Origin of the sequence: Streptomyces sp. NPDC059247 (genome assembly GCF_042754005.1) — a bacterium.
Lineage (GTDB): Bacteria > Actinomycetota > Actinomycetes > Streptomycetales > Streptomycetaceae > Streptomyces.
This window is the reverse complement of sequence record NZ_JBHYZW010000018.1, coordinates 1-55247: the sequence shown is the minus strand read 5'-3', so window position 1 is coordinate 55247 and position 55247 is coordinate 1. Positions and strand designations below refer to the sequence as shown.

Genomic DNA, 55247 nt, shown 5'->3' with positions numbered 1-55247 from the left:
CTCCTGAGACACCGAGACCGAGGGGCGGACGTGCGGGAACCGACCGTTGTCGCGGCCGACGCGGCGGACTACTTCCAGACGTACTCCGTCGTCGGCCTGCTCGCCGTCGTCGGCGTGCTCTTCGTCGCCGTGGCGTTCGGCGCCGGCCGCCTGCTGCGGCCCGTCGTGCCGACGCCCGAGAAGCTCCTCACCTACGAGTGCGGCGTCGACCCGGTGGGGGAGGGCTGGGCCCACACCCAGGTCCGCTACTACGTGTACGCCTTCCTCTACGTGATCTTCGCCGTCGACTCGATCTTCCTGTTCCCCTGGGCGACGGTCTTCGCGGCGCCCGGCTACGGCGCCACGACCCTGGTCGAGATGTTCGTCTTCCTCGGCTTCCTGGCCGTGGGACTGCTCTACGCGTACAAGAAGGGCGTCCTGTCATGGATGTGACACCCGGATCCGGCGAGGGGCCCGTGCCCCTGCCCGCGCCGAAACTGGGGCCGCTCGCCCGCCTCGCCCCCGAGCCGATGAAGGTGGTCCTCAACTGGGGCCGCCGCTACAGCCTCTGGGTCTTCAACTTCGGGCTCGCCTGCTGCGCGATCGAGTTCATCGCCGCGTCCATGGCCCGGCACGACTTCATCCGGCTCGGCGTGATCCCCTTCGCGCCCGGCCCGCGCCAGGCCGACCTCATGATCGTCTCCGGCACGGTGACCGACAAGATGGCACCGGCCGTGAAGCGCCTGTACGAGCAGATGCCCGAGCCGAAGTACGTCATCTCCTTCGGCGCCTGCTCCAACTGCGGCGGCCCGTACTGGGACTCGTACTCCGTCACCAAGGGCGTCGACCAGATCATCCCCGTCGACGTGTACGTGCCGGGCTGCCCGCCCCGCCCCGAGGCGCTCCTCCAGGGCATCCTCAAGCTCCAGGAGAAGATCGCCCGCGAGAACCTCGCCGAGCGGTACGCCACCGCCGCCACGGTCTCCCAGCTGACCAGCCCGCTGACGCCCCCGCCGGGAGGCACGGCATGACCGCCGCCGCGTACGACTCCCTGCCCGGCGCCGTCACGGAGCTCTTCGGTGGGACGGCGACGGCGGAGCACGCGTACGACCTGCTGACCGTCGACGTGCCCCCCGCGTCCTGGCTCACCGCCCTGGAGACGGCCCGCGACACCCTCGGCTGCGCCTACTTCGACTGGCTCAGCGCGGTCGACGAACCCGGCACCGGCTTCCGCGTCTGCGCCCACGTGGTGGCCCTCGCGGACGGCCGCCCGCGCCGCCTCCTCGTCCGTACGACCGTCCCGCACGAGGCCGCCGTCCTGCCCACGGCGGTGGGCGTCTACGCGGGCGCGGGCTGGCACGAGCGCGAGACCCACGAGATGTTCGGCGTGGACTTCACCGGCCACCCGCACCTGGTGCCGCTGCTCCTCCCCGAGAACTTCGAGGGCCACCCGCTGCGCAAGGACTTCGTCCTCGCGGCCCGGGTCGCCAAGGCGTGGCCCGGCGCGAAGGAACCCGGCGAGTCCCACGACGGCGGGCCCAAGCGCCGCCAGATGCTCCCGCCGGGCGTCCCGGACCCCAACGAGTGGGGCCCCCTGAAGGGCCAGCTCCCCCCGGCCCCGGCCCGCCCGTCCCGCGCGGCCACCGGCGACCGCCCGCCCCGCCGCGTCCGCACGACGACGGACGCCCCGACGACCCCGCCCCCCACCCCACCGGACACCCCGGAGACCCGCCCGCCGCGCCGCTCCCGCTCGGCGTCGGACGGCTCGGCGAGCCAGTCGCCGCCGACACCGGAGCCGGACGCGTCGCCCACGCTGGAGGCCCCGCCGACCGGCCCGCCCCGCCGCTCCCGCTCGGCCGCAGACGGCTCGGCGAGCCAGGCGCTCCCGGCACCGGAGCCGGACGCGTCGCCCGCGCCGGAGGCCCCGCCGACCGCCCCGCCGCGCCGCTCGCGCTCGGCCTCGGACGGCTCGGCGAGTCAGGCGCCGCCCCGCCGTTCCCGTTCGGCTTCGGACGGGTCCGTGAGTCAGGCTCAGCCGCCGGAGGGCGGTACGGAGCCGCAGGCCACCCCGCGCACCCGCAGCGCGGACGCCCCGTGGCACCACGCCCGCCCGGCCTTCGACACACCGGACGAGGCCCCGGACGAGGCCCCGGGCCCGGACCTGGCCCCTGAGCCGGGCCCGCCCCCGGCCCCCGCCCCCGAGTCCCGGCCCCGCCCCGCCGAAGGCGACTCCGCCGGAGGCGACCGCGAGCCCCCCACCCCCCCGTCCGATCCCACCCACCCCGCCGGAGGCGATCCCGCGTGAACGACGTGCTCGACGTCGCCCTCCGGCTGCTCGTCGTCTTCGTGCTCTTCCTCGTGCTGCCGCTCGTCGTCGGGCAGACCGAGCACAAGGTCATGGCCCATATGCAGGGCCGCCTCGGGCCCATGTACGCCGGTGGTTTCCACGGCTGGGCCCAGCTCGTCGCCGACGGGGTGAAGTTCGCGCAGAAGGAGGACGTGGTCCCGGCCGCCGCCGACCGGCGGATCTTCCAGCTCGCCCCGGCCGTCGCCCTCCTCCCGTACCTGCTCGTCCTCCTCGCGATCCCGGTCGGTCCGGGCGAGGGCGCCGTCGGGCAGGTGATCGACGCGGGCATCTTCTTCGTCCTCGCCGTGATGGGCGTCGGCGTCCTCGGCAGCCTGATGGCCGGATGGGCGTCCGCGAACAAGTTCTCGCTGCTCGGCGGACTCAGGACCGCCGCCCAGCTCCTCGCGTACGAGCTGCCGATGCTGCTCGCCGCCGCCTCCGTGGCGATGGCGGCGGGCACCGTCTCCCTCCCCGGCATCCTGGACGCCTTCGCGTGGTGGTGGCTGCCCTGGCAGATCGTCGGCGCCCTGGTGTTCTTCGTGGCGGGCCTCGCCGAGCTCCAGCGGCCCCCGTTCGACATGCCGGTCGCCGACTCGGAGATCATCTTCGGCGCGTACACCGAGTACACCGGCCTGCGCTTCGCCCTGTTCCTGCTCGCCGAGTACGCGGGCATCGTCGTCCTGTGCGGCCTCACCACCGTCCTGTTCCTCGGCGGCTGGCACGGCCCGTTCGGCGGCGACGGCCTCGGCTGGGCCTGGACGCTCCTCAAGACCGCCGTCCTCGCGTTCGTCGTGATCTGGCTCCGGGTCAGCTACCCCCGGCTCCGCGAGGACCAGCTCCAGAAGTTCGCCTGGACGACCCTCGTCCCGCTCGCGCTCGCGCAGATCGCGCTCACCGGCATCGTGAAGGTGGCGATCCAGTAACCATGGCCCCCCCGATCCCCGGCTCCGGCCTCGCCAAGGGCCTCGCCGTCACGCTCCGCACGATGACGAGGAAGACCGTCACCGCCCGGTACCCGGACGTCCAGCCCGAACTGCCGCCCCGCACGCGCGGGGTCATCGGACTGTTCGAGGAGAACTGCACGGTCTGTATGCTCTGCGCCCGCGAGTGCCCCGACTGGTGCATCTACATCGACTCCCACAAGGAGACCGTCCCGGCCGCCGCCCCCGGCGGCCGGGAGCGCAGCCGGAACGTCCTCGACCGGTTCGCCATCGACTTCTCGCTCTGCATGTACTGCGGCATCTGCATCGAGGTGTGCCCCTTCGACGCGCTGTTCTGGTCGCCGGAGTTCGAGTACGCGGAGACCGACATCCACGAGCTGACGCACGAACGCGACAAGCTCCGCGAGTGGATGTGGACGGTCCCCGAACCGCCCGCGCTCGACCCGCGCGCGGAGGAACCGAAGGAGATCGCCGCGGCCCGCAAGACGGCCGAGAAGGCAGCGGCGGCGGCCGAGAAGGCAGCCGCGGAGGCCGCGGCCCAGGAGACAGCCGCGGAGGCCGCGGCCCAGGAGGACCAGGCGTGATCCCGGCAGTCACCACGGCGGCGGCCACGGCCACCGCCGCACAGCAGCAGACCCACGGCTTCCTCTCCCCGACGGGCGTCGAGATCGCCTTCGTCCTGGTCGGACTCGTCACCCTCGGCGCGGCCGTCGTCACGGTCACCACCCGGCAGCTCGTGCACGCCGCGCTCTGGCTGGTCGTGGCGCTCGGCGGCCTCGCCGTCGAGTACCTGCTCCTGACGGCCGAGTTCATCGCCTGGGTCCAGGTCCTGATCTACGTCGGCTCCGTCGTCGTCCTCCTCCTCTTCGGCCTCATGCTCACCAAGGCCCCCATCGGACGCTCCCCGGACGCCGACTCCGGCAACCGGCCGGTCGCCCTCGCGGTCGCCGTGACCGCCGCGGTCGCGCTCGTCTGGGTCGTCGTCGACGCGTTCCGCGCCACCTGGATCGACCTGGACGGAGCCGTACAGGGCTCCACCGAGGTGACCGGCTCGATCCTCTTCCGGCACTGGGTCCTGCCGTTCGAGGCGCTGTCCGTGCTCCTGCTCGCCGCCCTGGTCGGCTCCATCGTGCTGTCCCGGAAGAAGAAGGATGAGGAGAACTGATGCACCTCGCCTACCCGGCGGTCCTGGCCGCCCTCCTCTTCTGCGTCGGCGTCTACGGCGTCCTCGCCCGCCGCAACGCGATCCTGGTCCTGATGTCCGTCGAGCTGATGCTCAACGCCGTCAACCTGAACCTGGTCGCCTTCGACGTCTGGCTCCGCGACGCCCTCCACGCCGGACAGGCCCTCACCCTCTTCACCATCGCCGTCGCCGCCGCCGAGATCGGCATCGGCCTCGCGATCGTCCTGATGGTCTACCGCAACCGGGGCACCTCGGACATCGACCGGCTCCGCGACACGGCGGAGCACCCCGGCCCCGGCTCCCCGGACGGCCCGCCCGGGACCCGCACCGACGAGACGCCCACCGGCGAGAAGGCCGAGGCCACCGCGTGACCACCACGACCCTGGCCGTCCTCGTCCCGCTCCTGCCGTTCCTCGGCTCCGCCGCCGGACTCCTCCTCGGCCGGAAGGCGCCCGGATTCGTCCGCCCGCTGGCCGTGCTGCCGACGCTCGCCGCCGCCGTCCTGGCCGTGCTCGTCGCCTTCCGGCAGGGCGGCGGGAAGGCGGTCGACGCCGCCACCCAGCTCACCCCCACCGGCTCGGTCCCGATCGACCTGGCCCTCCACATCGACGGATTCGCGGCCCTCGTCGCCGTCCTCGTCGGCGTGGTCGCCACCTGTGTGCAGATCTACTCGACCGGCTACCTCCGCGAGGACCCGCGCTACCCCTCGTACGCCGCGCTCGTCTCCCTCTTCACCGCCGCGATGCTGCTCGTCGTCTACTCCGGCGACCTGATGGTCCTCCTCGTCGGCTGGGAGGTCATGGGCATCTGCTCGTACTTCCTCGTCGGCCACTACTGGGAGACCCCCGAGGCCCGCGCCGCCTCCCTGAAGGCCTTCCTCGTCACCAAACTCGGTGACGTCCCCTTCCTCATCGGCCTCTTCGCGCTCGCCGCCGACGCGGGCACCTTCCGCATCACCGGCGTCCTCGGCGCCGTCGCGAGCGGCGGCCTCGACCACCCCACCCTGATCGCGCTGCTGCTGCTCGCCGGTGTCGCGGGCAAGTCGGCGCAGTTCCCGCTGCACACCTGGCTCCCCGACGCCATGGCCGGACCCACCCCCGTCTCCGCGCTCATCCACGCGGCGACGATGGTCGCCGCCGGCATCTACTTCACCGCCCGGCTGCTGCCCGTCTTCGCCGCCTCCGCCGCCGCCATGACCGTGCTCGCGGTGATGGCCGCGATCACCATGGTCGGCTCGGCGCTCGCCGCCCTCGCCCAGGACGACATCAAACGCGTCCTGGCCTACTCGACGATCGGCCAGCTCGGCTACATGGCCGGTGCCCTCGCCGTCGGCGACCGGGGCGCCGCCGTCTTCCACCTCCTCTCGCACGCCGCCTTCAAGGCGCTCCTCTTCCTCGCCGCGGGCGCCGTCATCCACGCCGCCGGGACGAACTCGCTGACCGCGATGTCCCGCGTGAGCGGCCTCGCCAAGCGCGTCCCCGACGCGTACTGGACGATGACCGTCGCCCTGCTGGCGCTCGCCGCGATCCCGCCGTTCGCGGGCTTCTTCTCCAAGGAGGCCGTCCTGGTGGCCGCCGAGCACACCGCACTCGGCGAGCGGACCGCCGCCCCCGCCGGGGCGGGCTGGACCGTCCTCGTCGCCGGGCTCCTGACCGCCCTCCTCACCGCCGCCTACGCGCTCCGCCTCTGGCTGCGGACCTTCCGGGGCCGGGGCCCGGCCGTCCCGGACCACGGCCGCCAGCCGATCGCCATGACCGCCGTCCTGTGGGTCCTCGCGATCCCCTCCCTCGGCTTCGGCCTCACCGCCGCCTACCTCGACGACTGGTTCGACGGGAACCCCCTCACCCCGACGCTCACCACCGCCGTCCTCGGCACCGGGCTCGCCGTCGCCGGAGCGGCCGTCACCTACGCGCTCTGGCGCGCCCTCGCCGCCAGGACCCCGGCCGCCGCCCCCGCCCCGCACGTCGACCTGGACCGCCCGGACACCGACGCCGGTCTCGTCGAGGCGGAGGCGCTACGGCTGCCGCACCCCGCCGAGGACCCGGCCGACCCGGGCCGCGCCCTCCTGGGCCCGCTGCACGGCCCGGCCGCCGACGGCTTCCACCTGGACGCCGTCCACCGGACCCTCTTCGTCCGGCCCGTCCTCGCCGCCGCCTCCCTGGTCCGCTTCCTGGACCGCGAGGTCGTCGACACCTATGTGAGCGGGGCTGCGGGCTCCGCCAAGGTCCTCGGCCGACTCGTCCGCCGCGCCCAGACCGGCAACGTGCAGACCTATCTCAGCGCCCTGCTCGCCGGTTCCGTCGTCCTGGCGATCGTCGCCGTCGCCCTCGCCAACGCCGGAGCGTGAGCCGTGCTCGACATCCCCGAATCCGTGATGCGGTTCCTCCTCGTGGCGATCGTCGCCGGGCCGCTCGTCGGCGCCGCCGCCGCCTTCCTCCCCGCCCCGCCGGGGCTGAAGGGGAAGTCGCCCGAACAGGCCGTCCTGCGGCACGGTGTCGCCGTCACCGGCGCGGTCCTCCTCGGCGCGATCGTCCTCGTCCTCGGCTTCGACCACGACAGTCCGTCGAGGATGCAGGCCACGACGGACATCAGCTGGATCAGGGCACTCGACGTGCGTGTCCACCTCGGTGTCGACGGCATCTCCCTCCCCCTCCTGGTCCTGACCGCGCTCCTGTCCTTCCTCTGCGCGCTGTACAGCTACCACAAGATGCCCGAGGGCCCGTCCCCCAAGGCCTTCGTCGCCCTGCTCCTCGTCCTGGAGTCCGGCACCCTCGCCACCTTCGCCGTCCTCGACCTCGTCCTGTTCTTCCTGGCCTTCGAGACGGTCCTCGTCCCGATGTACTTCCTCATCGCCCGCTGGGGCGGAGGGGCCCGGCGCGCCGCCGCCTGGAAGTTCATCCTCTACACGCTGCTCGGCTCGGTCGTCATGCTGCTCGGCCTGCTCCTCATCGGCGTGAAGGCGGGCACGTTCGACATGGTGGCACTGGCCGCCGACAACGGCCGGGGCCTGACCGCGTCGGTGCAGGTCGTCGCCGTCCTGGCGATCGCGCTCGGGCTCGCGGTGAAGACCCCGATGTGGCCGCTGCACAGCTGGCTCCCGGACGCCCACACCGCCGCCCCGACGGTCGGCTCGGTCCTCCTCGCCGGAGTGCTGCTCAAGATGGGCACGTACGGCTTCGTCCGGATCGTGCTGCCGATCGCCCCCGACGGGATGCGGACCTTCGCCCCGTACCTCGCGGCCTTCGCCGTCGTCGGGATCGTCTACGGTTCGCTCGCCTGCCTCGCCCTGGTCCGGCCCGGCAACAAGGGCGACCTCAAGCGGCTCGTCGCGTACTCCTCCGTCGGCCACATGGGCTTCGTCCTCCTCGGCATCGCCACCATGACCCCCACCGGCGTCAACGGCGCCCTCTTCGCCAACATCGCCCACGGCCTCGTCACCGGCCTGCTGTTCTTCCTGGTCGGCGCGGTCAAGGACCGGTACGGCACCGCCGACCTGGACACCCTCGCCGGGGCCACCGGCGCCGCCCTCTACGGCCGGGCCCCCCGCCTCGGCGCGCTCCTCGCGTTCGCCGCCGTCGCCTCCCTCGGCCTGCCGGGGCTCGCCGGGTTCTGGGGCGAGATGCTGGCCCTGTTCGGCGCCTTCGACCCGGCCGAGGGCCTCAGCCGCCCCGCGTTCCTCACCTTCATGGCGATCGGCGCGTTCGGCACCCTCCTCACCGCCGCCTATCTGCTCCTCGTCGTCCGCCGGGTCTGCATGGGCGACCCCCGGCCCGCGGGGGAGCCGCCGATCGCGGACGTCCAGGGGTACGAGTTCGCCGCCTGGACCCCGCTCGTCGCCCTCACCGTCCTCGCCGGACTCTGGCCCGCGGTCCTCCTCGGCCTCACCGACCCGGCCGTCCAGAAGCTCCTCGCCGGAGGCACCCAGTGACCTCGTCGCTCGTCCAGTCCGTCGACTGGCTCACGATCGCGCCCCCGACCCTGACGGCCCTGACCGCCCTCGTGGTCCTCGTCGCGGACCTGTTCGTCCCCGAGGGGCGCAAGGCCGTCCTCGGCTGGACGGCGACCGGCGGTCTGGCCGTCTCCCTCGCGCTCCTCGTGCCGCTGCGGGCCGGTGACCGCTCGACGTTCTGCCTGACGGCCGACACCCAGGTCAGGGCGTGCAGCTACACCGCCGACCACTTCACCCTCGTCATCCAGCTCCTGGTCCTCGGCGGCGCGCTCGTCACCGCGCTGCTCTCCTTCACCGAGACCCGCGAGAGGCTCCCGGCGGGCGAGTTCTGGTTCCTGCTCCTCGCCTCGGCCGCCGGAGCCGCCCTGCTGCCCGCCTCCCGCGACCTGGCGACCCTCGTCGTCGCCCTCGAAGTGGCCTCGCTGCCCGCGTTCGCGCTCGTCGGCCTCAAGCGCGGCGACCGCAGGTCCGGCGAGGCGGCGCTCAAGTTCTTCCTGTCGTCGGTCACCGCGACCGCCGTCACCCTGCTCGGGGTGAGCTTCGTCTACGCGGCGACCGGCACCCTCCACCTGACCGAGCTGGCCCACCGCCTCGACGACGTGCCCGGTCAGCTCCAGACCCTCGTCGGGACGGGCGTGGCCCTCACCCTGGTCGGCTTCGCCTTCAAGACGGCCGCCGTCCCCTTCCACTTCTGGGTCCCCGACACCTACGTCGGCGCCCCGCTGCCGGTGGCCGCCTACCTCTCGGTGGTCGGCAAGGCCGTCGGCTTCACCGGGCTCATCCTGGTGACGGTCGTCGCCTTCCCCTCGTACGCGGACGTGTGGGGGCCCGCGCTCGCCGTCCTGGCCGCGCTGACCATGACCGCGGGCAACGTCGCCGCCCTGCGCCAGTCGTCCACCCGCGCGTGGAGCGCGGTACGGCTCCTCGCCTGGTCGTCCGTCGCCCAGGCGGGCTACCTCCTGGTGCCGATCGCCGCCGCCGCGTACTCCGGCGACGACCAGATCGGCGCCACCGTCGCGTACGCCCTGATGTACGCCGTCGTGAACCTCGGCGCGTTCGCGGTGGTCGCGCTGGTCGCCCGCCGCCACCCGGAGAACCGCCTCGCCGACTACCGGGGCCTGTTCGCGACGGCCCCCGCAGCCGCCCTCGCGCTCGCCTTCTTCCTGCTGAACCTGGCCGGTCTGCCCCCGGGTATCATCGGCCTCTTCGCCAAGGTGACCGTCTTCTCGGCGGCCGTCGACGCGGGCCTCGGCTGGCTGGCCGTGGTCATGGCCCTGAACGTCGTGATCGCGCTGTACTACTACCTCCGCTGGACCGCGCTGCTGTTCCGCGCTCCCGAGGGCGGGGCCGTTCCCCACCGGGCCCCCGTGCCGGTCACCGCGGCGATCGCGCTGACCGCCGCCGCCGGAGCCGTCCTGTCGGGCTATCCGCAGTTCGCCCTCCGCTTCGCCGCGAACAGCCTGTTCTGACCCCCCCCAGAACTGTCCCCCCCACAGAAAAAGACCGAGGAGCTTCACCCCGTGCTGAACGGATTCAAGGACTTCATCCTTCGCGGGAACGTCATCTCGATGGCCATCGGCCTGGCCGTCGGAACCGCGTTCACGGCCGTCGTCACCGGCTTCAGCAAGGCGTTCATCACCCCCCTCATCGGTCTCGCCACCGGCTCCGTCGGCAACTTCAACGACGCGCAGTTCCACGTCGGCAGGACCGTCTTCCCCTACGGTCTGGCGATCTCCGCCGCCATCGCCTTCGTGATCACCGCCGCCGTCCTCTACTTCCTGATCGTCGCCCCGCTGGCGAAGGTCCAGGACAGGTTCGCCAAGGCGGAGGCCGCCGACCCCAAGGCCGAGAAGCGCGACTGCCCCCGCTGCTTCACCGAGATCCCGGCCATCGCCACCCGCTGCGCCCACTGCACCAGCGAGGTCGAGCCCGTCGCCACGCCGCTGGAGCACACCAAGGTCCCCGCCGCCCGCTGATCACCCGAACGGCTCACACCGCTCCCCGGTGCGGCCGGGGGAACCGCAGCTTCCCGCCTGGCGTTGACCAGTACGGAAGGGTCCACTGGACGAGTGGACGACCACGAAGCAAAGGGTTCCCCTGCCGCACCATTTGGAGGGCGTACCGTGCACCGCCGGCACAACGGGCTGAGGACCGCCGTACTCCTCGGAGGGCTCTCCGCCCTCATCATCGTCATCGGCAGCTTCTTCGGGCGTACGGGACTGATCGTCGCGCTCGTCGTGGCGCTCGGCACCAACGCGTACGCGTACTGGAACAGCGACAAGCTGGCGCTCCGGGCCATGCGGGCCCGCCCGGTCAGCGAATTCGAGGCCCCCGCCCTCTACCGGATGGTGCGGGAGCTCTCCACCCAGGCCCGTCAGCCCATGCCCCGGCTGTACATCTCGCCGACCCAGGCGCCGAACGCCTTCGCGACCGGCCGCAACCCGCGCAACGCCGCCGTCTGCTGCACCGAGGGCATCCTCGCGATCCTGGACGAGCGCGAACTGCGCGGGGTCATCGGCCATGAGCTGAGCCATGTCTACAACCGGGACATCCTCATCTCCTCGGTCGCCGGAGCACTCGCCTCGGTGATCATGTTCCTGGTGAACTTCGCCTGGCTGATCCCCGTCGGCCGCTCCAACGACGACGACGGGCCGGGACTGCTCGGGATGCTCCTGATCATGATCCTGGGGCCGATCGCCGCCTCGGTGATCCAGCTCGCCATCTCCCGCTCCCGCGAGTACGAGGCCGACGCCTCCGGCGCCCAGCTCACCGGCGACCCGCTCGCCCTGGCCAGCGCCCTGCGCAAGCTGGAGGCGGGCACCAAGCAGCTGCCGCTGCCCCCCGAGCCCCGGATCGAGACCGCGAGCCACATGATGATCGCGAACCCGTTCCGTCCGGGGCAGGGACTCTCCAAGATGTTCTCCACCCATCCACCGATGGCCGAGCGCATCGCCCGGCTAGAGAAGATGGCAGGTCACCGCCCGTGAAGACGATCCTGAACGTCATATGGCTGGTCCTCTGCGGATTCTGGATGTTCCTCGGCTACATGCTGGCGGGTGTCCTGCTCTGCATCACGATCATCGGCATACCCTTCGGCTTCGCCGCCTTCCGCATCGGCCTCTACGCCCTGTGGCCCTTCGGCCAGACCGTCGTGGACCGCCGTGACGCCGGAGCCCCCTCCTGCGTCGGCAACGTCCTCTGGCTGATCCTGGCGGGCTGGTGGCTCGCCCTCGGCCACATCACCACCGGCATCGCCCTCTGCCTCACGATCATCGGCATCCCGCTGGGCATCGCGAACTTCAAGATGATCCCGGTCTCGCTGCTGCCCCTCGGCAAGGAGATCGTCCCCAGCGACCAGGCGTATCCGGCGTACGGCGGACAGGGCCGCTGAGCCCGGTGCACCACCCCCGGTACGCGCTCCTCTCGGGCCGTCACGCGCTCGCGTTCTGCGCGGACGTCGACGGGCTGTACGGCGAGCCCGTCCCGAGGCCCCGCGCCGTCCACGAGATCCGAGGCTGCGAACCCCGGGGCGAACTCGCCCGAGCCGTCACCGAGGCGGTCGTCGAGGGCACCGCCCCGCTCGGCACCCTGCACGTCCGCACCCACGACGGCCTCGTCTGGCGCTTCGACGACTGCCGCGTCCTCGGCGCCCGAGGAGACGTCGTCACCGTCGAGTCCAAGGCCGGCCCCCGCCGCTGGCACGGGAGACCCCCGGGGGATACGGGGCACGCCGAGGTCGCCGGTGACCCGGGGGATGCCGGGGATACGAGGGACGCCCGGGATTTCCGGAGTACCCGAGGTGCCAAGGAATCCAGGGATGGTGGGGGTGCCGGGGACGAGAGGGGTGCCTGGGAATCCAGGGATGCCGAGGACACGAGAGGTACCTGGGAATCCTGGGATGCCAGGGACGCGAGGGATGCCCGAGAATCCTGGGACGCCCATGAATCCTGGGGCGCCCGGGAATCCGGAGACGCCCGGGAACCCTGGTCTTCCTGGGCCGCCCGGCAGCCCGGGGGAGCCGGTGGCCTGGGGGGATCCGGTGACCCCGGGGGCATCAGGGCCACCGAGGACCCCGCCGTCCCCTGCGGCAACCTCGTCCCCGTCACCCCCTCGCCGCCGGAGACCCGCACCCACACCGAGGTCACCTTCCTCGGCTGCTCGCCGCGCGGCGGTCTGCGGGACGCCCTCGCGGCCGGTGCCGAGGAGTACGAGGCCGTCCGCTACCAGGTCCTCGGCCACGTCGGCGACAGCCGCCACGAGGCCGAGGCGGGCCGCGTCACCGGCTGGGACACCTCCGCCCGTGGCCGTGGCCTGATCGACCTCACCGTCGCCTTCCCGCGCGCGGGTCTCGTGCCGCACCAGACCCGGGAGGTCTGGGAGCTGTGGCACCGCGACCGGCCCGCCGAGCCCGGCACCTGGCGGCGCTTCACCGGCGCCGCGCGCGCCGAGTGGCTGCGCCAGGCGGGCCGGAGCCGGTACGGCGTCCCGGAGATCGTCCCCGGCAGCACGTACCACCTGGACGGCACCGACACCACCGACGAGGACGCCCTGAACTGCGCCCTGGGGGAGGCCGTCCACGGCCCCGGCCTCGCCCTCGGCGTCGTCGGGACGCCCCGGGCCCTCGGCGAGCTCCTCGCGGACACCACCCTGGTCTGGCACCGCTCCGACGTGGCCCGCGCCTGTCTGGGCGTCCAGCCGTGGAGCGGCCCCCGCCCGGCGACCTTCCAGGAGTACACCGACGGCCTCAGGGCGGCGGGAGTCCGACTCGTCCTCGAATGAGGAACGTACGCGAAAGCGAACGAAAACAAATCAAAACAGGACGGGCCCACAGCTCCCGCGAGGCACGGAACCGAACGAGGCGGGCCCCCGCACCTGCTCCGGAAATCCCGTACGACAAGAAGACGATAGGACCGGAAAAGGCCCCGCTCGGGCCCTCCGCCCAGCCGCGACGGCGACGGATCCACACGGGACAAGGAAGACCACCCCTCGCCCCGAACACCTCCAGAGGGGAGGTCCCCACTTTGCGACCGCGCACAGAGGGAAGTTACGCAGAGGGAAGACGTACAAAGGGAAGTCAGGGAGGGAAGCCCTAGAGCCCGGTCTCCCTCAGGGTGATGTTGAGCCGTCCGGTCAGCCCGAGCGCCGGTTCGGCCGTCCCCGACAGGACCTTGGGCACCCCGTGATGGACCCACCGCGAGGGCCCGCCGAACACGAACAGATCCCCGGACGCCAGCTCGACGTCCTGGTACGGCCGCCCCCGGCCCTCCTCGTTCCCCAGCCGGAACAGGCACCGGTCCCCGAGACTCAGCGACACCACCGGCGCACCCGAACGCTCCTCCCGGTCCTGGTGCATCCCCATCCGCGCCCCCGGCGCGTAGAAGTTCACCAGCGCGGTGTCCGGCGTGAAACCCCCGTCGTCGCCGTACGCCTCCGCGACCGCCTCCCGGCCGAGTGCCACGAGCGCGGCGGGCACCGGCACGGCGACCGCGTCGAGATAGCGGTACGGCACCCAGCGACGGCCCAGACACAGCGAGCGCACCGACATCACACCCCCGCCGGGCAGCTCGGTCCGCCGGTAGGGCACCGGCCCCCGCCCCCACTCCCGGCAGGCCTCCACCAGCTCCCGCTGGCGCGCGAACGACAGCCACCCGGGTACGTGCACGGCGCCGGGCGCGAGCACGGCCCGCTCACGGGGGAACAGACCCTCGGTCACCCCAGGGCCCCCTCCAGGCCCAGCAGCCGCTCCTTGCGGTCGAGCCCGGCGGCGTACCCGCGCAGGCTCCCGTCGGCCCCGACCACCCGGTGGCAGGGCCGCACCACGAGCAGCGGATTGCGCCCGATGGCGGTCCCCACGGCCCGTACCCCGGTGCCCGGCGAACCGACCCGCCGGGCGATCTCCCCGTACGAGACGGTCGTGCCGTACGGGATCTCCTCCAGGGCCGCCCAGACGCGCCGCTGGAACTCGGTCCCCGCGTCCTCGGCGAACGGCAGGTCGAACCGGTCGCGGCGCCCGTCGAAGTACTCCCGGAGCTGCCCGACGACCTCACCGAACGCCTCGGGCGCCAGGGTCCACCCGTCCTCGACCCCGACGCCGCCCTTCTGCCCCGGCAGGGACAGCGAGCACAACACGACCCGCCCCTCCACGAGCCGCCCGACAAGCAGCATCTCGCCCAGGGGCCCGTCGACATACGCGTACACGGTCATGGCTGGTTCCTCTCCCACACGGTCTTCCACGTACCAGTGTGCGGGCCCCACCCGATCCGGAGCTGGCGGAAATCGGACACGGTCCTGGACGCCCCGGCGGAGATCCCCCGCACCGGATCACACCCCGGCGGTCCCGCCGTCCGGAGCGGCGGGCGCGCAGGCCGCGATCCGGTCCGCGAGCCCCGCGTAGTCCGTGGGCCCGCCGCAGAGCCGCCGCACCGAGGCCAGCCCCATGCCGGCCTGACCGGTCGCCTCGACGGCCGCCCGGGAAGCGACGTGGAAGCGCCACTGACCGATGTCGAGCGGATCGTACGCGGAGTGGTCACGCGCGATGTGGAGCGCGAAGACGTACACGTCGGCGTTGTACGACTGCTCCGCGGCGCTGCCGCCCTCCGGGGTCCAGACGCGTCCGCGCAGCCGGGAGAAACGGATGTCCGACAACCGGGCCTGCCGCCACGACTGGAGGTAGGCGCTCGTCTTCACCTCGATCCTGAGGCCGTCCGGCGCCAGGACGTCGAAGCTCTCCCACTCGGTGTTCCGCCGCGCCGCGCCCACCGCCCGGTGCACCAGGAACTCCGCGAGCAGCCCCCGGGTGGTGTTGCTCCGCAGGTCGGGCAGTGCGTAACGCCAGAAGTCCAGCACCGTCCCCGCGTCCGCGCCCCGGAAGGGCTCGTCACCCCGGAGCGGCGCCGGTTCGGCGGGAGTGAGCCAGGTGTCGTCCGAGGCGGGGCCGAAGGTCATGCGGTCAGCCTGCCACCCGCCCGCACGGCCCCGCCGCACCGTCGCGACCCGCCCCCGAGGGCGGACGGCCCGAGGGCACGGCACGCACGTCTCCCGTGCCTGCCGTGCCCTCGACCCGCGCTCCGGCCCGGAGCGCCGACGCCCCCGTGGCCCGCGGCAACCTCAGCGGTAGTTCACCTACCGCCCGCACGAGTCTCTGACCTGCGTCAGACCTCAGATAGGGGGTCTGACGTGCAGAAACCACTCTCCGTTATTGCCGCTTCATCTCAGCACGTTTGGCCCTCGTGTGCCCTGACCGTGCCCTTTCGGGCTCGCGCCCCGCCTGGCTGCCGCTCAGCCGAAGCGGCCCGACGCGGTGATCGCACCGCCGCTCGGGCCTTGATCCGAACCCCTTCGCATCAAGGAGTCCTGACCATGAGCACGACCGTGTTGTCCGCCTTGTGCGGCGCCCGGCGCCCCGGGTGGGAGCAGGGGCCGGCCATCGGCATAAACCGCATCCCCTGCATCTTGCCTGCCGGACACGAGGGCGAGCACGGCAACGCCTTCGGCCAGACCTGGCCCGCCACCGCACCGCTCACGACCGCGCTGCTGCTGCTCGCCGACTGCCTGCACGGCCCACCGACCGGCTGCGGCCATGACCGAGGCACTGCGCCGCGCCCAGGCCCTCGTCATCGCCGACCGGCTGCACCAGGGCGACGCGCCGAGCGGGAACTGCTAGCCCTACTGCCGACCGGCACTGGGCAGATCCGTGGGGAGTACGCCGCACTGCTGCGGATCGCTGCCGAGGAGATCCGGGCGATGAGTACTCCGTCGAAGCCTGGCAAGCGGATGAGCATCCGCGTCGACAACGCCCTGTCGGGCGACCTCGCCGCCCTCATAAAGACCGGTCTGACAGCGTCCGACGCCGTCCGCCTCGCGGTCGGATGCTGCTCGAAGTCGGAGAACGGAAGCAAAAGACGGCATTTGCGCCGATGGATGGCCAGCGGAACCCCGTAGCTTCGGCCGTGGCCATCGGGGTCGTTCCTACCGTAGGAGCCGATCGATGTGTGCGACGGGCCGTAGCGCACTACTACGTCCTTGATGGGCCCCGAGCTCCGGTTTTCCACGCGAGCACGCCAGGTCTCGCACAGAGGACCATGGACGCCTGCACCGCTCTCTACGATCTGACCTGTGAGGACAACCTGAGCGGCTTGGGCCCGCTTCCGGTCATCGGCCAGCGCCCGGAACCCAGCACGTTCCAGAGCCAGGTTCGTAGATTGCTCGCGGATGAACTCCTGCTGCTCTCCAATTTGCTTGCGCTGGCTGCGCAACGTCATCCCAACAAACCAGGCCGCGCCGCCGGCGAAGAGCGCTGCTATCCAGGTCGGGACATCGCCCCAGTCGATGTCACTCATGCTCACGGACCACACCGTAGACCCGACGTCTGACAGCTCTCGCATGAGTCAGTTGTAGTTCGCCGTCCGGGGCGGCTGCCCCCGGCCCTTCTCGTTGACGAAGTGGAGCACTCACCGGTCACCGAGGCTCAGCGACACCACTCGCCTGGTCGAATGGTCCTCGCGGTCCTGGCGCATGCCCATCCACGCCGCTGGCGCGTAGAGCTCAGCACGGCAGGGCCTTTCGGCGAGCTGTTCGACAATATGCATCTCGTCCATGGGGCTGGTGACGTACGCGTTCACTGTGATGTCGTCCCTCGCTTCAGTGTGAGCCCCGCCTCTCGTCGACCGGCGGCCTTCGGACACGCCCCTGAACGTCCCAGGAACGACGCGTCCCGCGCGGTCACTCATCCGTACCCCAGAGGCCACGGGTTCCGAGGGGGACTTTGGGAAGCTCCTGGTCGTCTTTCTCAGCCTCGAAGAAGTCCAGCTCCGTGGGGTCCAGGTCCAGCGCCGCGCAGACCTCCTCATGAAGCATGACGAAGGCCATGAACCTCTCCGTCTTCCAGTCCTCGTAGTCGTCCCTGCTGCTCCCGCTGAAGGCGGAAAGTTTGAGGTCGAACACGTCGTCTGCCCAGCTTCGGTACCAGTCGAAGACGTAGTTCGCCGCCTCGGCGACGCCCTCATCCCCTAGTTCTCCCAGCTTGTCGGTGGCCACGCGGGCGACGGACGCAGCGCGGAGGCACATCGCCGCATTGCCGGTCGGGAAGCCGGCGGAGGAGAACCCGACTGCCGAGACCAGATCGGAGATGGACTTGTGCCACCCGGTCATCTCGTTCTGGAACAGCCGGTACGCCCGGATGAGACCGGCTCTCGGGGAAGGATCCTCGGGCGCCACGCGGTTGGGGTCCGAGAGCCGTAGCAGCTCCTTGTAGTGGAACATGGCCTGGCGGTCGACGTCTCCGCGATCGAAGCGGGTGTGGCAGTTCGGGCATAGGACGATCATGTTGTGGAAATCGTGCCTCTGGACGCGGTGCCAGGGCACGATGTGCGCGATCTCCAGAGGGGTCGCGCGGCACGTCGGTATCGCGCACCGGTGGCCGACCTCGACGAAGAGCTGCCGGGCTAACGGGCGAGGCACCTTGGTGCGGTTCGTGGCCATGCGGGAAGCGTAGTAGGCGCCACGGACAGCGCGACCGGGCACGGCGAGACCTTCCCTCCGGCCGAAGAGAAGGGCGCTTCACGGCCCATGCGTATATGGCTCGGGCGTGTCTGGTGGTGCTCTTCTAGCGCTGAGCCCAGTTGTGTTCACGAGCCGAGGGCGCGACGTCTTCAAGGATCACAGAGAGTCCCAGAAGAGTGCACTGATGATCCGTAGCTGCAACAGCACTGGTCGTCTCCGTCTTAAGGCGCGAGCAGACCAACCAGCAGGATCCGTACTCGGGGCTGTACGAGTGGTACGTGAAGACGGAGACGCCAGGGGCGGAGTCCGCCCCTGGCTGAGGTCTACGACCGCTGGCACCTGTCCCGTCCGCCGAAGACCGGGGAGCCGTGTGCCGAGCACAGCAGCAAGACTCGCACCCTGATGCCCGGCGCCGACCACGGCAAGGGCAAGCGCTGGCAGGTCCGTTGGCGTGATGTCAGCGGGAAGCAGTACAAGGAGAACTTCGCCAGGCGCAGCCAGGCGGACGTTCGCGCCGCGACCATCGAGGCCGACCTCGCCCGCGGCCTGTACGTCGACTCGACAGCCGGCAAGGAGAGCTTCCGGGCTGTTGCCGAGCGCTGGCGGACCTCGGCCGTTCACCGCGACGGCACTGCCTCCCGTGTCGAGAGGGCGCTGAGGCTCCACATCTACCCGACCTTCGGTGACCGTCCGATCATGAGCATCCGGCCCTCAGAGGTACAGGCGTGGGGCAAGGACCGGTCGCAGGTCGTTGCGCCGTCCACGCTCCGTACGACGTACGCCTACCTCGGCACCGTGATGTACACGGCCGTACGGGACCGGATCATCGCGCTCAACCCCTGTTCGGGCGCCAAGATCCCGGAGGTGCGCAGGGCGGAGATCATGCCCCTGCACCCCGACGCGATGCGCGCGCTGATCGAGGCGGCGCCCCGAGAGATACCGCGCCATGATCCTGCTCGCCGCGGCCTCGGGACTGCGGCAGGGCGAGGTGTTCGGGATGGAAACGGACTGCGCCGACTTCCTGCGCCGCGAGGTGGTCGTTCGGCAGCAGCTCGTCACGTCCGACAAGGGTGACCGCGAGGAGACCCCCGAGTCGTACCTCGGTGAGCCCAAGACGCACGAGAGCTGTCGAACCGTGCCGCTGGTTGGCTCGGCCGTCGACGCGCTCGCCGCGCATCTTCAGCAGTACCCGGCCGCACTGGTCGAGATTGAGGACCGGACCGACCCGCGCAAACCGCGCCGCCGCAAGGTGCAGTTGCTGTTCACGAGCGGCCGGACCGACGTAATCAAGCGTGCGAACTGGGCGCACGTCCGGGGGCGCATGGAGATCAGGGCGAAAAGGCACTGACGAAGGCGCACGGCGATGCGTACGCGGCATGGGTCCAGCGAGGCCCGCCGACGGGGGAGGACCCCACCCTCGTCCAGGTGCCGGACGGCGGGAGTACGCATGACCTGCGCCACTGCTATGCCTCGGCGCTGATCAAGCACCGGGAGAGCGTGAAGGACGGTTCAGCGCTGGTTGGGCACTCGAAGCCGTCGATCACGCTCGACACGTACACGCATCTCTGGCCCGACGACGAGGACGCAACGCGGGCAGCCGTCGAGGCAGTCCTCGGCGATGTGCCCCCGTTGTGCCCTGTCAAGCTGGCCTAGCGAAGTTTCAGCAGGTCAGAGGCTCTGCTCAGCGGTAGTTCACGAACTGGATCGCGAAGTCGAAGTCCTTGCCCTTGAGCAGTGCCTGGACGGCCTGCAGGTCGTCCCGGCTCTTCGAGCTGACGCGCAGTTCGTCGCCCTGCACCTGTGCCTTGACGCCCTTGGGGCCCTCGTCCCGGACGACCTTCGCGACCTTCTTGGCGTTCTCCTGGGAGATGCCCTCCTGGACGGAGGCGAAGAGCTTGTACTCCTTGCCGGACAGCTGCGGGTCGCCCTCGACGTCCAGCGACTTGAGGGAGATCCCGCGCTTGATCAGCTTGGACTGGAAGATGTCGAGGATCGCGAGAACGCGCTCCTCGCCGCTCGCCTGCATGAGGATCTTCTCGCCCGACCAGGAGATCGAGGCGTTCGTGCCCTTGAAGTCGTAACGCTGCGAGATCTCCTTCACGGCCTGGTTGAGGGCGTTGTCGACCTCCTGCCGCTCGACCTTGGACACGATGTCGAAACTGGAGTCGGCCATGACTAGTGGCTCCTTGCTCGGATGCTGGGGGATACAGCCCAAAGCCTAGGGGGTGAGCCGGGGCCGGAACCGCTGATCAATCCGGTGGCGGAGCACCCCCGGGGATCAGGTATCGTTTACGTCGTTGCCACAGAACACCGCAGCAGAGCGGGGCTCCACGGCAGCGATCTCATGGCGATGTGCCCGAGTGGCCAATGGGAGCGGACTGTAAATCCGTCGGCTTAGCCTACCCAGGTTCGAATCCTGGCGTCGCCACGTGAAGAAGGTCCCCGGTGTTCGCACCGGGGACCTTCACTCGTTTCCGGCGGCCCTTCCCGCCGACCCCTTCCCGGGGCCCGGTTCAGTTGCCCGCCACGTCCTTCACCGCGACCGACAGCGGCGTCGAACCCGCGACCAGTTCCAGGGTCAGACCCGCCGTCGCGGGGGTCTCCAGGAGTTCGGCGATCGTCGCCGCCACGTCGTCCCGGGGCACCGGACCCCGGCCCGTCGCGGCGCCCAGCCGGACCGTGCCCTTCCCCGCGTCGTCCGTCAGCGCCCCCGGCCGCAGGACCGTCCAGTCCAGCGCCGGGCGCGACCTGATCTCGTCGTCCGCCGCGCCCTTCGCCCGCAGGTACGCGTCGAAGACCTCGTCCCCCGGATGCCCCGCGTCCGCCCCCATCGACGAGACCACGACGAACCGCCGCACCCCCGCCCGCTCCGCCGCGTCGGCGAACAGCACCGCCGCCGCCCGGTCCACCGTGTCCTTGCGGTCCGCCCCGCTGCCCGGCCCCGCGCCCGCCGCGAAGACCGCCGCGTCCGCGCCCCGCAGCGCCTCCGCGACCTCCGCGACCGACGCCGACTCCAGGTCCAGCACCACGGGCTCCGCACCCGCCTCCCGCAGGTCCTCCGCCTGTTCCGGTCTGCGGACGAGCCCCACGGGTTCGTGCCCGGCGGCCGAGAGCAGCCTCTCCAGTCGCAGGGCGATCCGTCCGTGTCCTCCAGCGATGACGATGCGCATACTCACGACCGTACGACGGGACCGGCCGGAGGGCTCCCCGGCTCCGGCGGACGCTCCGGCCGCGCCTGCCTCGGCAGGTCGAGCGCCGCCGCCGAGTCGCAGTACTCCCGCACCGCGCTCGTCCGCGCCACCACCCGCCCCCGGTGCACCACGATCCGGCTGTACGCCAGCGACAGCACCCCCGAGAGGCGCCCGCCCCGCACCGCCACCAGCTCCGCCGGGAAACCGGCCTCCACCCGCACCTCCGGCAGCCCCATCACCGCCCGCGCCTCCGTGCTCACCGCCCCGTACGCCTCCTCCGCCCGCAGCCCCCCGAGCGAGGCCAGCAGATACGCCGCCTCCAGCGGATCGCCCCGCCCCACCGGGTTCGCCACGTCCCGCAGCGCCCCGCTGCCCGCCGCGACCCGCACCCCCGCCGCCCGGAGCAGCCGCACCGGGGCCACCCCGCGCCGCTCGGTGTTCCCACAGCCGCCCTGCGGCAGGCACACCACCGCCACCCCCGCCGCCGCGAGCCCGTCGGCCGCCCGCCGCGCCGCCTCCAGCGGCAGCCGTCCGAGCCCCGCGCCCGGCCCGATCGCCACCCCGGGCCGCAGCCCCCCGGCCATCGCCGCGAGCCGCGCGAGGCGCGCCGGGTCCCCGCCGTCCGTGTGCAGGTCCACCGGGACACCGTGCTCGGCGGCCACGTCGAGGACCGCCTCCACGTACCCGGAAGGGTCGGGGTCGAGGTCCGGGCAGCCGCCGACCACGCCCGCGCCCATCTTCACCGCGTCCCGCAGCATCGCCAGGCCGTCCGCGCCCGCCACCCCGGTGAGCAGCCGGGGCACGGCCACGGCGGTCAGGTCCACGAGCCCGCGCAGCGAGCGCCGGGCCTGGAGCACCGCCTTGAGCGGCCCGAGCCCCTGCACGTCCCCGGTCCGCACGTGCGCGCGCAGCGCGGTCGCCCCGTGGCCGAGCTGGAGCAGCGCCGCCTCGGTGGCCCGCCGCTGCACCTCGTCGGGGGCGTACGAGACGGGGCCGGGGGAGTCGGCGGAGAGGGCGGTGTCGGCGTGGGCGTGCGGTTCGGCGGCGGCGGGCAGCAGCAGATAGCCGGTGAGGTCGACCCGGGCTCCGACGGCGGTGAGGCTCCCGGCGGTGCCGACGGCCTCGATGCGACCGCCGGCCATGCGGACGTCGACGGTCCGTCCGTCGGTGAGCCGGGCGTGGGAGAGCAGGAGCGAGGTCGTGTCGGCGGTGGTGGCACCGTCCTCGGGCGGCGGCTGGGGCTGCTTGCTGTCGGCTGACATCGGGCTCCTCAAGGCTCCTCAAGATCAAGATCACGCAGCGTGGGCCCGAGCCTAGGGGCGCCCGGACCGACCTTCGGGGAGGAACGCAATAGTCGTACCGATGAGGCCACGAGTGGCGTACGAGACACCTGAGGACGCCCTGGTGGGGACCCCCGTAGGGGTACCGGGAAACGGATTTGGGTGATGGGCCGCAGACCGTGTAATGTCTTCCTCGCTCGCCCCAATAGCTCAGTCGGTAGAGCGTCTCCATGGTAAGGAGAAGGTCTACGGTTCGATTCCGTATTGGGGCTCTGGTGAGAGGGATTCCGCTTTCGGGCGGGATCCGGATCATCAAAGCGGTGTAGCTCAGTCGGTAGAGCAAGCGGCTCATAATCGCTGTGTCACCGGTTCAAGTCCGGTCACCGCTACACACGGTAGCCGATTGCGGGGTCGGTCCTTCGATCGGCTACCCTTTTATGCGTTCATCCGTCCCACCGTCCGTCCAAGGAGCACTCACGTGGCTGCCACCGACGTCCGCCCGAAGATCACGCTGGCCTGCGTGGAGTGCAAGGAGCGGAACTACATCACCAAGAAGAACCGGCGTAACGACCCGGACCGACTGGAGATGAAGAAGCACTGCCCTCGCTGCAACTCTCACACGGCGCACCGCGAGACGCGCTAACCAGGCTCGTACACGAGGCCGTCCCCATCCGGGGGCGGCCTCGTGTCGTTTGTCGGCAACAGATCCAGGAGGTACGAGCCCATGGCGCTCGACCAGTCCTTCGTGGGCCGGACCTATCCGCCCACCGCGCCCTACGAGGTCGGCCGCGAGAAGATCCGCGAGTTCGCCGAGGCGATCGGCGACGCGCATCCCGCGTACACCGACCCCGAGGCGGCCGGGGCGCTCGGGCACCCCGACGTGATCGCCCCGCCCACCTTCGTGTTCTCCATCACGTTCAAGGCGGCCGGAGCGGTCGTCGAGGACCCGCAGCTCGGCCTGGACTACAGCCGCGTCGTGCACGGGGACCAGAAGTTCGCCTACACCCGGCCCGTCCGCGCCGGGGACCGGCTCTCGGTCACCTCCACCATCGAGGCGATCAAGTCCCTCGCGGGCAACGACATCGTGGACATCCGCGGCGAGGTCCACGACGCCTCCGGCGAACACGTCGTGACCGCCTGGACCAAGCTCGTGTCCCGCGCACCCGAGGGGGCCTGACCATGACCGCGAAGATCGCCTACGACGAGGTCGAGGTCGGCACCGAGCTGCCCTCGGGCACCTTCCCCGTGACGCGCGCCACGCTCGTCCAGTACGCCGGGGCCTCCGGCGACTTCAACCCCATCCACTGGAACGAGAAGTTCGCGGTGGAGGTCGGCCTCCCCGACGTCATCGCCCACGGCATGTTCACCATGGCCGAGGCGGTCCGGGTCGTCACCGACTGGGCCGGTGACCCCGCCGCCGTCGTCGAGTACGGCGTCCGCTTCACCAAGCCGGTCGTGGTCCCCGACGACGGGACCGGCGCCGTGATCGAGGTCGCGGCCAAGGTCGCCGCCAAGCTGGACGACCGGCGGGTCCGCGTCGACCTCACCGCGACCTGCGCCGGTCAGAAGGTCCTGGGCATGAGCCGGGCCGTGGTCCGGCTCGCCTGACGGTCAGGTCCTCCCGGGGCCGGGTCACCTACTGGATCAGTAGGTGACCCGGCCCCGGGGCGTAACCTTGAGCCCGTGCAGCTCCTCGACGACGCCCCCCTCGCCCCCCTGACCACCTTCCGGCTCGGCGGGCCCGCCGCCCGGCTCGTCACCGCCACCACGGACGACGAGGTGGTCGCGGCCGTCCGCGAGGCCGACGAGGCCGGGACGCCGCTCCTGGTCGTCGGCGGCGGCTCCAACCTCGTCATCGGGGACGCGGGCTTCGCCGGCACCGCGCTGCGCGTCGCCACCACCGGCTTCACCCTGGACGGCACCCGGCTCGAACTCGCCGCCGGTGAGGTCTGGACGGACGCCGTCGCCCGGACCGTCGAAGCCGGACTGGCCGGGATCGAGTGCCTGGCGGGCATCCCCGGCTCGGCGGGCGCCACCCCGATCCAGAACGTCGGCGCCTACGGGCAGGACGTCTCCGCCACCGTGACCGAGGTCGTCGCGTACGACCGGCGCACCGGGGAGACCGTCACCCTCGGCAACGCCGAGTGCGCCTTCTCGTACCGGCACAGCGTCTTCAAGGAGCACCCCGAGCGGTACGTGGTGCTGCGGGTCCGCTTCGAGCTGGAGGACGCGGACGGGATGTCCGCACCCCTCAAGTACCCGGAGACCGCCCGCGCCCTCGGCGTGGAGGCGGGGGACCGGGTGCCGCTGGCGAAGGCCCGCGAGACCGTCCTCGCCCTGCGCGCGGGGAAGGGCATGGTCCTGGACCCGGAGGACCACGACACCTGGTCGGCCGGGTCCTTCTTCACCAACCCGGTCCTCACGGCGGAGGAGTACGAGACGTTCCTCACCCGCGTGGCCGGGCGGCTCGGCGCGGACGTCACCCCGCCCGCCTACCCGGCGGGCCCGGACGGCGCGGTGAAGACCTCCGCCGCCTGGCTGATCGACCGGGCCGGATTCACCAAGGGGTACGGCACCGGGCCCGCCAGGATCTCCACCAAGCACACGCTCGCGCTCACCAACCGGGGCGCGGCGACCACCGAGGACCTGCTCGCGCTCGCCCGCGAGGTCGTCGCCGGGGTCAGGGACGCCTTCGGGATCACCCTGGTCAACGAGCCCGTCACCGTGGGCGTCAGCCTCTAGGGGACGCGGCCCGGGCTCCCGGGGGTCAGGCCGCGATCCAGTCGTCGATCCCCGCGAGCAGCTTCGCCCGTACGTCCTGAGGGGCCGCAGAGCCCCGCACCGACTGCCGGGCCAGCTCCGCCAGCTCCTCGTCGGTGAAACCGTGGTGCCGCCGGGCGATCTCGTACTGCGCCGCGAGCCGCGAACCGAAGAGCAGCGGGTCGTCCGCGCCCAGCGCCATCGGCACCCCCGCCTCGAAGAGCGTCCGCAGGGGCACGTCCTCGTGCTTCTCGTACACCCCGAGCGCCACGTTCGACGACGGACAGACCTCGCAGGTCACCCCCCGCTCCGCGAGCTTCCGCAGCAGCCTGGGGTCCTCCGCCGACCGCACCCCGTGACCGATCCGGGCCGCCCGCAGATCGTCCAGGCAGTCCCGTACCGACGCCGGTCCCGTCAGCTCCCCGCCGTGCGGGGCCGCGAGCAGCCCGCCGTCCCGCGCGATGGCGAAGGCCCGGTCGAAGTCCCGCGCCAGGCCCCGCCGCTCGTCGTTGGAGAGCCCGAAGCCGACCACGCCCCGGTCCGCGAACCGCACCGCGAGCCGGGCCAGCGTCCGCGCCTCCAGGGGGTGCTTCATCCGGTTCGCCGCCACCAGGACCCGCATCCCCAGGCCCGTCTCCCGCGAGGCCGCGTCGACCGCGTCGAGGATGACCTCCAGAGCCGGAATGAGCCCGCCGAGATGAGGGGCGTACGACGTCGGGTCGACCTGGATCTCCAGCCACCCCGAGCCGTCCCTGACGTCCTCCTGGGCCGCCTCGCGCACCAGCCGCTGGATGTCCTCCGGGGAGCGCAGACAGGAGCGCGCGATGTCGTAGAGGCGCTGGAAGCGGAACCAGCCCCGTTCGTCGGTCGCCCGCAGCTTCGGAGGCGTACCGCTCCTGAGCGCCTCGGGGAGGCTCACCCCGTACTTGTCGGCCAGTTCGAGCAGGGTCGAGGGCCGCATCGAACCGGTGAAGTGCAGGTGCAGATGGGCCTTGGGCAGGGTGCTGAGATCGCGGTAGACATGCTCCATCGGCCGATCCTGCCGCACCCGAACGGACGAGAACACCCCGTTTCCCCGATCGGGACCTCGCTAGAACGCAAAAACGGGCCCCGGTTCCGGAGAACCGGGGCCCGTCGGAGCCGTCGTTCGGCGGACCTGACTCAGTCGGTCGCCTCGGCCAGCAGCTTCTGCAGCCGGGACACGCCCTCCACCAGGTCCTCGTCGCCCAGCGCGTACGACAGACGCAGATAGCCGGGGGTGCCGAAGGCCTCGCCCGGGACGACCGCGACCTCGGCCTCGTCCAGGATCAGGGCCGCCAGCTCGACCGAGGTCTCGGGGCGCTTGCCGCGGATCTCCTTGCCGAGCAGCGCCTTCACCGACGGGTACGCGTAGAACGCGCCCTCCGGCGTCGGGCAGTACACGCCCTCGATGTCGTTCAGCATCCGCACGATCGTCTGACGGCGCCGGTCGAAGGCGGCCCGCATCTCCGCGACGGCGTCCAGGTTCCCCGAGACGGCGGCGAGCGCGGCGACCTGCGCGACATTGCTCACGTTGGAGGTGGCGTGCGACTGCAGGTTCGCCGCGGCCTTCACGACGTCCTTCGGGCCCACGATCCACCCGACGCGCCAGCCGGTCATCGCGTACGTCTTCGCCACACCGTTGACCACGATGCACTTGTCGCGCAGCTCGGGGACGATCGCCGGGAGCGAGGTGAACTTCGCGTCGCCGTAGACCAGGTGCTCGTAGATCTCATCGGTGAGGACCCACAGGCCGTGCTCGACGGCCCAGCGGCCGATCGCCTCGGCGTCCGCCTCGCTGTAGACCGCGCCGGTCGGGTTCGACGGCGACACGAAGAGGACCACCTTGGTCCGCTCCGTGCGGGCCGCCTCCAGCTGCTCCACCGAGACGCGGTAGCCGGTGGTCTCGTCGGCCACGACCTCGACCGGGACACCGCCCGCGAGCCGGATCGACTCCGGGTACGTCGTCCAGTACGGCGCCGGGACGATGACCTCGTCGCCCGGGTCGAGGATCGCCGCGAACGCCTCGTAGATCGCCTGCTTGCCGCCGTTGGTCACCAGGACCTGGGAGGCGTCGACCTCGTAGCCGGAGTCGCGCAGCGTCTTGGCGGCGATGGCGGCCTTCAGCTCGGGCAGCCCGCCCGCCGGCGTGTAGCGGTGGTACTTCGGGTTCTTGCAGGCCTCGACGGCCGCGTCGACGATGTAGTCCGGGGTCGGGAAGTCGGGCTCACCGGCGCCGAAGCCGATCACCGGGCGCCCGGCGGCCTTGAGGGCCTTGGCCTTGGCGTCGACGGCGAGGGTGGCGGACTCGGAGATCGCACCGATGCGGGCGGAGACCCGACGCTCGGTGGGAGGGGTAGCAGCGCTCATACGGCCCATGGTCCCAGACCGGCTCAGGCCCCGGCACACAGGTTTCACGGACCGGACAGGAGCGGGCATTACCGGTCGTACGCGCGCCCCGCGGCAGGTCGGTCGCGGTTCCTGTTCGACGCGGGGCCCTCCGAGCACGTATGCTCACTGCTCGTTGGCCCGGACCGATCACATCTCACGATGCGGTAGGTTGGGGGCACCAACAAAGGGTCGTAGCTCAATTGGTAGAGCACCGGTCTCCAAAACCGGCGGTTGGGGGTTCAAGTCCCTCCGGCCCTGCTACACACACCGCCAGGTGTTGTGCGCATGTACGTACTTCATTGCACCGTCGTGCGGCTCCACCCGGGCGCGGCACGGCCGACCCGGAATCAGGTGAGAGATCGTGACGGACGCCGTAGGCTCCATCGACATGCCTGATGCCGATGACGAGAACGCCGAGTCGACGAAGAAGTCCCGCAAGGGCGGCAAGCGCGGCAAGAAGGGCCCCCTGGGCCGTCTCGCGCTCTTCTACCGACAGATCGTCGCGGAACTCCGCAAGGTCGTCTGGCCCACGCGCAGCCAGCTGTCGACGTACACGACCGTGGTGATCGTCTTCGTCGTCATCATGATTGGCCTCGTCACCGTGATTGACTATGGCTTCCAGGAAGCAGTCAAGTACATCTTCGGCTGACTTCTTGTTCCACCCCATCTGTATCGCAGGAAGAAGCAGCCACCGTGTCTGACGCGAACCTGAACGACGCCTCCGAGTCCGCGCCCGTCGAGGACGAGCTGGACATCGTCGAGGCCGCCGAGGAGGACCAGGCGGACGCTGCGGACGACATCGCAGGCGAGGACGCCGAGGGCGCCGCTCTCCCCGTCGAGGACGAGGACGAGCAGGACACCGACGAGGACGTCGAGGTCGCCGAGGGCGACGAGGACGAGACCGTCGAGGCCGAGGAAGAGGCTGTCGACTCCGAGGACGTCGAGGCCGAGGACGCCGAAGAAGCCGAAGAAGAGGCTGTCGACTCCGAGGAAGAGACCGAGGAGGAGGCCGAGCCGGCCGCTCCGGTCGACCCGGTCGCCGCGCTCCGCGAGGAGCTGCGCACCCTGCCCGGCGAGTGGTACGTCATCCACACCTACGCGGGCTACGAGAAGCGCGTCAAGGCCAACCTGGAGCAGCGCGCCGTCTCGCTCAACGTCGAGGACTTCATCTACCAGGCCGAGGTGCCCGAGGAAGAGATCGTCCAGATCAAGGGCGGCGAGCGGAAGAACGTCAAGCAGAACAAGCTCCCCGGCTACGTCCTCGTCCGCATGGACCTGACGAACGAGTCGTGGGGCGTCGTCCGCAACACCCCCGGTGTCACCGGCTTCGTGGGCAACGCGTACGACCCGTACCCGCTGACCCTGGACGAGATCGTCAAGATGCTCGCCCCGGAGGCCGAGGAGAAGGCCGCCCGCGAGGCGGCCGAGGCCGAGGGCAAGCCGGCTCCGGCCCGCAAGCTCCAGGTGCAGGTCCTGGACTTCGAGGTCGGCGACTCGGTCACCGTCACCGACGGCCCCTTCGCCACCCTCCAGGCGACCATCAACGAGATCAACCCCGACTCGAAGAAGGTCAAGGGCCTGGTCGAGATCTTCGGTCGCGAGACCCCGGTCGAGCTCAGCTTCGACCAGATCCAGAAGAACTGATCCACACAAGTTTCCGACCAGGTCAGAGCAGCTCTCGCAGCCGCTCTGACCTGCTCGGTTTTTAGCCGCGCGTGTATACCCGTTATCGTTGTGCGGTATGCCTCCGTCCGGATGACCGGATGGCGGGCTGAACACTCTCACTAGGACCCGGAGAGAGCAATGCCTCCCAAGAAGAAGAAGGTCACGGGGCTTATCAAGCTCCAGATCAACGCCGGTGCGGCCAACCCGGCCCCGCCGGTCGGCCCCGCGCTCGGTCAGCACGGCGTCAACATCATGGAGTTCTGCAAGGCCTACAACGCCGCGACCGAGTCGCAGCGTGGCATGGTCGTGCCGGTGGAGATCACGGTCTACGACGACCGTTCCTTCACCTTCGTCACGAAGACTCCGCCGGCCGCCAGGCTGATCCTCAAGGCCGCTGGTGTGGACAAGGGCTCCGGCGAGCCGCACAAGACCAAGGTCGCCAAGCTGACGGCCGCCCAGGTCCGCGAGATCGCCACGGTGAAGCTCCCCGACCTGAACGCCAACGACCTGGACGCCGCGTCCAAGATCATCGCTGGCACCGCCCGCTCCATGGGCATCACGGTCGAGGGCTGATCACCTCAGCTCCCCGTTTGACCTCAGTGGTAGGGCCGGCGCTGGCCCGCACCACGACTCCACACCTGAACCAACAGGAGAAGAAGTGAAGCGCAGCAAGGCTCTCCGCTCCGCGGACGCCAAGGTCGACCGCGAGCGGAACTACGCGCCCCTCGAGGCCGTCCGCATCGCCAAGGACACCGCCACCACGAAGTTCGACGGCACCGTCGAGGTCGCCTTCCGCCTGGGTGTCGACCCGCGCAAGGCCGACCAGATGGTCCGCGGCACCGTGAACCTTCCGCACGGCACCGGCAAGACCGCCCGGGTCCTGGTCTTCGCGACCGGTGACCGTGCCGAGGCCGCGATCGCCGCCGGCGCCGACATCGTCGGCTCCGACGAGCTCATCGACGAGATCTCCAAGGGCAACCGCCTGAACGAGTTCGACGCCGTGGTGGCCACCCCGGACCTCATGGGCAAGGTCGGCCGCCTCGGCCGCGTCCTCGGCCCGCGTGGTCTCATGCCGAACCCCAAGGTCGGCACCGTCACCCCCGACGTGGCGAAGGCCGTCAACGAGATCAAGGGCGGCAAGATCGAGTTCCGCGTCGACAAGCACTCGAACCTGCACTTCATCATCGGCAAGGTCTCCTTCGACGAGACGAAGCTGGTCGAGAACTACGCCGCGGCCCTGGAGGAGATCCTCCGTCTGAAGCCGTCCGCCGCGAAGGGCCGCTACATCAAGAAGGCGACCCTCGCGACGACGATGGGCCCCGGCATCCCGCTGGACTCCAACCGCACCCGCAACCTCCTCGTCGAGGAGGACCCGGCCGCGGTCTGAGCCCCACAGGCTCACTGAGTGGTCAGTCGGCCCCCCACCTCCTCGGAGGTGGGGGGCCGACTCTTTGCTACGGTTAAAAGAATCGCAAAGACCTTTGACCAAGGGGCGGGCACACAGATGAACAAGGCCATGTGGAAGCGCGCGGGCATCACCCTGACGGCCGCCGCCGTCGTGACGGGCCTCGCCGGATGCCAGGACGGGGGCGACAAGGCCGCCGAGGCACCCGCCAAGGCGCAGAGCCAGGAAGACGTCACGAAGGTCATCCAGGCCGCGTACACGAAGACCGCGGCCGCCAAGTCGGCGAAGATCAAGATGACCATGGAGATGCCCGCGGCCCTCGAAGGCGGCGGCACCATGGAGATGACCGGCGTCCAGGGCTGGGACCCCGCGGTGATGGACATCACTGTCAAGGGCTCGATGCTCTCGGCCGGAGGCCCCGGCGCCCCCGAGCAGATGCGCATGGTCATGCTCGACAACGCCATGTACATGGACATGGGTGCCGCGCAGGCCGCCGAGATGGACGGCAAGCGCTGGATGAAGCTGGACATGAAGGCGGTCGCGGAGGCCGCGGGCGGCCAGGCCGCGGGCAAGTCGATGACCGGCGGCCTGGAGAACATGAACCAGGACCCGGCCAAGCAGCTCGCCCTGCTCCTGGAGTCGCCCGACCTCAAGCACGTCGGCCCCGAGAAGATCGACGGCGTCGACACCCAGCACTACAAGGGCACGCTGACCCTGGAGCAGATGGTCGCCGCCAACAAGAACCTCGACGTGCTCTCCGAGAAGGAGCGCACCGAGCTGGTCGACGGGGTCAAGAAGGCCGGGATCAAGGCGTACGACACCCAGATCTGGGTCAACGGGGACGGCTACCCGGTCCGGATGGACCTCGGCATGAAGATGGAGCAGGGCACCGTGAAGATGGGGATGCGCTACTCCGACTACGGCGCCGAGGCCACCGTCCAGGCCCCGCCGGCCAAGGACACCGTGGACCTCTTCGAGATGCTGAAGGGCCTCGGCCAGGGCTGATTTGCCCTGGACCGATCCGGTCGCGTACGCTTCCACAGAAGCCAAAGACCGCTGGTCGTCGCCGCTCCGTCAAGGTGCGGTGGCCGAAGGATTCGCTGAGACGCGAACGACCCGCGCAGGTGACTGTGGAAGAGTTCCCGACTCCTCGTGATTCGGTCGAGCTGAGCCCCGTGCGCCTGCGCCGGGGCGTTTTGTTTTGTTCAGTCCCTTCCGCGCGGTCCCATCACCCGGAAGGAGGCCGACGCTCATGGCAAGGCCCGACAAGGCTGCCGCGGTAGCCGAGCTCAAGGACAAGTTCCAGAGCTCGAGCGCCGTCGTGCTGACCGAGTACCGGGGTCTCACCGTGGCGCAGCTCAAGACGCTGCGTCGTTCGCTCGGTGAGAACGCCCAGTACGCCGTGGTGAAGAACACGCTGACCAAGATTGCGGCCAACGAGGCCGGGATCACCTCGCTCGACGACCAGTTCACCGGTCCGACGGGCGCTGCCTTCATCACCGGTGACCCGGTGGAGTCGGCGAAGGGTCTTCGTGACTTCGCCAAGGAAAACCCGAACCTCATCATCAAGGGCGGTGTCCTTGACGGTAAGGCGCTGACCGCCGATGAGATCAAGAAGCTCGCGGACCTCGAGTCCCGCGAGGTTCTGCTCAGCAAGCTGGCCGGCGCGTTCAAGGGCAAGCAGTCCCAGGCTGCCTCGCTCTTCCAGGCGCTGCCGTCGAAGTTCGTCCGCACCGCGGAAGCGCTTCGCGTCAAGCTCGCCGAGCAGGGCGGTGCCGAGTAATTCGGCTCGCGCATTGATCCGCGCCGCCTAGCGCGCGGGTCGCAGCGGGCCGTTACGCCCGCCTCCCTATACATCCGGCACCTGCCGATTTAGTGGAAGGATCGCCCATCATGGCGAAGCTCACCCAGGACGAACTTCTCGCCCAGTTCGAGGAGCTCACCCTCATCGAGCTCTCCGAGTTCGTGAAGGCGTTCGAGGAGAAGTTCGACGTCACCGCCGCCGCGGCCGTCGCCGTCGCCGGTCCGGCCGGTCCGGCCGCCGCTGAGGCCGTCGAGGAGCAGGACGAGTTCGACGTCGTCCTCGAGGGCGCCGGCGAGAAGAAGATCCAGGTCATCAAGGTCGTGCGTGAGCTCACCTCCCTGGGCCTGAAGGAGGCCAAGGACCTCGTCGACGGCACCCCGAAGCCGGTCCTCGAGAAGGTCGCGAAGGACGTCGCCGAGAAGGCCGCCGAGTCCCTCAAGGCCGCCGGCGCCTCCGTCACGGTCAAGTAAGACCGTTTCGGCTCGCTGAGCTGACTCCCGCCACCGTGTAACGCGGAGGCACCGAGAGGCGATCACCCAGATGGGTGGTCGCCTTTCGGCGTTCCCCGGAGACGGGCGTGGCGGGGGTCCTGGGGGCCTTCGGGAGCGGAGTATGGTGATCTTCGCCGTGCGCCCCGCAGACCGGGGGGCCTTGACGAACCGCACGCAGCGCGCAATTCTCAGGACGCGTCGTCACAACGATCCGTTTCCGAGGCATGGATCGACGACTGAACGGGCAGTATCGAGGTGCGCCACACGGCGCGAGGTACCGCGGAGTTGAGAGCAACGAGGGTCGCGAAGAAGTCGCCCTGGACATCAGTGAGCCAAGTGGCTACACTGTCCCTTTGCGCTGCCTGTTAGCTGCCCCCTGCCCGTCACCAGGGGCATACCTTCGCATCAGCTTCGTGGACCGACCCCATCTGACCTGGCCTTCTGGTCGTCTCAGGAAAAGTCTGCCGTGAAGCGTTGCTGGGGACCGGTACGCGCGTAGTGAGTCCGAGCCCTCGGAAGGACCCCCTCTTGGCCGCCTCGCGCAACGCCTCGACCAATACGAACAACGGCGCAAGCACCGCCCCGCTGCGCATCTCCTTTGCAAAGATCAGGGAGCCCCTCGAGGTTCCGAACCTCCTCGCGCTGCAGACCGAGAGCTTTGACTGGCTGCTCGGCAATGCCGCGTGGAAGGCTCGCGTCGAAGCGGCCCTCGAGTCGGGACGGGATGTCCCCACGAAGTCCGGCCTGGAGGAGATCTTCGAGGAGATCTCCCCGATCGAGGACTTCTCCGGGTCGATGTCGCTGACCTTCCGCGATCACCGTTTCGAGCCCCCGAAGAACTCGATCGACGAGTGCAAGGACCGTGACTTCACGTACGGCGCCCCGCTCTTCGTCACCGCCGAGTTCACGAACAACGAGACCGGCGAGATCAAGTCCCAGACGGTCTTCATGGGCGACTTCCCGCTCATGACGAACAAGGGCACCTTCGTCATCAACGGCACCGAGCGTGTCGTGGTGTCGCAGCTGGTCCGTTCGCCCGGCGTCTACTTCGACTCCTCCATCGACAAGACGTCCGACAAGGACATCTTCTCCGCCAAGATCATCCCTTCCCGGGGTGCCTGGCTGGAGATGGAGATCGACAAGCGCGACCTGGTCGGTGTCCGCATCGACCGCAAGCGCAAGCAGTCCGTCACCGTCCTCCTGAAGGCCCTCGGCTGGACCACCGAGCAGATCCTCCAGGAGTTCGGCGAGTACGAGTCCATGCGCGCCACCCTGGAGAAGGACCACACCCAGGGCCAGGACGACGCGCTGCTCGACATCTACCGCAAGCTGCGTCCGGGCGAGCCGCCGACCCGTGAGGCCGCTCAGACGCTGCTCGAGAACCTCTACTTCAACCCGAAGCGCTACGACCTCGCGAAGGTCGGCCGCTACAAGGTGAACAAGAAGCTCGGCGCGGACGAGCCGCTGAACGCCGGCGTCCTCACCACCGACGACGTCATCGCCACGATCAGGTACCTGGTCAAGCTCCACGCGGGCGAGACCGAGACGATCGGCGAGAACGGCAACGAGATCGTCGTCGAGACCGACGACATCGACCACTTCGGCAACCGCCGCCTGCGCAACGTCGGCGAGCTGATCCAGAACCAGGTCCGTACGGGTCTCGCCCGTATGGAGCGCGTCGTGCGCGAGCGCATGACGACTCAGGACGTCGAGGCGATCACGCCGCAGACCCTGATCAACATCCGGCCGGTCGTCGCCTCCATCAAGGAGTTCTTCGGCACCAGCCAGCTGTCCCAGTTCATGGACCAGAACAACCCGCTGTCGGGTCTGACGCACAAGCGTCGCCTCTCGGCGCTGGGCCCTGGCGGTCTCTCCCGTGAGCGGGCCGGCTTCGAGGTCCGAGACGTGCACCCGTCCCACTACGGACGCATGTGCCCGATCGAGACCCCCGAAGGCCCGAACATCGGTCTGATCGGTTCGCTCGCCTCGTACGGCCGCGTCAACGCGTTCGGCTTCATCGAGACGCCGTACCGCAAGGTCGTCGACGGCCAGGTCACCGACGAGGTCGACTACGTCACCGCCGACGAGGAGGACCGCTTCGTCATCGCGCAGGCCAACGCCGGGCTCGACGACGACCTGCGCTTCACCGAGAACCGCGTCCTGGTCCGCAAGCGCGGCGGCGAGGTCGACTACGTCGAGCCGTCGGACGTGGACTACATGGACGTCTCGCCGCGCCAGATGGTGTCGGTCGCGACCGCCATGATCCCGTTCCTCGAGCACGACGACGCCAACCGTGCCCTCATGGGCGCGAACATGATGCGTCAGGCGGTGCCCCTCATCAAGTCGGAGGCCCCGCTCGTCGGCACCGGCATGGAGTACCGCTGCGCCACCGACGCCGGTGACGTGCTCAAGGCCGAGAAGGACGGTGTCGTCCAGGAGCTGTCGGCCGACTACATCACGGTCGCCAACGACGACGGCACGTACATCACGTACCGCCTGCACAAGTTCTCCCGCTCCAACCAGGGCACCTCTGTGAACCAGAAGGTCGTCGTGGACGAGGGCGACCGCGTCATCGAGGGCCAGGTCCTCGCCGACGGTCCCGCCACCGAAGACGGCGAGATGGCGCTCGGCAAGAACCTCCTCGTGGCGTTCATGCCGTGGGAGGGCCACAACTACGAGGACGCGATCATCCTGTCGCAGCGCCTCGTGCAGGACGACGTCCTCTCCTCGATCCACATCGAGGAGCACGAGGTCGACGCCCGTGACACCAAGCTCGGCCCGGAGGAGATCACCCGGGACATCCCGAACGTCTCCGAAGAGGTCCTCGCCGACCTCGACGAGCGCGGCATCATCCGCATCGGTGCCGAGGTCGTCGCCGGTGACATCCTCGTCGGCAAGGTCACGCCCAAGGGCGAGACCGAGCTGACCCCCGAGGAGCGGCTGCTCCGCGCGATCTTCGGCGAGAAGGCGCGCGAGGTCCGTGACACCTCGCTGAAGGTGCCCCACGGCGAGATCGGCAAGATCATCGGCGTGCGCGTCTTCGACCGCGAGGAGGGCGACGAGCTTCCCCCGGGCGTGAACCAGCTGGTCCGCGTCTACGTCGCCCAGAAGCGCAAGATCACCGATGGTGACAAGCTCGCCGGCCGTCACGGCAACAAGGGCGTCATCTCCAAGATCCTGCCGATCGAGGACATGCCGTTCCTGGAGGACGGCACCCCGGTCGACATCATCCTCAACCCGCTGGGTGTCCCGTCCCGAATGAACCCGGGACAGGTCCTGGAGATCCACCTCGGCTGGCTCGCCAGCCGCGGCTGGGACGTCTCCGGCCTCGCGGACGAGTGGGCGCAGCGCCTCCAGGCCATCGGTGCCGACCAGGTCGCCCCCGGCACCAACGTCGCCACCCCGGTCTTCGACGGTGCGCGCGAGGACGAGCTCGCGGGTCTGCTCCAGCACACCATCCCGAACCGCGACGGCGAGCGCATGGTGCTCCCGACCGGCAAGGCGAGGCTGTTCGACGGCCGCTCCGGCGAGCCGTTCCCGGAGCCGGTCTCGGTCGGCTACATGTACATCCTCAAGCTCCACCACCTGGTCGACGACAAGCTCCACGCGCGTTCGACCGGCCCCTACTCCATGATCACCCAGCAGCCGCTGGGTGGTAAGGCCCAGTTCGGTGGCCAGCGCTTCGGTGAGATGGAGGTGTGGGCGCTGGAGGCTTATGGCGCCGCGTACGCCCTCCAGGAGCTGCTGACGATCAAGTCCGACGACGTGACCGGCCGCGTGAAGGTCTACGAGGCCATCGTCAAGGGCGAGAACATCCCTGAGCCCGGCATCCCCGAGTCCTTCAAGGTGCTCATCAAGGAGATGCAGTCCCTGTGCCTCAACGTGGAGGTGCTGTCCTCGGACGGCATGTCCATCGAGATGCGCGACACCGACGAGGACGTCTTCCGCGCAGCGGAGGAGCTCGGCATCGACCTGTCCCGGCGTGAGCCGAGCAGCGTCGAAGAGGTCTGACGGGAGTTCGGCGGCGGGGACCAGTCACGGTCCCCCCGCCGGCCCCAGGACCCCCGTATCAGACCCCAAGCCTTACAACCCTGAGAGGGATTGACGCATAGTGCTCGACGTCAACTTCTTCGACGAGCTCCGGATCGGTCTGGCCACCGCTGACGACATCCGTCAGTGGAGCCACGGCGAGGTCAAGAAGCCGGAGACCATCAACTACCGCACGCTCAAGCCCGAGAAGGACGGACTCTTCTGCGAGAAGATCTTCGGTCCGACCCGGGACTGGGAGTGCTACTGCGGCAAGTACAAGCGTGTCCGCTTCAAGGGCATCATCTGTGAGCGGTGTGGCGTCGAGGTCACCCGCGCGAAGGTGCGCCGCGAGCGGATGGGCCACATCGAGCTCGCCGCCCCGGTCACCCACATCTGGTACTTCAAGGGCGTTCCGTCGCGCCTCGGCTACCTGCTCGACCTCGCCCCGAAGGACCTCGAGAAGGTCATCTACTTCGCGGCGTACATGATCACGTACGTCGACGACGAGCGTCGTACGCGTGACCTGCCCTCCCTGGAGGCGCACGTCTCCGTCGAGCGCCAGCAGATCGAGAACCGCCGCGACTCCGACCTGGAGGCCCGCGCCAAGAAGCTCGAGAACGACCTCGCCGAGCTCGAGGCCGAGGGCGCCAAGGCCGATGTGCGCCGCAAGGTGCGCGAGGGTGCCGAGCGCGAGATGAAGCAGCTGCGCGACCGTGCGCAGCGCGAGATCGACCGTCTGGACGAGGTCTGGGCGCGCTTCAAGAACCTCAAGGTCCAGGACCTGGAGGGCGACGAGCTCCTCTACCGCGAGCTGCGTGACCGCTTCGGCACGTACTTCGACGGCTCGATGGGTGCCGCGGCGCTGCAGAAGCGCCTGGAGTCCTTCGACCTGGAGCAGGAGGCCGAGCGCCTCCGCGAGATCATCCGCACCGGCAAGGGCCAGAAGAAGACCCGTGCGCTCAAGCGCCTCAAGGTCGTCTCCGCGTTCCTGCAGACCGCGAACAGCCCCAAGGGCATGGTTCTCGACTGCGTGCCGGTCATCCCGCCGGACCTGCGTCCGATGGTGCAGCTGGACGGTGGCCGCTTCGCGACCTCCGACCTGAACGACCTGTACCGCCGCGTGATCAACCGCAACAACCGTCTGAAGCGTCTGCTCGACCTCGGTGCCCCCGAGATCATCGTGAACAACGAGAAGCGGATGCTCCAGGAGGCGGTCGACGCCCTCTTCGACAACGGCCGTCGTGGTCGCCCGGTCACGGGCCCCGGCAACCGTCCGCTGAAGTCCCTCAGCGACATGCTGAAGGGCAAGCAGGGTCGTTTCCGTCAGAACCTGCTCGGCAAGCGTGTCGACTACTCGGCGCGTTCCGTCATCGTCGTCGGCCCGCAGCTCAAGCTGCACCAGTGCGGTCTGCCGAAGGCCATGGCGCTGGAGCTCTTCAAGCCGTTCGTGATGAAGCGCCTGGTCGACCTGAACCACGCGCAGAACATCAAGAGCGCCAAGCGGATGGTCGAGCGCGGCCGCACGGTCGTGTACGACGTCCTCGAAGAGGTCATCGCCGAGCACCCGGTCCTGCTGAACCGTGCGCCCACGCTGCACCGCCTCGGCATCCAGGCCTTCGAGCCGCAGCTGGTCGAGGGCAAGGCCATCCAGATCCACCCGCTCGTCTGCACCGCGTTCAACGCGGACTTCGACGGTGACCAGATGGCCGTCCACCTGCCGCTCTCCGCGGAGGCGCAGGCCGAGGCCCGCATCCTGATGCTGTCCTCGAACAACATCCTGAAGCCCGCCGACGGCCGTCCGGTGACGATGCCGACCCAGGACATGGTCCTCGGTCTGTTCTTCCTCACCACCGACGGCGAGCTGCGCGACACCAAGGGCGAGGGCCGCGCGTTCGGCTCCACGGCCGAGGCGACCATGGCGTTCGACGCGGGCGAGCTGGCGCTGCAGTCGCAGATCGACATCCGCTTCCCGGTCGGCACCATCGCTCCTCGTGGCTGGGTCCCCCCGGTCACCGAGGAGGGCGACGACCACGTCGGAGCGGGCGAGTGGCAGCAGGGTGACTCGTTCCGCCTGCGCACCTCGCTGGGCCGCGCGCTCTTCAACGAGCTGCTGCCCGAGGACTACCCGTTCGTCGACTACTCCGTCGGCAAGAAGCAGCTCTCCGAGATCGTCAACGACCTCGCCGAGCGCTACCCCAAGGTCATCGTGGCGGCGACGCTCGACAACCTGAAGGCGGCGGGCTTCTACTGGGCGACCCGTTCCGGTGTCACCGTGGCCATCTCCGACGTCGTCGTGCCCGAGGCCAAGAAGGCCATCGTCAAGGGCTACGAGGAGCAGGACGAGAAGGTCCAGAAGCAGTACGAGCGCGGTCTGATCACCAAGGAAGAGCGCACGCAGGAGCTCATCGCGATCTGGACCAAGGCGACCAACGAGGTCGCCGAGGCGATGAACGCGAACTTCCCGAAGACGAACCCCATCTTCATGATGGTCGACTCGGGTGCCCGAGGAAACATGATGCAGATGCGTCAGATCGCGGGTATGCGTGGTCTGGTGTCGAACGCGAAGAACGAGACGATCCCGCGTCCCATCAAGGCGTCCTTCCGTGAGGGCCTCACCGTTCTGGAGTACTTCATCTCCACGCACGGTGCCCGTAAGGGTCTGGCGGACACCGCCCTGCGTACCGCCGACTCGGGTTACCTGACCCGTCGTCTGGTGGACGTCTCGCAGGACGTGATCATCCGCGAGGAGGACTGCGGCACCGAGCGCGGTCTGAAGCTGCGGATCGCCGAGCGCGGCGCCGACAACGTGCTGCGCAAGACCGAGGACGTCGAGACCTCCGTGTACGCGCGGATGCTCGCCGAGGACGTCGTCGTGGACGGCAAGGTCATCGCGCCGGCCAACATCGACCTGGGTGACGTGCTCATCGACGCCCTGGTCAACGCGGGCGTCGAGGAGGTCAAGACCCGCTCGGTCCTGACCTGTGAGTCGGCCGTCGGCACCTGTGCCTTCTGCTACGGCCGTTCGCTCGCCACCGGCAAGCTGGTCGACATCGGTGAGGCGGTCGGCATCATCGCCGCCCAGTCCATCGGTGAGCCCGGTACCCAGCTGACGATGCGTACCTTCCACACCGGTGGTGTGGCCGGTGACGACATCACCCAGGGTCTGCCGCGTGTCGTCGAGCTCTTCGAGGCGCGTCAGCCCAAGGGTGTCGCCCCGATCTCGGAGGCGGCCGGCCGCGTCCGCATCGAGGAGACCGAGAAGACCAAGAAGCTCGTCGTCACCCCGGACGACGGCACCGAAGAGACGGCGTTCCCGATCTCGAAGCGTGCCCGTCTGCTCGTGGGAGAGGGCGACCACGTCGAGGTGGGCCAGAAGCTCACCGTGGGTGCCACCAACCCGCACGACGTGCTGCGCATCCTGGGTCAGCGCGCGGTCCAGATCCACCTGGTCGCCGAGGTCCAGAAGGTCTACAACTCGCAGGGCGTGACGATCCACGACAAGCACATCGAGATCATCATCCGGCAGATGCTCCGCCGTGTGACGATCATCGAGTCCGGCGACGCGGAACTGCTGCCGGGCGAGCTCGTCGAGCGCTCGAAGTTCGAGACCGAGAACCGTCGTGTGGTCACCGAGGGCGGTCACCCCGCCTCCGGCCGTCCGCAGCTGATGGGTATCACCAAGGCCTCGCTGGCGACGGAGTCCTGGCTGTCGGCCGCCTCCTTCCAGGAGACGACCCGAGTGCTGACGGACGCGGCGATCAACGCCAAGTCCGACAGCCTCATCGGCCTCAAGGAGAACGTCATCATCGGTAAGCTCATCCCGGCCGGTACGGGCCTCGCCCGTTACCGCAACATCCGGGTGGAGCCGACCGAGGAGGCCAAGGCCGCGATGTACTCGGCCGTCGGCTACGACGACATCGACTACTCGCCGTTCGGCTCGGGCTCCGGCCAGGCCGTGCCGCTGGAGGACTACGACTACGGTCCGTACAACCAGTAAGCGCTAGTGGTACCGAAGGGCGGTCATCCCGTGAGGGGTGGCCGCCCTTCGGCGTGCCCGGCTAGCGGGCGGCCAGCTCCCAGACCGCGACGAGCACACCGGCGCTCGCGGTCAGCGCGGCGATGCTGGCGAGGGGCCAGCGGGCGCGTTCCAGGGCGTCGAGGCGGGTCTCGTGGTCGGCGAGCTGTTTGTCGGTCTGGTCGCTGCGCTGCACGAGCAGGGCCAGCGAGCCGTCGACCCGGGCGAAACCGGCCTCCAGGGTGCCGCGGAGGCGTTCCAGTTCGAGGACGACGGCCACGGGGTCGCTCGGGTCAGGCTCGGTCATCGTCACCGCCCTCGGCCGGGGCGGCGCGCAGCCAGGACGGCAGCAGCGCCTGCACCGCGTCGAGGGCCATCACCCGGGTCAGCGCGCCGGAGACGGCCAGGGCTCCGGCGACCCAGGGGAGCGTCTCGGGGAGGCCGGAGGCGTCGACGATCGCGGGGAGCACGACGGCGATGCCGACGGCGGACTGGAGGACGGTACGGGCCGTGCGCTTGGCGGCATCGGACATCGGGACTTCTCGCTTCCTGTGTGATCGGCCCGGTCAGGGGGCCTTGGTGTACGGGACCTTCAGCGCGGTCCAGGACGCGGGGCCGGGGATGCCGTCGGCGTCGGAGCCGCGCAGGCCGAGGGTGCGCTGCCACTTCGCGTAGCTGCGCCGGTCGGCCTCGCTCCAGCGGGGGCCGGGGCCGACGGTGTACGTGGAGCAGCCCTCGGCGACGAGACGGCGGCCCATGGCCGTGATGACCGGGGAGTTCGTCTCCTCGCGGAAGAACGAGGTGCCCGGGAACGGCTGGAGGCGGGGTGCGGCCGGCTTTCCGGCGCCGGGGGTCTTGGCGGGATCCTTGGCGGGGGCCTTCTTGAGCCGGGCCTGGACGCGTTCGCGGAGGGTCGGCATACCGAAGCCCTTGGGGTCGCTCTTCCAGTCGGACCACTCCAGGTGGCCGATGACGGAGCGGGCGCCCCAGCCGTGGGCCCGGCAGAGGGCGGCGGAGACGCGTTCCATGGCGTCGAGCTGGGCGGCGGGCCAGGGGTCGGTGCCGTTGCCGAGGTTGACGCACTCGAAGCCGTAGAAGCGGGAGTTCCCGTCGACGGCTCCCGGGCTGCCCTGGTGGGCGCGGGGGGCCGGGGGGCGGCTGCCGTACGTCTCGGTGATCACGGCCTGGAGGACGGACGGGTCGCCGCCGCCCGCGTGGTTGGCGCGGCCGTTGGCGACCAGGTGGACGCTGCCGTCCTTGGCGATGACTCCGTGGCAGAGCGGCCCGGGGAGGCCTTCGTAGCCGTGGAAGCACATGTCGACGGAGGACGCGGTGCCGCTGGAGACGGTGTGGTGGATCATCACACCGGTGACCGGGCCCCAGGCGCCGGTGTGGTTGCGGTTGTGGGTGCGCCAGCCGGGGTGTTCGACGACGGTGACGCCTTCGGCGCGGAGTGCGGCGACGAGCCGGTCCGCGGGGAGGGGAGTGGCCATCTGGTGTCCCTCCGGACATGAAAAAAGCCCGCGCGGAGGGCGGGCGTACGGGTGGGGCGGTGGGCCGGTGGGGGGCGGTCGGCCGGTGTCACGGGGACGGGGCGGGCTCCGGCTTCGGGTCCGGCGTCGGGGCGGGGCCCGGGTCCGGCGTCGGGGTCGGCGGGGCCCAGGTCGCGCAGAGCGCGGCGTAGGCCGCCCGGCGGGTCTCGAAGTCGGCCAGCGCGCTCGTGACGGCGGTGCGCACGGCCGCCGGGTCCGGGGCGACCGGGGTGCCGTCCCGCCCGTTGAGGACGACGAGCCCGCTGCCGCGCAGGGTCGAACCGGCCGCACCGGCCTCGCCGAGCTGGGCGGTCACGTAGACCTGCGGGTACTCGCCGGTCATCGGGTCCGGTTCGAGGGCGCCGCCGAGGGTGGTGTCGTAGATGCGGACGTCGACGGTGTGCCCGCCGTCGGTGACGGTGGCACGGCCGGCGTAGTCGATGGCCACGCCCCAGGGCAGGGCCGGGTCGATGATCATGCGTTTCTCCTTGGGGAGGGCGGGTCAGCTCTGGGTGCCGTGCATCAGCATCGGCTTGGCGTAGACGGTGCCGGTGCCGATGACCCGGGCCTGCACCTCGATCTTGACCGTGGTGCCGAAGCGGGAGGTGATGTCCGGCACGACCCGGTCGGTGACGTCGAAGACGGTGCCCGCGGAGGTGACGCCGCCGAACTGCGTGGCGCCGTCGATGAGGACCTTGACCTCGCCGGTCGCCCCCGCGCTGACCCTCGTCTCCATCATCAGCCGCAGCCGCGGCTGCCAGACCGGGTTGTGCGAGCGGGCGATCGTCGCCCAGGTCGTGGAGGTCGTCTGCGGCCAGCGGGTCTGGACGACGTCCTGCGGCGGCAGCATCGCGAGCCAGGGCCGGGAGAGCCCGCCGGCGACGATGTCGTCGGAGAACACCTCGTGGCCGTAGGAGTCGTACAGCCGGAGCACCTGCTTGGAGGTGCTGGTGCCGGTGCCGTTGAAGAGGGCCATCGCCAGTTCGCCGGTCTGCCGCCGCAGCGCCACCCCGTACTCGCTCTTCTCGGGCTCCTCGTCCCACTTGCCGACCCGGAGGACGGCGGTGCCGTTCGGCAGCTTCACCGTGAGCGCGCCGTCGCTGATCTCGTTGAGCGCGGGCCGGGTGTTGACGGCCGTGGACAGCGCCTGGATGCGGCGCTCCATCTGGGTGAGCCGGTCGATGATGTCCTGCGGCAACTGGGGCATCAGGCCTCCTCGAGGTAGAGCTCGGCGGTGTCGGGACGGCCGCGCTCCGGCGGCCGTACCTTGACGCCGATGATCCGGTAGCGGGCGTCGAGCCCCGGACTGTGCCATTCGTCGGTGATCCGGATGCGGGCCGAGCGGCCGAGCAGCGCGGGCGGCACCACACCACCGAGCCGGATGGTGATCTCGGGGATCACGACGGGGCCGGTCGCCTGGGCGAGTGTGCCGATGGCCATCAGTTCGAGCTGGCGGGGGTCGCTGATCTCGTTGTGGTCCGAGGAGAGGTCCACCCGGGGCCAGTTGCCGTTCAGGAGGTCGTCGGCCCGCCGCTCCGAGGACATCAGCGGTCGGGACTCGGCGGCGGCGTTGGTGTTGACCGACGCGCCCCGGGCCACGGCGGTGGTGCCGCCGCGGGTCGCGTCCCGGGGGAACGAGTACGACAGGATCGTGCCCGGCCGGTCGAAGACCAGGTCGGTGGCGCCGGTACGGATCTTGGGGGCGCCGAGCCGCAACTGGCGGATCCGCTCACCGGTGAGCGGATCCCGGTAGACCATGATCTGGTGCTCGAACCCGCTGTCCATGGCGGCGAGCTGCGCGAGCGCCTCGGAGTAGAGCGTCTCGTCGCCCCTCCGCCAGGACGCGGTCCGCAGGGTGAGGGAGGTCTCCGTGCCCGTACGGACGCGGATGTTGCCGCCCGGGTAGTCCGCGCTCTGGAGCCGGTCCCACAGGAGGCGGGCGATCTCCAGTTGGTCGATGGGCACGGGGAGGTGGATGTCCTCGCGGATGCGCCGCCGTCCCGCGTACGAGTCGAAGGTGGCGGCCTGGATGCTCAGGGTCAGCACCCCGCGCCCGCTGCTCTGCAGCGTGCTGGTCCAGATGATGCCGCCCCACCACAGGTCGCCGCCGCGCTCCAGGTAGACGGCGGTGCGGCCCTCCTCGACCTTGCGGACCCGGGCGGCGATCGCCTCGTCGGGGATGGGGATGGTGCCGGAGAGGGTGCCGGCCCTGCCGATGTAGTCGTCGAACTGGACGTCGCGCAGCGGCAGGATGTCGAGCGTCTGGTCGGTCAGCAGATCGCAGAAGATCGCCCGGTAGGGGGTGTCGAGTGCCATGGGGTCCCTCCTTTACTGGATGTAGGTGGCGCAGACGGAGAGGTAGCGGCCCGCGGACAGGACGCCGTTGGAGACCCAGCTCCGCAGGACGACCCGGCCGGTGGACTCGATACGGGCGTTCCCGTGGCCCCAGCCGTCGGCGGCGACGGCCTCGAAGTTGCCGGGCGGGGACCAGCCCGCCGGCAGGGTGCACAGGGGCTGGTCGGTGATCTGGCCGTTGGCGCCGGAGACGATGTCGGCGCCCGCGCGGGTCACCAGGGCGTTGAGGGTGACGATGCCGCGGGTGCGCCGGGCCGTGAACGAGGTGACCGTCCAGCCGTCCGCCGGGGTCAGACCGGTGGTACGGCTCTCGACCTCGACGGGTGGCTGGTAGGCCACCCAGGCGGTGCCGTTCCACCGCTGGAGCGTGCCGGCGTTGTCCCGGAACTGGCCGGTGTAGCCGCCGGTGGAGAGGGTGCCGGTGGGGGCGATGCCGCCGAGTTCCTTCGGGTACGCGACCCAGGCGGTGCCGTCCCAGCGCTGGAGCAGGTGGGAGTTGTCGTTGTCCTGGTACTGGCCGGGGTACGCGCCGGGCACCGCCGCGTTGCCGTAGACGGGCATGATGCCGCCGACACCGGCCGTGGTGACCCGGTGGTCGATGAGCGCGCCGCCCGTCCAGAGGATGCCGCCGGTGCCCGCCGAGGTCCCGGCGGGCACCTTGACGGCGTGCAGGGCCAGGGAGGTCGGGGGCGTGGCCGGGGTGGCCGGGACGGCCGCCGGGGTGCCCTTGACGATCTCGACCGTGGCCTCGGTCCGCTTCGAGCCGTCGACCTGGTCGTCGTACACGCGCAGGACGACCAGGTCGACGCGCGGGTTCAGCGGGTCGCCGTCGGCGAAGGTGAGGACCGTGTCCTGGTCGAGGGCTACCGGGTAGGCGCCCTGGGCGACGGCCCCCTGGACGACCGCGCGGCCGTGGTAGACGGTGGCGGTCATCGGGCCGGTGCCGATCATCTTCAGGCCGCCGACGCGGTACCTGCCCTCGTAGTCGCCGGGCAGGATGCCGGAGCGGACGCTGAGCGGGCCTGCCGGGGTGGTGGCGCCGAAGGCGGTGTGGCGGGTGCCCTGTCGGGTCTGCCCCTGGGCGGTGAGCCAGCCGGTGTGCAAGGTCATGGGTGCTCCTGTGCGGGGGTGGGTGGCTACGGCAGGGGGTCGACCCGGATGAAGGTGTTCTCGAAGCCCGCCTTCAGACCGAGGGTGTTGGTGAGGATCCGGAAGTACGCCGTGAGCGTGTAGGTCGCGCCCGGCGTCAGGTTGGACAGCCGCCGTGTGGTCGAGGCGGAGAGCAGGGTGGCGCTGGCGGCGACCGTCGCGTACTCGTCGTTGAGGTCGTTGACGACGGTGCCGTTCTGGGTGAGCCGGAGCGCCATGTACGCGTAGTGGTCGTCGCGCGACTTCATGCGGCAGCCGAAGCTGACGATGATCATCCGCGACGCCGGGGCGGTGAAGCTCACGGCGAGCGGGTTCGTGACGCGGCCCGTGAGCGTCGACGTGTAGGTGGTGGAGGTGGTGTCGCCGTAGTCGCCGTTGTCGACGAAGTACGGGCCGGGCACGGCCGGTGTCCAGGCGCTGCCGCTCCACCGCTGGAGCACCCCCTCCGGGGTGTCCCGGTACTGGCCGGTGTAGGTGGCGGTGGTGACCGCGCCCGCCGGGGCGATGCCGCCGATCGCGGACGGGTACGCCACCCAGGCGCTGCCGTCCCAGCGCTGGAGCGCGCCGCCGGAGTCCTGGTACTGGCCCGGGTAGACGCCGGGGTGCACCGAGCCCTCGACCGGGAGGATGCCGCCGAGGGAGACGACCGGGGTCCGCAGGTCCTTGAGGGCGGTGGCCCACGGGATGCCGCCGTTGCCCGCGCTGGCACCGGCCGGGACGGCCACCTCGTACAGCGCGAGGCTGCGCGGCGGGACGGCCGGGGCGAGCGGGGTCGGGCCGGGCACGCCCTGGATGATCTCGACCTTCGACTCGTTGCGGAGGCTCCCGTCGTACAGGTTGTCGTAGACCTTGGCGACGATCAGGTCGACGCGGCCGAACTGCGCGTCGCCGGTCGCGAAGGTGACGTCCTGGGAGCTGGGCAGGGTCACCGGGTAGGCGCCCTGGGAGATCTCGCCCTGGATGATCGCCCGGCCCTCGTAGACGGTCGCCGTCATGGCGGACGTGCCCGAGGTCCAGAAGCCGGACATCCGGTACTGGCCGTCGTAGGAGCCCGGCAGGACGCCGGAGCGCACCTGGACGGGGTTGGTCATGGTGGTCACACCGGTCTGGGTGAGACGGGTGTCCTCGCGGGTCTGGCCGGTCTCGGCGGCCCAACTGCTGCGCAGGTTCATGGGGTTCTCCGTTCGGTTGCGTGGAAGGACTGCGGGATCGGGGCCCGGTGCGGGGTCAGGCCCTGATCCACTGGGCGGAGAGGTTGCAGGAGTAGCCGGAGCCGCCGAGCGTCTTCACCGGAGCCGTGTTCGTCTGGTACGCCGCGAGCTGGAGCGTGTTGCCGGCGGTGAGCTTGATCAGGCCCTGGCCGCCGACGACGAGCGCCGCGCTGCCGGCCGGGGTCAGCCAGGTCATCCGGGGGACACCGACGCCGTTGAGGAGGATCCGGGCACCGCGCGACCCGTTGGGCGAGTCGCCGGACCAGGCGGCATGGGCGGAGACGCGCCACCATCCGGTGCGCGGCACCGTGTAGGTGGTCGTCCCGCTCCAGCCCGCGAAGTCGTCGATGTCGGTGCTCTGGAGGTTGACCGGGGTCCACTCGTTGGAGGGGACGCTCTGCGAGGTGGTCTGGGAGGCGCTGAACAGGATGGCCGCCTTGCCCTCGGCGTACTGCCAGGCCGTGCCGTCCCAGCGCTGGAGGGAGGCCCCGTTGTCCCGGTACTGGCCGGAGTAGAGGCCGTTCGTCAGGGTGCCGTTGGGGGCGATGCCGCCGATGTGACGGGGGTAGGAGACCCAGGTGGTGCCGTCCCAGCGCTGGAGCAGCCCGGCCGTGTCCCGGTACTGGCCGGCGTACACCCCCTTGAAGCCGCTGGCGGGCACGATGCCGCCGAGGGCGACGGTCGCGTAGTGCAGCGGCTGGACGGCGGCGGTCGTCCAGAGGACGCCGCCGGTTCCGGCGGAGGTGCCGCGCGGCACGGTGACCGAGTAGAGCGGGATCGCGCTTCCCGGTCCGCTCGCCGGGAGCACGGGAACGGCGGCCGGGGTGCCCTTGACGAGCCGCACGACGGCCTGGGTGGCCCCGGTGCGGTCGTAGGCGTCGTCGACGACGGCCAGTTCGATCAGATCGATCCGGTCGTACTGCGGGTCACCGTCGGTGACGGTCAGGACCTCGGGGGAGGTCACCGCGACGACGTACGCGCCCTGTGCGTTGTCCTTGCCCTGGACGACGGCCCGGCCGGTGCCGATGGTGGCCTGCATGGGGGAGGAGCCGGTCAGCGCGAGGCCGCCGGGGATGACGCCCGAGCGCGAGCGGAGCGCGGTCTCCTCGGGGGTCTGGCCGCTCCCGGTGAGCAGGGTGGAGAGGGTGATGCGGGTGTCCTCGCGGGTCTGCCCCTCAAGGCGGAGCCAGGCGGCTTGAACGGTCATGATGCACCTTTCCGGTGGATGGGAGGAGCGGAGGTCACCATTCCGCGCTGCGCCAGCGGACCGTCATCAGGGCCTGCGGGGAGGCCGAGTCCGGGCGGAAGGACAGGTCGGTCCGGCCGGGTTCCAGGGCGAACAGCTCCTCCGGGCTGGAGTCGGCCATCGCCGTGTGCCGTCGCGAGGCGGAGTTGTTGAGGGTCACGGTGCCGGCGCCGGTGTCGACCACCAGCTCGTCCCCGGCCGCCAGGTCGATCGCGTACCGCAGCCGACGGCGGTTGACCCGGTCGGTCACGGTCGGCTGGGAGCAGGGGCCGAGGAAGGAGATCACCGGATGGGTGGCGGCCGAGCCGGTGTTCTCCGCGACGGCGTCACCGGTGCTCTTGGCCTCGCCCCACTTGAGCGGCCAGGTCAGCGGCCAGACGAGACCGGATTCGGGCTGCGGGGCGGTGGTGCTGACCGTCTGCTCGGCGACGGCGTACCGGCGCGGGTCGGAGGCCAGCCACTGGATGGACATCCGCGAGCTGCCCTGGGTGGCGAAGCCCTGGTCGGCGGGGACCACGCGCTGGGCGATCCGGGCCCGTACGGTGAGCAGCTCGCCGTGCAGCCGGACGGTGAGCCACCGCTCTTCGTCGAGCAGGGCGAGCGCCTGGCGCAGGGCACGGACCGGGCCCGCGGTGTCGTTCCACCCCGGCATCAGCACGATCGTGCCGCCGATCTTGCGCGGCTTGGCGAAGCGGGAGCCCGGCCAGGAGCCGTGGGAGGTGGGCCGCTCGGCGTCGGAGGAGTCGTACTCGGGCAGGTCCTCCCAGCCCGACAGACCGGTGCGGTCGACGGCGAAGGGGGTGCCGGGGCCGATCAGGAGCCCGGCCCACTGGAGCTGTCCGTCCTGGCTGATGAGCGAGCCGGGCGGGAGGTCGGCGGTGAAGTTGCTTCCGGTGTAGGGGGTCGTGTCGGCCATGGGGCCGTCACCTCACTTCGGATGGATGTCAGGAGTGGGCGGTCGCGAGGAAGAGCAGGTCCTCGGCGGTCGACCGGGGGCCCGCGCCGGGGGTCTCGTGGAAGTCCCGGACACGGCGCGGCGGTCGGGGCGTACTGGGGAGGTCCGGGACGCGGCGGGCCTCCAGCTCGGAGACCGGGTCGATGCGCCAGCCCTCCGGGGAGCCGGGGAAGACGACACCGCCCTCGGCGAGCATGGGGATCTTCTTCAGGGTGACGCCGAACTTCTTGCCGGTGAGGGGGATCTCGAAGCTGAGCTTGTTGAGGCCGTCGATGATCCAGTTGACGAAGGCGATCAGTCCGTTGATCGGTCCCTTGACGACGCCGAGCACGGTGTTGAGTCCGCCCTCGACGAGGTCGCCGATGCCGTTGAGCGCCCGGCTGACCGCGTCCTTGGCGGTACGGAAGAACCCGGGGACGCTCTCGGTGATCCAGCGGACGCCCGGCTGGACGGAGCTCTTGATGCCGCCGATCGTGCGCGAGGCGATGCCGCGCAGCGCGTTCGTCGCGGAGGAGACGTTCGAGCGGATCCCGGAGATCCCGTTGACGACCGATCCGACGGCCTTCAGCGCGCCGGTGAACAGGGACAGGTACCCCTTGACGTAGACGGCCACCGCCTCGCCGACCATCTGCATGACCGGCTGGAGGAACTTCCAGATGCCCTGGACGGCCTTGAGCACCTGGTCGAAGACCTGCTTGATGACGCGCTGGCCGGTCTCGGAGTTGACCGCGAACTCGATCAGATAGGCCGCGACGGGCACGATGATGCCGATGGCGAAGCCGATCGGGTTCGCCCGCATGGCGACGTTGACGGCCACCATCACGACGGAGGCGACGGTCATCGCGATGCCGAAGGTCTCCATGATCCGGGTGACGACGTCGGTGACCGGGATCAGCGGCGCGAGGATGCCGACGATGATGCCCGCACCGGCGCCGATCTTCCCGGTCGCGGTACGGGCCTTGCCCGCCGCGTCGCCCATCCGCCGGACCCCCGCGGGGGCGGTGGACGTACGGATCCTGCTCACGGCGGTGCTCGCCCCGGCCGCGCCCTGGCCGAGGCTCCGCAGGGAGCCCCCGGCGTTCTTGACGCCCGAGGCGAGGGAGTCGGCTCCACCGGCCGCCCGCCGCACGTCCTGGGTGAACCGCCGCAGGGAGTCGCCCGCCTGGCCGGCTCCCTGCCGGAGGCCGTTCGCCACCGGGACGACGGTCCGGAACTTCGGCATGACGGCCGCGGCACTCATCCGCGTGCCTTCACCAGGTACATGAGCGCGTTGGCCGTCGCGTGCGGGTCACTGCCCTTGGACGCGTGGTAGTGCTCGATGTGCAGTCCCGGGCCGCTCCGGGCAGCGGTCTGGTAGCCGCCCTGGCCCAGCCGGGCGCGCTGCGCGGTGAGGGCGAGGAGCCGGTCCAGCTTGGAGAGCGGGAGGACGGCCTCGGCCTCGCCCGCCTCGGCGAGGATCGCCGGGACACCGCCCTGGCGGGGCATGACGACACCACCGGTGGCGAGCATCGGGATGGTCGGGAGATTGACGCCGAAGGTCTTGCCGCCGACGACCGGGACCCAGCCGGGGACGCTGACCTTGACCGAGTTCAGTGAGCCGATCATCCGGTTGATCAGGCCGATCACCGAGTTGATCGGGGACCTCACGCCGTCCTTGATGCCGTTGAACGCCCGGGACGCGATGTCCTTGAGGCCGTTCCAGATGGACGACATCTTGTCCTTGACGGCGCTGAAGGCTTTCGGGATCGCCGACTTGATCCAGTTGATGACCGGGGTGATGACGGCCTTGATGCCGTTCCAGACCGTGCTGATGACGGCCCTGATCGCCGTCATCACCGTGGTGATGACGGTCTTCCAGATCTTCACATAGGTTTTGACGACGGTCGCGACGGCCTTGACGACGGCCGAGATGGCGGTCCTGATGCCGTTCCAGACCGTCTTGATCAGTGTTCCGGCCTTCTTCATGATCGGCCCGACGGCCTTCATGACGGAGCCGATCACCGCCTTGATGCCGCTGAAGGCCTTCTTCATGATCGTCTGCATCGTCTTCGAGCGCGCGGCCATCTCGACGATCTTCTCGATGAGCGGCATGAAGAGTTCGAGCAGCCGGACCAGGAAGTTGCCCTTCATGGACCGGTTGAGCCTGTCCTGGCCCTTGGCGGCCTTGCCCGCGCCGGACTCGTACCTGCCGAGCTTGCCGCCGGCCGACTGGGCGGTGTCACCGGCCTTCTTCATGGCGCGTTCGGCCTGGTCCGAGGCGGTCTTGAGCTTCTTGAGCTCGCTGCCGGAGTTCTGGGCGTTGGTACGAAGGGTCTTCAGCTGGCCGGACGCCGACCGACCGGCGTCACCGACCTTCTTGACCGAGGTGCCGGCCCCGGACGCCTGGGTCTTGAAGGAAGTCAGGGCCGTGGAAGTGTTCTTGAGGGATCTGGCGAGAGACATGGGTTACCTCCTTTCGTGAGAGGTGGGGTCAGAGGGCCGTGTTGAGCTGGCCGACCGCGGTCCGGAGGCTGTCCAGCGACCGGTTCAGGGGGCCGATCTGCTCAGTGAGGTTCTTCGCCGCGTCGGCCGCTTTCTGAAGGGGGTCCGCCTTGGGGACACGGGCCGGTTCGAATCCGGTCACTGCGGTCTTGAGCTTCTCGGTGGCCTTGGCGACCTTGGTGATCTTCTGCGGATCCGCGTTCCGCATGGCGTTGTTGATCCTGTTGACGGCGGAGGCGACCGGCTTCATCTGTTCCTGGTTGATGTCCTTGATGGCCTCGGAGATCTTCTTGACGCCCGTCGCCGCCTTGGTGGCCGCGTTCTCCGACGGCAGCTTGCGGAACTCCCTGTTGAACGCGGGGGCAGCCCTGTTGAACTTCTGCAGCTCCGGGGTCAGGGCTTCGAGCTTGCCGCGCAGCGCTTCGAGGTTCGCTCCATCCCCGACGGCGGTGATCCCGCCGGCTGCGGCTGCCTGGGCCTTCTTGACGTCGCCGTACTTTTGGGGGCGGGGGAGGAGGCTGCCGTCCTGTGTGGCGAGGATCGTTCTGTTGTCACCCCGTGACTTGGTGAACATGCCGCTGATGAACGCTTGGGTCGCTTGCTGGGCCGTCCTGAGGTTCAGCGCCAAGGCCAGGAGGATCGCGGGGATGGCGAGGGCGATGAAGGCGGCGAGGAGGTACTGCCACCAGGAATCGTCCTCCTTGAACTTCTCGTAGGCGGCGGAGAAGCCCCCCAGGCCTGCGGCCTCCATCCACTCCGTCGGCTTCTCCTTGGTGAGCTCCTTGTGCATGTCGTCGAACTTTTTGAAGTACGGAGCGAAGAGCGTTGTCATCCACTCCTGGGTGGTGACCTTCGGAGACTCATCGACCAGATGCTTCTTGAGATCGACGAGGAAGCCCTTGGCTTCGGTGCCGGACTTCTTGTCTGCGGGGGTGATGGCGAACAGGGCGTCCTTCAGTGCGGCGATCTCCTTGGAGAGGTCCGCGATCGTTTCTGCCATGGGTACTCCGCTTCCGGCCGGTGACGGCCAAGCGCCGAAGAGCCCCCGCCGGTTGTGGCGGGGGCTCTTTCGTAGGGGGCGGTCGGCGCGGCTAGGCGTCCTCGTCCCGGCGGGGGCCGGGGCGCGTCGAGGCGAGGGCGTCGTTCCAGCCCGCCGTGTACGCGAGGGTCTCGCAGCGGGTGACCTCGGCGTAGAGGCTGCCGAGCAGCGCTCTCTTGTCGAGGGGGGCGGGTCCGTCGAGGAGCGTGCGGAGGCGGTCGTGGAGCGGGACGTGCGGTCGTGATGCCTCGGCATGCTGGGTCATGGACGCCTGCCTTCCGGTTGCTGGCCCTGTGCGTGTGTGGCGGCGCCGCGGAGTGAGGAGCGGGGGCACCACGTGTTCGAACTATTGTGCGAGCAGAGTGTGGAACATTCGTTCGATGTTTGTCGAGCGGTATACATCTGACGGCGCGTCTTCCGTCGTTTTGTCCGTACTGGCCCGTACTGGTCCGTACTGGCCGGTGCCTGATCGGCGCGTCTGTTCGACCGGGTAATCTGGAGGGCGCTCTCCGGACCACACCATTTCGGGGCGCAGGGGGCGCGAGGGGCGCGCGGGGACCCCAGGGGGCTGGAAGGCAGTACAGACACATGGAAACGGAGCCGGGTGCGGACCGGCACGAGCGAGTCGTCGACTGGCTCGCGGCCCACCCCGACCTGCCCCACCTCTTCGCCCGTCTCTCCGAGCTGGTCCTGGTGCACGGCCACGCTCCCCAGGACCTCGTCGTGCTGCCCCGGTCCGAGATCGACCGCCGGGAGACGACCGCCTTCACCGCAGGCTGGGCCGAGGCCGTGTCCGCCGAACTCCCGCGCATCCGGCGGGAGTACGAGAAGCGGGTCGCCGACGCCTACACCCAGGGCCAGAGCGACGCGCGGGGAATCCGTCGGCCCGAGCGGCGGGTGGAGAGCGGACAGGAAGGTGCTCGGGTCATCACCCTGCCCTTCGCCCGCCTCCTCGAACCGCCCACCGTCGTGGTCGAGGCAGAGGAGCGGGTCCGCAGGGAGCGCGAGCTGTTCGAGCAGCGGCCCGGGACCGAGCCCGAGCCCGAACCGGAATCCGGGCCCGCGCGCGCGCCGGACCCGGAACCGGGCAAGGAGCCGGGTGTCCTGCTCACCGCCCAGGAGAGCCGCGCCCGCAGGAGAGCCCGCCCGGTGCGGAAGGTCGTACGCGGCAAGGGCGGGCGCCCGATCGTGCCGCCGCTCGCCGGGGTGCCCGCGCAGGGCGGTCCGAACGCCGAGCGCCGGGACCAGGAACCGGCGGGGCCGGAGCCCCGGGCGGGCGGGGGGCGACGGCTCTCGGAGCGGGCCAAGGACCTGGAGAAGGAGCTGTCCGCCGAGCGAGCACGGGAAGCGCCCCCGGAGTCCGCTCCCTGACGGGAAACGGACTCCGGGGGCCGTGGGGTCACCCGAAGAACCGGGCGAGTGCCTGGGGGGACACCGCGCCCTCCTCGCCGGGTGCGCTCCGCCCGTCCGTGGCGGGGGCGCCGCCCTCGTCACGGAACGCGCTCGTGTCCCCGTCCTCGCTGCCGTCCTCGTCCTCGTCCTCGTTTGTGAGGCCGGGCCGGGGGACGGGCTTGGGCGGATCGGGCTGGTCGCCGTCCTCGCCCGCGTTGACGCACAGGAACATCCAGTTGGCGACGGCGAGATGGTCCACCGCGGCGGCCAGCAGATGATCGGAGATCGACCACTCGGCGGCCTCGCCGTGCAGCTCGCGCTGGACCGCGCCGTCCCTGGGCAGGTGCTTGACCAGCGTCAGGAGCCGACGGCTCGAGAGCGTGCCGCGGTGCCAGTCGAGGAGATCGACGGAGTAGTAGCGGAGGAGATCCGCCTCAAGGGCCTCGGCGTGTTCGTCGACGAACTCGACGAGGCTCAGCCTTCCCCCAGGCCGAGCCCGGTCTCCTTGCCGTAGGCCTCCAGGATGGCGGCGACGTCCTGCATGGTGATGTCGTGCTGCTCGAAGCGGGCGAACTGCGCCTCACCCATCAGGAGTTCGAGCAGCCCGTCCACGTCGTTGTCGTCGAGCTTGCGCAGCGCCTTGGCCGTCGCGCGGCTCAGTTCGGTCGGAAGGGTGTAGCTCTCGCCGTCCAGCTCGAAGGACCAGGCACGGCCGTGGGCCTCCTGTCGCTGGGCGCGGGCGGCGTTGACGTCGAAACGGGCCATGGTGACACGTACTCCTTGTTTCGGGTGAAAGAAGGCGGAAGAACCCCGGGAGGCGGGGGAGGGGCGGGGGGGGGGGGGGGGGGGGCCCCCGCCCCCCCCCGAAGGGTAATAACGGGCTTGGGGTACGGGGGTTCATTAAATACAAAGGGGCCCCCCGGGTTGCCGAGCCCGGA

56 protein-coding genes, 4 tRNA genes and 1 pseudogene are annotated in these 55247 nt (G+C 70.3%); 36 read left to right on the top strand and 25 right to left on the bottom strand.

What is annotated here, in order from left to right; translation table 11 throughout:
* The first annotated feature begins 30 nt into the window (after positions 1 to 30).
* The 14 genes from ACFXGN_RS26215 (at position 31) to ACFXGN_RS26150 (ending at position 13178) form a co-directional block, all read left to right on the top strand.
* Positions 31 to 432, top strand: a complete 402-nt coding sequence (locus ACFXGN_RS26215) for an NADH-quinone oxidoreductase subunit A (RefSeq protein WP_384863767.1) — start codon at positions 31 to 33, stop codon at positions 430 to 432.
* Positions 423 to 1010, top strand: a complete 588-nt coding sequence (locus ACFXGN_RS26210) for an NADH-quinone oxidoreductase subunit B family protein (protein WP_366439691.1) — start codon at positions 423 to 425, stop codon at positions 1008 to 1010. The genes ACFXGN_RS26215 and ACFXGN_RS26210 overlap by 10 nt, the downstream gene beginning before the upstream one ends.
* Positions 1007 to 2284 (top strand): NADH-quinone oxidoreductase subunit C, encoded by a 1278-nt coding sequence (locus ACFXGN_RS26205; RefSeq protein ID WP_384863763.1) that lies wholly within the window; start codon positions 1007 to 1009, stop codon positions 2282 to 2284. Before ACFXGN_RS26210 ends, ACFXGN_RS26205 begins: the two co-directional genes overlap by 4 nt.
* The gene (locus ACFXGN_RS26200; RefSeq protein WP_384863761.1) at positions 2281 to 3249 is read left to right on the top strand and encodes an NADH-quinone oxidoreductase subunit H; all 969 of its coding nucleotides are present in this window, start codon (positions 2281 to 2283) and stop codon (positions 3247 to 3249) included. The genes ACFXGN_RS26205 and ACFXGN_RS26200 overlap by 4 nt, the downstream gene beginning before the upstream one ends.
* Before the next feature lie 2 nt (positions 3250 to 3251).
* Positions 3252 to 3851 carry a NuoI/complex I 23 kDa subunit family protein gene (locus ACFXGN_RS26195; protein ID WP_384863758.1) on the top strand — a complete coding sequence of 200 codons (600 nt, stop codon included), beginning with the start codon at positions 3252 to 3254 and terminating at the stop codon, positions 3849 to 3851.
* Positions 3848 to 4432: an NADH-quinone oxidoreductase subunit J gene (locus tag ACFXGN_RS26190; protein WP_384863756.1), complete on the top strand. Its 585-nt coding sequence runs from the start codon at positions 3848 to 3850 to the stop codon at positions 4430 to 4432. The genes ACFXGN_RS26195 and ACFXGN_RS26190 overlap by 4 nt, the downstream gene beginning before the upstream one ends.
* The gene (gene nuoK, locus ACFXGN_RS26185; RefSeq protein WP_384863754.1) at positions 4432 to 4821 is read left to right on the top strand and encodes an NADH-quinone oxidoreductase subunit NuoK; all 390 of its coding nucleotides are present in this window, start codon (positions 4432 to 4434) and stop codon (positions 4819 to 4821) included. Before ACFXGN_RS26190 ends, nuoK begins: the two co-directional genes overlap by 1 nt.
* A complete protein-coding gene (locus ACFXGN_RS26180; protein WP_384863752.1) occupies positions 4818 to 6797 on the top strand; it encodes an NADH-quinone oxidoreductase subunit L in 1980 nt (659 codons plus the stop codon). The genes nuoK and ACFXGN_RS26180 overlap by 4 nt, the downstream gene beginning before the upstream one ends.
* Positions 6798 to 6824: 27 nt before the next feature.
* Positions 6825 to 8378 (top strand): NuoM family protein, encoded by a 1554-nt coding sequence (locus ACFXGN_RS26175; RefSeq protein WP_384863905.1) that lies wholly within the window; start codon positions 6825 to 6827, stop codon positions 8376 to 8378.
* A complete protein-coding gene (locus tag ACFXGN_RS26170; protein WP_384863749.1) occupies positions 8375 to 9868 on the top strand; it encodes an NADH-quinone oxidoreductase subunit N in 1494 nt (497 codons plus the stop codon). The genes ACFXGN_RS26175 and ACFXGN_RS26170 overlap by 4 nt, the downstream gene beginning before the upstream one ends.
* A gap of 51 nt (positions 9869 to 9919) precedes the next feature.
* Positions 9920 to 10375 carry an MscL family protein gene (locus ACFXGN_RS26165; protein WP_384863747.1) on the top strand — a complete coding sequence of 152 codons (456 nt, stop codon included), beginning with the start codon at positions 9920 to 9922 and terminating at the stop codon, positions 10373 to 10375.
* A 147-nt stretch (positions 10376 to 10522) separates the two neighbouring features.
* Positions 10523 to 11386 carry a zinc metalloprotease HtpX gene (gene htpX / locus ACFXGN_RS26160; RefSeq protein ID WP_384863744.1) on the top strand — a complete coding sequence of 288 codons (864 nt, stop codon included), beginning with the start codon at positions 10523 to 10525 and terminating at the stop codon, positions 11384 to 11386.
* The gene (locus tag ACFXGN_RS26155; RefSeq protein WP_384863741.1) at positions 11383 to 11790 is read left to right on the top strand and encodes a YccF domain-containing protein; all 408 of its coding nucleotides are present in this window, start codon (positions 11383 to 11385) and stop codon (positions 11788 to 11790) included. Before htpX ends, ACFXGN_RS26155 begins: the two co-directional genes overlap by 4 nt.
* Before the next feature lie 5 nt (positions 11791 to 11795).
* On the top strand, positions 11796 to 13178 hold the full coding sequence (locus tag ACFXGN_RS26150; RefSeq protein WP_384863738.1) for a hypothetical protein: 1383 nt from the start codon (positions 11796 to 11798) through the stop codon (positions 13176 to 13178).
* Between the two features lie 310 nt (positions 13179 to 13488).
* Here ACFXGN_RS26150 and ACFXGN_RS26145 read toward each other — a convergent pair whose 3' ends face one another.
* The 3 genes from ACFXGN_RS26145 to ACFXGN_RS26135 form a co-directional block, all read right to left on the bottom strand.
* On the bottom strand, positions 13489 to 14112 hold the full coding sequence (locus ACFXGN_RS26145) for an alpha-ketoglutarate-dependent dioxygenase AlkB family protein (RefSeq protein ID WP_384863736.1): 624 nt from the start codon (positions 14110 to 14112) through the stop codon (positions 13489 to 13491).
* The gene (locus ACFXGN_RS26140) at positions 14109 to 14603 is read right to left on the bottom strand and encodes a methylated-DNA--[protein]-cysteine S-methyltransferase (RefSeq protein ID WP_384863733.1); all 495 of its coding nucleotides are present in this window, start codon (positions 14601 to 14603) and stop codon (positions 14109 to 14111) included. The genes ACFXGN_RS26145 and ACFXGN_RS26140 overlap by 4 nt, the downstream gene beginning before the upstream one ends.
* Before the next feature lie 117 nt (positions 14604 to 14720).
* The gene (locus tag ACFXGN_RS26135) at positions 14721 to 15344 is read right to left on the bottom strand and encodes a hypothetical protein (RefSeq protein ID WP_384863730.1); all 624 of its coding nucleotides are present in this window, start codon (positions 15342 to 15344) and stop codon (positions 14721 to 14723) included.
* A gap of 414 nt (positions 15345 to 15758) precedes the next feature.
* Here ACFXGN_RS26135 and ACFXGN_RS26130 point away from each other — a divergent pair, with 414 nt between their 5' ends.
* Complete coding sequence (locus tag ACFXGN_RS26130; RefSeq protein WP_384863728.1) at positions 15759 to 16340, top strand: hypothetical protein; 582 nt, start codon at positions 15759 to 15761, stop codon at positions 16338 to 16340.
* A gap of 780 nt (positions 16341 to 17120) precedes the next feature.
* Here the strand turns inward: ACFXGN_RS26130 and ACFXGN_RS26125 are convergent.
* Entirely contained in the window at positions 17121 to 17879 is a 759-nt protein-coding gene (locus ACFXGN_RS26125; RefSeq protein ID WP_384863726.1) for an HNH endonuclease, read from the bottom strand.
* Between the two features lie 423 nt (positions 17880 to 18302).
* Here ACFXGN_RS26125 and ACFXGN_RS26120 point away from each other — a divergent pair.
* The 3 genes and pseudogenes from ACFXGN_RS26120 to ACFXGN_RS26110 all read left to right on the top strand — a co-directional run.
* A pseudogene (locus tag ACFXGN_RS26120) lies at positions 18303 to 18734 on the top strand (site-specific integrase); the annotation flags it as partial.
* Between the two features lie 112 nt (positions 18735 to 18846).
* Positions 18847 to 19248 (top strand): hypothetical protein, encoded by a 402-nt coding sequence (locus tag ACFXGN_RS26115; protein ID WP_384863920.1) that lies wholly within the window; start codon positions 18847 to 18849, stop codon positions 19246 to 19248.
* 77 nt (positions 19249 to 19325) lie between these two features.
* Positions 19326 to 19553: a hypothetical protein gene (locus ACFXGN_RS26110; protein ID WP_384863724.1), complete on the top strand. Its 228-nt coding sequence runs from the start codon at positions 19326 to 19328 to the stop codon at positions 19551 to 19553.
* Positions 19554 to 19581: 28 nt separating this feature from the next.
* Here ACFXGN_RS26110 and ACFXGN_RS26105 read toward each other — a convergent pair whose 3' ends face one another.
* A complete protein-coding gene (locus tag ACFXGN_RS26105) occupies positions 19582 to 20073 on the bottom strand; it encodes a YajQ family cyclic di-GMP-binding protein (RefSeq protein ID WP_351792955.1) in 492 nt (163 codons plus the stop codon).
* A 173-nt stretch (positions 20074 to 20246) separates the two neighbouring features.
* On the opposite strand from ACFXGN_RS26105, the gene ACFXGN_RS26100 reads away from it, so the two are divergent.
* Positions 20247 to 20328: transfer RNA gene (locus ACFXGN_RS26100), tRNA-Tyr, on the top strand.
* Between the two features lie 85 nt (positions 20329 to 20413).
* On the opposite strand, the gene ACFXGN_RS26095 is transcribed toward ACFXGN_RS26100, so the two are convergent.
* Both ACFXGN_RS26095 and ACFXGN_RS26090 read right to left on the bottom strand, forming a co-directional pair.
* On the bottom strand, positions 20414 to 21070 hold the full coding sequence (locus ACFXGN_RS26095; RefSeq protein WP_384863721.1) for an SDR family oxidoreductase: 657 nt from the start codon (positions 21068 to 21070) through the stop codon (positions 20414 to 20416).
* A gap of 2 nt (positions 21071 to 21072) precedes the next feature.
* Positions 21073 to 22353, bottom strand: coding sequence for an amidohydrolase family protein (locus ACFXGN_RS26090; RefSeq protein WP_384863719.1), 1281 nt, complete (start codon positions 22351 to 22353; stop codon positions 21073 to 21075).
* 217 nt (positions 22354 to 22570) lie between these two features.
* Here ACFXGN_RS26090 and ACFXGN_RS26085 point away from each other — a divergent pair.
* The 6 genes from ACFXGN_RS26085 to ACFXGN_RS26060 all read left to right on the top strand — a co-directional run bounded on the left by ACFXGN_RS26085 (position 22571) and on the right by ACFXGN_RS26060 (position 25113).
* A tRNA-Thr gene (locus ACFXGN_RS26085) sits at positions 22571 to 22643 on the top strand.
* A 44-nt stretch (positions 22644 to 22687) separates the two neighbouring features.
* Positions 22688 to 22760, top strand: a tRNA-Met gene (locus tag ACFXGN_RS26080).
* 89 nt (positions 22761 to 22849) lie between these two features.
* Positions 22850 to 23014 carry a 50S ribosomal protein L33 gene (rpmG, locus tag ACFXGN_RS26075; RefSeq protein ID WP_006604855.1) on the top strand — a complete coding sequence of 55 codons (165 nt, stop codon included), beginning with the start codon at positions 22850 to 22852 and terminating at the stop codon, positions 23012 to 23014.
* An 81-nt stretch (positions 23015 to 23095) separates the two neighbouring features.
* A complete protein-coding gene (locus ACFXGN_RS26070; protein ID WP_384863716.1) occupies positions 23096 to 23548 on the top strand; it encodes a MaoC family dehydratase N-terminal domain-containing protein in 453 nt (150 codons plus the stop codon).
* 2 nt (positions 23549 to 23550) lie between these two features.
* A complete protein-coding gene (locus tag ACFXGN_RS26065) occupies positions 23551 to 23979 on the top strand; it encodes a MaoC family dehydratase (RefSeq protein ID WP_384863713.1) in 429 nt (142 codons plus the stop codon).
* Between the two features lie 75 nt (positions 23980 to 24054).
* Positions 24055 to 25113: a UDP-N-acetylmuramate dehydrogenase gene (locus ACFXGN_RS26060; protein WP_384863710.1), complete on the top strand. Its 1059-nt coding sequence runs from the start codon at positions 24055 to 24057 to the stop codon at positions 25111 to 25113.
* 25 nt (positions 25114 to 25138) lie between these two features.
* Here the strand turns inward: ACFXGN_RS26060 and ACFXGN_RS26055 are convergent, their stop codons facing one another.
* On the bottom strand, positions 25139 to 26161 hold the full coding sequence (locus tag ACFXGN_RS26055) for an adenosine deaminase (protein ID WP_384863708.1): 1023 nt from the start codon (positions 26159 to 26161) through the stop codon (positions 25139 to 25141).
* A gap of 131 nt (positions 26162 to 26292) precedes the next feature.
* Positions 26293 to 27519 (bottom strand): pyridoxal phosphate-dependent aminotransferase, encoded by a 1227-nt coding sequence (locus ACFXGN_RS26050; RefSeq protein ID WP_384863706.1) that lies wholly within the window; start codon positions 27517 to 27519, stop codon positions 26293 to 26295.
* A 206-nt stretch (positions 27520 to 27725) separates the two neighbouring features.
* On the opposite strand from ACFXGN_RS26050, the gene ACFXGN_RS26045 reads away from it, so the two are divergent.
* From ACFXGN_RS26045 to ACFXGN_RS26000, 10 genes are all read left to right on the top strand, one after another.
* A tRNA-Trp gene (locus tag ACFXGN_RS26045) sits at positions 27726 to 27798 on the top strand.
* 103 nt (positions 27799 to 27901) lie between these two features.
* A complete protein-coding gene (gene secE, locus ACFXGN_RS26040; protein ID WP_366439670.1) occupies positions 27902 to 28189 on the top strand; it encodes a preprotein translocase subunit SecE in 288 nt (95 codons plus the stop codon).
* Positions 28190 to 28233: 44 nt separating this feature from the next.
* The gene (nusG, locus tag ACFXGN_RS26035; protein ID WP_384863703.1) at positions 28234 to 29184 is read left to right on the top strand and encodes a transcription termination/antitermination protein NusG; all 951 of its coding nucleotides are present in this window, start codon (positions 28234 to 28236) and stop codon (positions 29182 to 29184) included.
* Between the two features lie 159 nt (positions 29185 to 29343).
* Complete coding sequence (rplK, locus tag ACFXGN_RS26030; RefSeq protein ID WP_266895354.1) at positions 29344 to 29778, top strand: 50S ribosomal protein L11; 435 nt, start codon at positions 29344 to 29346, stop codon at positions 29776 to 29778.
* Positions 29779 to 29863: 85 nt separating this feature from the next.
* A complete protein-coding gene (gene rplA, locus ACFXGN_RS26025; protein ID WP_384863700.1) occupies positions 29864 to 30592 on the top strand; it encodes a 50S ribosomal protein L1 in 729 nt (242 codons plus the stop codon).
* A gap of 117 nt (positions 30593 to 30709) precedes the next feature.
* The gene (locus ACFXGN_RS26020) at positions 30710 to 31615 is read left to right on the top strand and encodes a hypothetical protein (protein WP_384863697.1); all 906 of its coding nucleotides are present in this window, start codon (positions 30710 to 30712) and stop codon (positions 31613 to 31615) included.
* Between the two features lie 247 nt (positions 31616 to 31862).
* A complete protein-coding gene (gene rplJ / locus ACFXGN_RS26015) occupies positions 31863 to 32393 on the top strand; it encodes a 50S ribosomal protein L10 (RefSeq protein WP_024755372.1) in 531 nt (176 codons plus the stop codon).
* A gap of 110 nt (positions 32394 to 32503) precedes the next feature.
* Positions 32504 to 32884 (top strand): 50S ribosomal protein L7/L12, encoded by a 381-nt coding sequence (rplL, locus tag ACFXGN_RS26010; protein WP_384863694.1) that lies wholly within the window; start codon positions 32504 to 32506, stop codon positions 32882 to 32884.
* Positions 32885 to 33433: 549 nt separating this feature from the next.
* Positions 33434 to 36916, top strand: coding sequence for a DNA-directed RNA polymerase subunit beta (gene rpoB / locus ACFXGN_RS26005; protein ID WP_366439665.1), 3483 nt, complete (start codon positions 33434 to 33436; stop codon positions 36914 to 36916).
* Between the two features lie 100 nt (positions 36917 to 37016).
* Complete coding sequence (locus ACFXGN_RS26000) at positions 37017 to 40931, top strand: DNA-directed RNA polymerase subunit beta' (protein WP_384863691.1); 3915 nt, start codon at positions 37017 to 37019, stop codon at positions 40929 to 40931.
* A 61-nt stretch (positions 40932 to 40992) separates the two neighbouring features.
* On the opposite strand, the gene ACFXGN_RS25995 is transcribed toward ACFXGN_RS26000, so the two are convergent.
* The 14 genes from ACFXGN_RS25995 to ACFXGN_RS25930 form a co-directional block, all read right to left on the bottom strand.
* Positions 40993 to 41256: a hypothetical protein gene (locus ACFXGN_RS25995; RefSeq protein ID WP_384863688.1), complete on the bottom strand. Its 264-nt coding sequence runs from the start codon at positions 41254 to 41256 to the stop codon at positions 40993 to 40995.
* Positions 41243 to 41482 carry a hypothetical protein gene (locus ACFXGN_RS25990; protein ID WP_384863685.1) on the bottom strand — a complete coding sequence of 80 codons (240 nt, stop codon included), beginning with the start codon at positions 41480 to 41482 and terminating at the stop codon, positions 41243 to 41245. The genes ACFXGN_RS25995 and ACFXGN_RS25990 overlap by 14 nt, the downstream gene beginning before the upstream one ends.
* A gap of 33 nt (positions 41483 to 41515) precedes the next feature.
* The gene (locus ACFXGN_RS25985; RefSeq protein ID WP_384863682.1) at positions 41516 to 42442 is read right to left on the bottom strand and encodes a peptidoglycan-binding protein; all 927 of its coding nucleotides are present in this window, start codon (positions 42440 to 42442) and stop codon (positions 41516 to 41518) included.
* Positions 42443 to 42530: 88 nt separating this feature from the next.
* Complete coding sequence (locus ACFXGN_RS25980; protein WP_384863679.1) at positions 42531 to 42959, bottom strand: ATP-binding protein; 429 nt, start codon at positions 42957 to 42959, stop codon at positions 42531 to 42533.
* 24 nt (positions 42960 to 42983) lie between these two features.
* Positions 42984 to 43688: a hypothetical protein gene (locus ACFXGN_RS25975; RefSeq protein ID WP_384863676.1), complete on the bottom strand. Its 705-nt coding sequence runs from the start codon at positions 43686 to 43688 to the stop codon at positions 42984 to 42986.
* Positions 43688 to 44797 carry a hypothetical protein gene (locus ACFXGN_RS25970; protein ID WP_384863673.1) on the bottom strand — a complete coding sequence of 370 codons (1110 nt, stop codon included), beginning with the start codon at positions 44795 to 44797 and terminating at the stop codon, positions 43688 to 43690. Before ACFXGN_RS25970 ends, ACFXGN_RS25975 begins: the two co-directional genes overlap by 1 nt.
* A 12-nt stretch (positions 44798 to 44809) precedes the next feature.
* A complete protein-coding gene (locus ACFXGN_RS25965) occupies positions 44810 to 45946 on the bottom strand; it encodes a hypothetical protein (RefSeq protein ID WP_384863670.1) in 1137 nt (378 codons plus the stop codon).
* 26 nt (positions 45947 to 45972) lie between these two features.
* Positions 45973 to 47157, bottom strand: a complete 1185-nt coding sequence (locus ACFXGN_RS25960) for a hypothetical protein (protein WP_384863667.1) — start codon at positions 47155 to 47157, stop codon at positions 45973 to 45975.
* Between the two features lie 55 nt (positions 47158 to 47212).
* Positions 47213 to 48403: a hypothetical protein gene (locus tag ACFXGN_RS25955; RefSeq protein WP_384863664.1), complete on the bottom strand. Its 1191-nt coding sequence runs from the start codon at positions 48401 to 48403 to the stop codon at positions 47213 to 47215.
* A gap of 34 nt (positions 48404 to 48437) precedes the next feature.
* Positions 48438 to 49358 (bottom strand): phage distal tail protein, encoded by a 921-nt coding sequence (locus ACFXGN_RS25950; protein WP_384863661.1) that lies wholly within the window; start codon positions 49356 to 49358, stop codon positions 48438 to 48440.
* 28 nt (positions 49359 to 49386) lie between these two features.
* Positions 49387 to 50637: a tape-measure protein gene (locus ACFXGN_RS25945; protein ID WP_384863658.1), complete on the bottom strand. Its 1251-nt coding sequence runs from the start codon at positions 50635 to 50637 to the stop codon at positions 49387 to 49389.
* Complete coding sequence (locus ACFXGN_RS25940; protein WP_384863655.1) at positions 50634 to 51839, bottom strand: phage tail protein; 1206 nt, start codon at positions 51837 to 51839, stop codon at positions 50634 to 50636. Before ACFXGN_RS25940 ends, ACFXGN_RS25945 begins: the two co-directional genes overlap by 4 nt.
* Positions 51840 to 51867: 28 nt before the next feature.
* Positions 51868 to 52878, bottom strand: coding sequence for a hypothetical protein (locus ACFXGN_RS25935; protein ID WP_384863652.1), 1011 nt, complete (start codon positions 52876 to 52878; stop codon positions 51868 to 51870).
* Between the two features lie 91 nt (positions 52879 to 52969).
* On the bottom strand, positions 52970 to 53182 hold the full coding sequence (locus ACFXGN_RS25930; RefSeq protein ID WP_384863649.1) for a hypothetical protein: 213 nt from the start codon (positions 53180 to 53182) through the stop codon (positions 52970 to 52972).
* Between the two features lie 323 nt (positions 53183 to 53505).
* On the opposite strand from ACFXGN_RS25930, the gene ACFXGN_RS25925 reads away from it, so the two are divergent.
* Positions 53506 to 54288 (top strand): hypothetical protein, encoded by a 783-nt coding sequence (locus ACFXGN_RS25925; protein WP_384863647.1) that lies wholly within the window; start codon positions 53506 to 53508, stop codon positions 54286 to 54288.
* Positions 54289 to 54316: 28 nt separating this feature from the next.
* Here the strand turns inward: ACFXGN_RS25925 and ACFXGN_RS25920 are convergent, their stop codons facing one another.
* Together ACFXGN_RS25920 and ACFXGN_RS25915 are read right to left on the bottom strand one after the other, a co-directional pair.
* On the bottom strand, positions 54317 to 54568 hold the full coding sequence (locus ACFXGN_RS25920) for a hypothetical protein (protein ID WP_384863644.1): 252 nt from the start codon (positions 54566 to 54568) through the stop codon (positions 54317 to 54319).
* A gap of 215 nt (positions 54569 to 54783) precedes the next feature.
* Positions 54784 to 55074 carry a hypothetical protein gene (locus tag ACFXGN_RS25915; RefSeq protein ID WP_384863641.1) on the bottom strand — a complete coding sequence of 97 codons (291 nt, stop codon included), beginning with the start codon at positions 55072 to 55074 and terminating at the stop codon, positions 54784 to 54786.
* Positions 55075 to 55247: the final 173 nt, after the last annotated feature.

Excerpts from the sequence above, each read along its gene's own strand:
- ACFXGN_RS26210 (WP_366439691.1), top strand. The coding sequence starts at position 423 with ATGGATGTGACACCCGGATCCGGCGAGGGGCCCGTGCCCCTGCCCGCG.
- ACFXGN_RS26205 (WP_384863763.1), top strand. The coding sequence starts at position 1,007 with ATGACCGCCGCCGCGTACGACTCCCTGCCCGGCGCCGTCACGGAGCTC.
- ACFXGN_RS26195 (WP_384863758.1), top strand. The coding sequence starts at position 3,252 with ATGGCCCCCCCGATCCCCGGCTCCGGCCTCGCCAAGGGCCTCGCCGTC.
- nuoK (WP_384863754.1), top strand. The coding sequence starts at position 4,432 with ATGCACCTCGCCTACCCGGCGGTCCTGGCCGCCCTCCTCTTCTGCGTC.
- ACFXGN_RS26175 (WP_384863905.1), top strand. The coding sequence starts at position 6,825 with ATGCGGTTCCTCCTCGTGGCGATCGTCGCCGGGCCGCTCGTCGGCGCC.
- ACFXGN_RS26140 (WP_384863733.1), bottom strand. The coding sequence starts at position 14,603 with ATGACCGTGTACGCGTATGTCGACGGGCCCCTGGGCGAGATGCTGCTT.
- ACFXGN_RS26135 (WP_384863730.1), bottom strand. The coding sequence starts at position 15,344 with ATGACCTTCGGCCCCGCCTCGGACGACACCTGGCTCACTCCCGCCGAA.
- ACFXGN_RS26130 (WP_384863728.1), top strand. The coding sequence starts at position 15,759 with ATGAGCACGACCGTGTTGTCCGCCTTGTGCGGCGCCCGGCGCCCCGGG.
- ACFXGN_RS26125 (WP_384863726.1), bottom strand. The coding sequence starts at position 17,879 with ATGGCCACGAACCGCACCAAGGTGCCTCGCCCGTTAGCCCGGCAGCTC.
- ACFXGN_RS26115 (WP_384863920.1), top strand. The coding sequence starts at position 18,847 with ATGATCCTGCTCGCCGCGGCCTCGGGACTGCGGCAGGGCGAGGTGTTC.
- ACFXGN_RS26105 (WP_351792955.1), bottom strand. The coding sequence starts at position 20,073 with ATGGCCGACTCCAGTTTCGACATCGTGTCCAAGGTCGAGCGGCAGGAG.
- ACFXGN_RS26095 (WP_384863721.1), bottom strand. The coding sequence starts at position 21,070 with ATGCGCATCGTCATCGCTGGAGGACACGGACGGATCGCCCTGCGACTG.
- ACFXGN_RS26090 (WP_384863719.1), bottom strand. The coding sequence starts at position 22,353 with ATGTCAGCCGACAGCAAGCAGCCCCAGCCGCCGCCCGAGGACGGTGCC.
- ACFXGN_RS26070 (WP_384863716.1), top strand. The coding sequence starts at position 23,096 with ATGGCGCTCGACCAGTCCTTCGTGGGCCGGACCTATCCGCCCACCGCG.
- ACFXGN_RS26065 (WP_384863713.1), top strand. The coding sequence starts at position 23,551 with ATGACCGCGAAGATCGCCTACGACGAGGTCGAGGTCGGCACCGAGCTG.
- ACFXGN_RS26055 (WP_384863708.1), bottom strand. The coding sequence starts at position 26,161 with ATGGAGCATGTCTACCGCGATCTCAGCACCCTGCCCAAGGCCCATCTG.
- ACFXGN_RS26050 (WP_384863706.1), bottom strand. The coding sequence starts at position 27,519 with ATGAGCGCTGCTACCCCTCCCACCGAGCGTCGGGTCTCCGCCCGCATC.
- rplK (WP_266895354.1), top strand. The coding sequence starts at position 29,344 with ATGCCTCCCAAGAAGAAGAAGGTCACGGGGCTTATCAAGCTCCAGATC.
- ACFXGN_RS26020 (WP_384863697.1), top strand. The coding sequence starts at position 30,710 with ATGAACAAGGCCATGTGGAAGCGCGCGGGCATCACCCTGACGGCCGCC.
- rplJ (WP_024755372.1), top strand. The coding sequence starts at position 31,863 with ATGGCAAGGCCCGACAAGGCTGCCGCGGTAGCCGAGCTCAAGGACAAG.
- rplL (WP_384863694.1), top strand. The coding sequence starts at position 32,504 with ATGGCGAAGCTCACCCAGGACGAACTTCTCGCCCAGTTCGAGGAGCTC.
- ACFXGN_RS25995 (WP_384863688.1), bottom strand. The coding sequence starts at position 41,256 with ATGACCGAGCCTGACCCGAGCGACCCCGTGGCCGTCGTCCTCGAACTG.
- ACFXGN_RS25990 (WP_384863685.1), bottom strand. The coding sequence starts at position 41,482 with ATGTCCGATGCCGCCAAGCGCACGGCCCGTACCGTCCTCCAGTCCGCC.
- ACFXGN_RS25985 (WP_384863682.1), bottom strand. The coding sequence starts at position 42,442 with ATGGCCACTCCCCTCCCCGCGGACCGGCTCGTCGCCGCACTCCGCGCC.
- ACFXGN_RS25980 (WP_384863679.1), bottom strand. The coding sequence starts at position 42,959 with ATGATCATCGACCCGGCCCTGCCCTGGGGCGTGGCCATCGACTACGCC.
- ACFXGN_RS25975 (WP_384863676.1), bottom strand. The coding sequence starts at position 43,688 with ATGCCCCAGTTGCCGCAGGACATCATCGACCGGCTCACCCAGATGGAG.
- ACFXGN_RS25970 (WP_384863673.1), bottom strand. The coding sequence starts at position 44,797 with ATGGCACTCGACACCCCCTACCGGGCGATCTTCTGCGATCTGCTGACC.
- ACFXGN_RS25965 (WP_384863670.1), bottom strand. The coding sequence starts at position 45,946 with ATGACCTTGCACACCGGCTGGCTCACCGCCCAGGGGCAGACCCGACAG.
- ACFXGN_RS25960 (WP_384863667.1), bottom strand. The coding sequence starts at position 47,157 with ATGAACCTGCGCAGCAGTTGGGCCGCCGAGACCGGCCAGACCCGCGAG.
- ACFXGN_RS25955 (WP_384863664.1), bottom strand. The coding sequence starts at position 48,403 with ATGACCGTTCAAGCCGCCTGGCTCCGCCTTGAGGGGCAGACCCGCGAG.
- ACFXGN_RS25950 (WP_384863661.1), bottom strand. The coding sequence starts at position 49,358 with ATGGCCGACACGACCCCCTACACCGGAAGCAACTTCACCGCCGACCTC.
- ACFXGN_RS25945 (WP_384863658.1), bottom strand. The coding sequence starts at position 50,637 with ATGAGTGCCGCGGCCGTCATGCCGAAGTTCCGGACCGTCGTCCCGGTG.
- ACFXGN_RS25940 (WP_384863655.1), bottom strand. The coding sequence starts at position 51,839 with ATGTCTCTCGCCAGATCCCTCAAGAACACTTCCACGGCCCTGACTTCC.
- ACFXGN_RS25935 (WP_384863652.1), bottom strand. The coding sequence starts at position 52,878 with ATGGCAGAAACGATCGCGGACCTCTCCAAGGAGATCGCCGCACTGAAG.
- ACFXGN_RS25930 (WP_384863649.1), bottom strand. The coding sequence starts at position 53,182 with ATGACCCAGCATGCCGAGGCATCACGACCGCACGTCCCGCTCCACGAC.
- ACFXGN_RS25925 (WP_384863647.1), top strand. The coding sequence starts at position 53,506 with ATGGAAACGGAGCCGGGTGCGGACCGGCACGAGCGAGTCGTCGACTGG.
- ACFXGN_RS25915 (WP_384863641.1), bottom strand. The coding sequence starts at position 55,074 with ATGGCCCGTTTCGACGTCAACGCCGCCCGCGCCCAGCGACAGGAGGCC.